The organism is Chryseobacterium kimseyorum, assembly GCF_025971945.1.
In the GTDB taxonomy this organism is placed as follows: Bacteria; Bacteroidota; Bacteroidia; order Flavobacteriales; family Weeksellaceae; genus Chryseobacterium; species Chryseobacterium kimseyorum.
Window position 1 is genome coordinate 1 of sequence record NZ_JAPDHW010000019.1, and the last position, 51,430, is coordinate 51,430.

General features: G+C 36.2%; 48 protein-coding genes and 1 rRNA gene. 21 read left to right on the forward strand and 28 right to left on the reverse strand.

The annotated features are described in order from the left end of the window. The first annotated feature begins 8 nt into the window (after positions 1 to 8). A 5S ribosomal RNA gene (gene rrf, locus OMO38_RS17950) occupies positions 9 to 116 on the forward strand. Positions 117 to 1,444: 1,328 nt separating this feature from the next. Here rrf and OMO38_RS17955 read toward each other — a convergent pair. Both OMO38_RS17955 and OMO38_RS17960 read right to left on the reverse strand, forming a co-directional pair. Then, a complete protein-coding gene (locus OMO38_RS17955; RefSeq protein ID WP_264751563.1) occupies positions 1,445 to 1,918 on the reverse strand; it encodes a VanZ family protein in 474 nt (157 codons plus the stop codon). Between the two features lie 186 nt (positions 1,919 to 2,104). Beyond that, entirely contained in the window at positions 2,105 to 3,733 is a 1,629-nt protein-coding gene (locus OMO38_RS17960; protein WP_264751564.1) for an acyl-CoA carboxylase subunit beta, read from the reverse strand. Between the two features lie 390 nt (positions 3,734 to 4,123). On the opposite strand from OMO38_RS17960, the gene OMO38_RS17965 reads away from it, so the two are divergent. The 3 genes from OMO38_RS17965 to OMO38_RS17975 all read left to right on the forward strand — a co-directional run bounded on the left by OMO38_RS17965 (position 4,124) and on the right by OMO38_RS17975 (position 6,954). Continuing rightward, positions 4,124 to 5,002 (forward strand): DMT family transporter, encoded by an 879-nt coding sequence (locus OMO38_RS17965; RefSeq protein ID WP_264751565.1) that lies wholly within the window; start codon positions 4,124 to 4,126, stop codon positions 5,000 to 5,002. Between the two features lie 11 nt (positions 5,003 to 5,013). After that, on the forward strand, positions 5,014 to 6,096 hold the full coding sequence (locus tag OMO38_RS17970) for a putative type IX sorting system protein PorV2 (protein ID WP_264751566.1): 1,083 nt from the start codon (positions 5,014 to 5,016) through the stop codon (positions 6,094 to 6,096). A gap of 96 nt (positions 6,097 to 6,192) precedes the next feature. Continuing rightward, positions 6,193 to 6,954 carry a hypothetical protein gene (locus OMO38_RS17975; RefSeq protein ID WP_264751567.1) on the forward strand — a complete coding sequence of 254 codons (762 nt, stop codon included), beginning with the start codon at positions 6,193 to 6,195 and terminating at the stop codon, positions 6,952 to 6,954. A 63-nt stretch (positions 6,955 to 7,017) separates the two neighbouring features. Here OMO38_RS17975 and OMO38_RS17980 read toward each other — a convergent pair whose 3' ends face one another. Continuing rightward, positions 7,018 to 7,587, reverse strand: a complete 570-nt coding sequence (locus OMO38_RS17980) for a fasciclin domain-containing protein (protein ID WP_264751568.1) — start codon at positions 7,585 to 7,587, stop codon at positions 7,018 to 7,020. Positions 7,588 to 7,718: 131 nt separating this feature from the next. Next, the gene (msrB, locus tag OMO38_RS17985; RefSeq protein WP_264751607.1) at positions 7,719 to 8,204 is read right to left on the reverse strand and encodes a peptide-methionine (R)-S-oxide reductase MsrB; all 486 of its coding nucleotides are present in this window, start codon (positions 8,202 to 8,204) and stop codon (positions 7,719 to 7,721) included. 137 nt (positions 8,205 to 8,341) lie between these two features. On the opposite strand from msrB, the gene OMO38_RS17990 reads away from it, so the two are divergent. Together OMO38_RS17990 and OMO38_RS17995 are read left to right on the forward strand one after the other, a co-directional pair. Further along, positions 8,342 to 8,908 carry an RNA polymerase sigma factor gene (locus OMO38_RS17990; RefSeq protein ID WP_264751569.1) on the forward strand — a complete coding sequence of 189 codons (567 nt, stop codon included), beginning with the start codon at positions 8,342 to 8,344 and terminating at the stop codon, positions 8,906 to 8,908. Positions 8,909 to 8,910: 2 nt separating this feature from the next. Beyond that, positions 8,911 to 9,741: an anti-sigma factor gene (locus OMO38_RS17995; protein WP_264751570.1), complete on the forward strand. Its 831-nt coding sequence runs from the start codon at positions 8,911 to 8,913 to the stop codon at positions 9,739 to 9,741. Positions 9,742 to 9,801: 60 nt separating this feature from the next. On the opposite strand, the gene uvrC is transcribed toward OMO38_RS17995, so the two are convergent. Further along, positions 9,802 to 11,595, reverse strand: coding sequence for an excinuclease ABC subunit UvrC (gene uvrC, locus OMO38_RS18000; protein ID WP_264751571.1), 1,794 nt, complete (start codon positions 11,593 to 11,595; stop codon positions 9,802 to 9,804). Between the two features lie 95 nt (positions 11,596 to 11,690). Beyond that, positions 11,691 to 12,452, reverse strand: a complete 762-nt coding sequence (locus OMO38_RS18005) for a hypothetical protein (protein WP_264751572.1) — start codon at positions 12,450 to 12,452, stop codon at positions 11,691 to 11,693. Between the two features lie 126 nt (positions 12,453 to 12,578). Between OMO38_RS18005 and hutH the strand changes: the two genes are divergently transcribed. Both hutH and OMO38_RS18015 read left to right on the forward strand, forming a co-directional pair. Continuing rightward, positions 12,579 to 14,069 carry a histidine ammonia-lyase gene (gene hutH, locus OMO38_RS18010; protein ID WP_264751573.1) on the forward strand — a complete coding sequence of 497 codons (1,491 nt, stop codon included), beginning with the start codon at positions 12,579 to 12,581 and terminating at the stop codon, positions 14,067 to 14,069. Between the two features lie 212 nt (positions 14,070 to 14,281). Beyond that, entirely contained in the window at positions 14,282 to 15,784 is a 1,503-nt protein-coding gene (locus tag OMO38_RS18015; protein WP_264751574.1) for a S8/S53 family peptidase, read from the forward strand. A 61-nt stretch (positions 15,785 to 15,845) separates the two neighbouring features. Here OMO38_RS18015 and OMO38_RS18020 read toward each other — a convergent pair whose 3' ends face one another. The 3 genes from OMO38_RS18020 to OMO38_RS18030 all read right to left on the reverse strand — a co-directional run bounded on the left by OMO38_RS18020 (position 15,846) and on the right by OMO38_RS18030 (position 18,642). Beyond that, the gene (locus OMO38_RS18020) at positions 15,846 to 17,015 is read right to left on the reverse strand and encodes a carboxypeptidase-like regulatory domain-containing protein (protein ID WP_264751575.1); all 1,170 of its coding nucleotides are present in this window, start codon (positions 17,013 to 17,015) and stop codon (positions 15,846 to 15,848) included. A 211-nt stretch (positions 17,016 to 17,226) separates the two neighbouring features. Further along, the gene (gene ygiD / locus OMO38_RS18025) at positions 17,227 to 18,054 is read right to left on the reverse strand and encodes a 4,5-DOPA-extradiol-dioxygenase (RefSeq protein WP_264751576.1); all 828 of its coding nucleotides are present in this window, start codon (positions 18,052 to 18,054) and stop codon (positions 17,227 to 17,229) included. Between the two features lie 75 nt (positions 18,055 to 18,129). Then, a complete protein-coding gene (locus tag OMO38_RS18030) occupies positions 18,130 to 18,642 on the reverse strand; it encodes a YceI family protein (protein WP_047447374.1) in 513 nt (170 codons plus the stop codon). A gap of 649 nt (positions 18,643 to 19,291) precedes the next feature. On the opposite strand from OMO38_RS18030, the gene OMO38_RS18035 reads away from it, so the two are divergent. The 3 genes from OMO38_RS18035 to OMO38_RS18045 all read left to right on the forward strand — a co-directional run bounded on the left by OMO38_RS18035 (position 19,292) and on the right by OMO38_RS18045 (position 23,229). Beyond that, complete coding sequence (locus tag OMO38_RS18035) at positions 19,292 to 21,433, forward strand: S9 family peptidase (RefSeq protein ID WP_264751577.1); 2,142 nt, start codon at positions 19,292 to 19,294, stop codon at positions 21,431 to 21,433. A gap of 252 nt (positions 21,434 to 21,685) precedes the next feature. Next, positions 21,686 to 22,705: an LLM class flavin-dependent oxidoreductase gene (locus tag OMO38_RS18040; RefSeq protein WP_264751578.1), complete on the forward strand. Its 1,020-nt coding sequence runs from the start codon at positions 21,686 to 21,688 to the stop codon at positions 22,703 to 22,705. An 89-nt stretch (positions 22,706 to 22,794) separates the two neighbouring features. Continuing rightward, entirely contained in the window at positions 22,795 to 23,229 is a 435-nt protein-coding gene (locus OMO38_RS18045; RefSeq protein WP_264751579.1) for a lipocalin-like domain-containing protein, read from the forward strand. 65 nt (positions 23,230 to 23,294) lie between these two features. Here the strand turns inward: OMO38_RS18045 and OMO38_RS18050 are convergent, their stop codons facing one another. From OMO38_RS18050 to OMO38_RS18060, 3 genes are all read right to left on the reverse strand, one after another. Next, positions 23,295 to 26,333, reverse strand: coding sequence for an SbcC/MukB-like Walker B domain-containing protein (locus tag OMO38_RS18050; RefSeq protein WP_264751580.1), 3,039 nt, complete (start codon positions 26,331 to 26,333; stop codon positions 23,295 to 23,297). Positions 26,334 to 26,512: 179 nt separating this feature from the next. Then, positions 26,513 to 27,721 carry a metallophosphoesterase family protein gene (locus OMO38_RS18055; protein WP_264751581.1) on the reverse strand — a complete coding sequence of 403 codons (1,209 nt, stop codon included), beginning with the start codon at positions 27,719 to 27,721 and terminating at the stop codon, positions 26,513 to 26,515. Next, positions 27,718 to 27,888 carry a hypothetical protein gene (locus tag OMO38_RS18060; RefSeq protein WP_264751582.1) on the reverse strand — a complete coding sequence of 57 codons (171 nt, stop codon included), beginning with the start codon at positions 27,886 to 27,888 and terminating at the stop codon, positions 27,718 to 27,720. The genes OMO38_RS18055 and OMO38_RS18060 overlap by 4 nt, the downstream gene beginning before the upstream one ends. 736 nt (positions 27,889 to 28,624) lie before the next feature. Between OMO38_RS18060 and OMO38_RS18065 the strand changes: the two genes are divergently transcribed. Together OMO38_RS18065 and OMO38_RS18070 are read left to right on the forward strand one after the other, a co-directional pair. Further along, entirely contained in the window at positions 28,625 to 28,876 is a 252-nt protein-coding gene (locus OMO38_RS18065; protein ID WP_264751583.1) for a VF530 family protein, read from the forward strand. Between the two features lie 103 nt (positions 28,877 to 28,979). Beyond that, complete coding sequence (locus OMO38_RS18070) at positions 28,980 to 29,480, forward strand: FKBP-type peptidyl-prolyl cis-trans isomerase (RefSeq protein ID WP_191737889.1); 501 nt, start codon at positions 28,980 to 28,982, stop codon at positions 29,478 to 29,480. A 378-nt stretch (positions 29,481 to 29,858) separates the two neighbouring features. Here the strand turns inward: OMO38_RS18070 and OMO38_RS18075 are convergent, their stop codons facing one another. Together OMO38_RS18075 and OMO38_RS18080 are read right to left on the reverse strand one after the other, a co-directional pair. Beyond that, positions 29,859 to 30,236, reverse strand: a complete 378-nt coding sequence (locus OMO38_RS18075; protein WP_264751584.1) for a YchJ family protein — start codon at positions 30,234 to 30,236, stop codon at positions 29,859 to 29,861. 550 nt (positions 30,237 to 30,786) lie between these two features. Next, positions 30,787 to 32,928: a M3 family metallopeptidase gene (locus OMO38_RS18080; protein WP_264751585.1), complete on the reverse strand. Its 2,142-nt coding sequence runs from the start codon at positions 32,926 to 32,928 to the stop codon at positions 30,787 to 30,789. A 168-nt stretch (positions 32,929 to 33,096) separates the two neighbouring features. Between OMO38_RS18080 and OMO38_RS18085 the strand changes: the two genes are divergently transcribed. Further along, positions 33,097 to 33,897 carry a head GIN domain-containing protein gene (locus OMO38_RS18085; protein WP_264751586.1) on the forward strand — a complete coding sequence of 267 codons (801 nt, stop codon included), beginning with the start codon at positions 33,097 to 33,099 and terminating at the stop codon, positions 33,895 to 33,897. 1 nt (position 33,898) lies between these two features. Here OMO38_RS18085 and OMO38_RS18090 read toward each other — a convergent pair whose 3' ends face one another. The 6 genes from OMO38_RS18090 to OMO38_RS18115 all read right to left on the reverse strand — a co-directional run bounded on the left by OMO38_RS18090 (position 33,899) and on the right by OMO38_RS18115 (position 39,423). Next, on the reverse strand, positions 33,899 to 35,785 hold the full coding sequence (locus tag OMO38_RS18090; RefSeq protein WP_264751587.1) for a monovalent cation:proton antiporter-2 (CPA2) family protein: 1,887 nt from the start codon (positions 35,783 to 35,785) through the stop codon (positions 33,899 to 33,901). Position 35,786: 1 nt separating this feature from the next. Next, entirely contained in the window at positions 35,787 to 36,308 is a 522-nt protein-coding gene (locus OMO38_RS18095) for an NAD(P)H-dependent oxidoreductase (protein ID WP_264751588.1), read from the reverse strand. 763 nt (positions 36,309 to 37,071) lie between these two features. Further along, on the reverse strand, positions 37,072 to 37,569 hold the full coding sequence (locus OMO38_RS18100) for a hypothetical protein (protein ID WP_264751589.1): 498 nt from the start codon (positions 37,567 to 37,569) through the stop codon (positions 37,072 to 37,074). 40 nt (positions 37,570 to 37,609) lie between these two features. After that, entirely contained in the window at positions 37,610 to 38,404 is a 795-nt protein-coding gene (locus OMO38_RS18105; RefSeq protein WP_264751590.1) for a TPM domain-containing protein, read from the reverse strand. Next, positions 38,385 to 38,813, reverse strand: a complete 429-nt coding sequence (locus tag OMO38_RS18110) for a TPM domain-containing protein (protein WP_264751591.1) — start codon at positions 38,811 to 38,813, stop codon at positions 38,385 to 38,387. Before OMO38_RS18110 ends, OMO38_RS18105 begins: the two co-directional genes overlap by 20 nt. Position 38,814: 1 nt before the next feature. After that, positions 38,815 to 39,423 carry a LemA family protein gene (locus OMO38_RS18115; RefSeq protein WP_264751592.1) on the reverse strand — a complete coding sequence of 203 codons (609 nt, stop codon included), beginning with the start codon at positions 39,421 to 39,423 and terminating at the stop codon, positions 38,815 to 38,817. Between the two features lie 147 nt (positions 39,424 to 39,570). On the opposite strand from OMO38_RS18115, the gene OMO38_RS18120 reads away from it, so the two are divergent. Further along, positions 39,571 to 40,068, forward strand: a complete 498-nt coding sequence (locus OMO38_RS18120) for a dihydrofolate reductase (RefSeq protein WP_264751593.1) — start codon at positions 39,571 to 39,573, stop codon at positions 40,066 to 40,068. 79 nt (positions 40,069 to 40,147) lie between these two features. Continuing rightward, entirely contained in the window at positions 40,148 to 40,714 is a 567-nt protein-coding gene (locus OMO38_RS18125) for a DUF2892 domain-containing protein (RefSeq protein ID WP_264751594.1), read from the forward strand. Between the two features lie 74 nt (positions 40,715 to 40,788). On the opposite strand, the gene OMO38_RS18130 is transcribed toward OMO38_RS18125, so the two are convergent. From OMO38_RS18130 to OMO38_RS18140, 3 genes are all read right to left on the reverse strand, one after another. Further along, positions 40,789 to 41,421 carry a trimeric intracellular cation channel family protein gene (locus OMO38_RS18130; RefSeq protein WP_264751595.1) on the reverse strand — a complete coding sequence of 211 codons (633 nt, stop codon included), beginning with the start codon at positions 41,419 to 41,421 and terminating at the stop codon, positions 40,789 to 40,791. Between the two features lie 70 nt (positions 41,422 to 41,491). Continuing rightward, positions 41,492 to 41,956, reverse strand: coding sequence for a pantetheine-phosphate adenylyltransferase (gene coaD, locus OMO38_RS18135; protein ID WP_047447322.1), 465 nt, complete (start codon positions 41,954 to 41,956; stop codon positions 41,492 to 41,494). 91 nt (positions 41,957 to 42,047) lie between these two features. Further along, positions 42,048 to 43,037, reverse strand: coding sequence for a D-alanine--D-alanine ligase (locus OMO38_RS18140; RefSeq protein WP_264751596.1), 990 nt, complete (start codon positions 43,035 to 43,037; stop codon positions 42,048 to 42,050). Positions 43,038 to 43,191: 154 nt separating this feature from the next. Between OMO38_RS18140 and OMO38_RS18145 the strand changes: the two genes are divergently transcribed. The 5 genes from OMO38_RS18145 to murI all read left to right on the forward strand — a co-directional run bounded on the left by OMO38_RS18145 (position 43,192) and on the right by murI (position 48,493). Continuing rightward, complete coding sequence (locus OMO38_RS18145) at positions 43,192 to 44,241, forward strand: PASTA domain-containing protein (protein WP_264751597.1); 1,050 nt, start codon at positions 43,192 to 43,194, stop codon at positions 44,239 to 44,241. 69 nt (positions 44,242 to 44,310) lie between these two features. Continuing rightward, positions 44,311 to 45,375, forward strand: coding sequence for an RluA family pseudouridine synthase (locus OMO38_RS18150; protein ID WP_264751598.1), 1,065 nt, complete (start codon positions 44,311 to 44,313; stop codon positions 45,373 to 45,375). Between the two features lie 51 nt (positions 45,376 to 45,426). After that, positions 45,427 to 46,377 (forward strand): PorP/SprF family type IX secretion system membrane protein, encoded by a 951-nt coding sequence (locus OMO38_RS18155; protein ID WP_264751599.1) that lies wholly within the window; start codon positions 45,427 to 45,429, stop codon positions 46,375 to 46,377. Between the two features lie 52 nt (positions 46,378 to 46,429). Continuing rightward, positions 46,430 to 47,554 carry a radical SAM family heme chaperone HemW gene (gene hemW, locus OMO38_RS18160; RefSeq protein WP_264751600.1) on the forward strand — a complete coding sequence of 375 codons (1,125 nt, stop codon included), beginning with the start codon at positions 46,430 to 46,432 and terminating at the stop codon, positions 47,552 to 47,554. Between the two features lie 108 nt (positions 47,555 to 47,662). Further along, positions 47,663 to 48,493, forward strand: a complete 831-nt coding sequence (murI, locus tag OMO38_RS18165; RefSeq protein WP_264751601.1) for a glutamate racemase — start codon at positions 47,663 to 47,665, stop codon at positions 48,491 to 48,493. Positions 48,494 to 48,585: 92 nt separating this feature from the next. Here murI and OMO38_RS18170 read toward each other — a convergent pair whose 3' ends face one another. The 5 genes from OMO38_RS18170 to OMO38_RS18190 form a co-directional block, all read right to left on the reverse strand. Continuing rightward, positions 48,586 to 49,185: a nitroreductase family protein gene (locus tag OMO38_RS18170; protein WP_264751602.1), complete on the reverse strand. Its 600-nt coding sequence runs from the start codon at positions 49,183 to 49,185 to the stop codon at positions 48,586 to 48,588. Between the two features lie 45 nt (positions 49,186 to 49,230). Then, positions 49,231 to 49,827 (reverse strand): RsmD family RNA methyltransferase, encoded by a 597-nt coding sequence (locus tag OMO38_RS18175; RefSeq protein WP_264751603.1) that lies wholly within the window; start codon positions 49,825 to 49,827, stop codon positions 49,231 to 49,233. A gap of 73 nt (positions 49,828 to 49,900) precedes the next feature. After that, positions 49,901 to 50,617, reverse strand: a complete 717-nt coding sequence (locus OMO38_RS18180) for a DUF3822 family protein (RefSeq protein WP_264751604.1) — start codon at positions 50,615 to 50,617, stop codon at positions 49,901 to 49,903. A gap of 18 nt (positions 50,618 to 50,635) precedes the next feature. Next, entirely contained in the window at positions 50,636 to 51,130 is a 495-nt protein-coding gene (locus tag OMO38_RS18185) for a Smr/MutS family protein (protein WP_264751605.1), read from the reverse strand. Between the two features lie 81 nt (positions 51,131 to 51,211). Then, positions 51,212 to 51,430 (reverse strand): hypothetical protein (locus OMO38_RS18190; RefSeq protein WP_264751606.1); only part of this gene is annotated, 219 nt, incomplete at its 5' end.

Genomic DNA, 51,430 nt, shown 5'->3' on the forward strand with positions numbered 1-51,430 from the left:
ACAGCCTTTAGGGTGGTTTTAGCGGTGGGGCTCACCTGTTCCCATTCCGAACACAGAAGTTAAGCCCACCAGCGCCGATGGTACTGCGAAAGCGGGAGAGTAGGTCGCCGCCAGTTTTTTTTAAATCCTCAATCATTTACTTGATTGAGGATTTTTTTTGTGATATACTTTGAGAAAGTAAAAAAGTAAAAAGGTAAATGTAAAAAGGTAAAAGGAAAGTAAAAGGTAAAAAGTAAAAAGAGCTAAGTATGTGGTATGAAATTAATTGATGTTTCGGGTCTAGAGTTTTGTGTTTAATGTTCGCGTTGCTTGGTACAATACTTGGGTGATCATCAGCTAAGTAGCCGGATTTAATGATTACATTTCTGGGTTAACCATTCCGAAGCTTGGTAATAAAGGTGAATATTAATGCAGCTATGATCGATAAACAAAATCATTTGACTAAATTTTTGATTGAGTGGAGGAAAATTAGTTTGGGATTGAGTTGGTATAGACTTCACGAGATAGACGGTAAATTTAAGTGGTAACGTATAAACCTGTTCACTAATTTTTAATAGGTCTGCGATGCGTGTTATATGAATAATTCTATTACTTTCGATTGTACTTTTACAAACACTCATCTTAGAACAGGCCGCTCCTACGGAGCTCAAGTTAACAATTAGGATAATTGTAGTTCTGTGAACAGTGCACCGCCCTGCGGTTATTATTTTGCTGATCATAATGTAAACAAAGAATTCCTTGATAAACTAATTTTAAATGATACTACAGACGTTGTTTGCACAAGCAATAGTTTGAAATTAGATCAACTGAAATTAGTTAGAATTTCAATCCATATAGATTTTGAGATCTAGTATGTTGAATCTAGTGGTGTTGTATAAACCTGTTCAAAAATTTTGATAGTTCTGCGATGCGTGTTCTATAAATAATTCTATTACTTTAGATTGTACTTTTACAAACACTCATCTTAGAACAGGCCGCTCCTACGGAGCTCCTATTAACAATTAGGATAATTGTCGTTCTACGAACAGTGCATCGCTCTGCGGTTATTAAAATCTCATTTGTTAGGCAATATCACCTTATCTAATACTAAAAGGGTTTTTGAGCATATCAATTTCAAAAATAAAGAAACAAATCCTTGAAAATATTTAATTTATTTCACAAAATTTATTTTTGCATAATCATCAATCATCAATCATCAATCATCAATCATCAATCATCAATCATCAATCATCGAACATCAGAAGTAAAAGAAGTTAGTACTGACAGATTCTCTTTATCCACCACTCCTCCCTAGCCCAGATCGCAACGGCATCCTTTTTTGTTGTTTGGCAAAAAGCAAGGGCACAAAAAAGATATAGTGGAGAGCTGGATAAAGCTCCTGAAAATTTAGGCTGAGTTTTTATTATGATTTAACATAATTGTTCATCTGATCAATCAGTACTTTTTATGACACTGTCGAAACTTGTTTCTTTTTAGTGTCAAGTAGATCGAAATGAAATTTAATATTGGCAATATTTTTCCAGGTTGCATATTTGAATAACACGAAACCGATCAGCATCCCCAGTGTGTTTAAGAACACGTCGTCAACGTCGGCAACGCCTCTTCCGGTCAAATACTGGATTGATTCAATAATACTGATGGCAATCAGGAAGAATAAAGTTATCGGGACAAATCGATTAAATTTTTTAATGCATAATCCCAGCCATCCAAAAGGACTGAAAAGGAAGATGTTTCCAAATATATTGATAATAAATGCTTGATTATCAATGTTATTATCATTTAGGAAATGTTGTATTGTAATGAATGGCTGATGTTGAATATACGATATTTCGGAAGGTTCTCTTCCAGAAGCGTAGAACATCATGTATAATAAAACGATGGTATATAGGGCAATAAATACTGCAAAATATCTTTTCATAGGTTTCCTTTTAGGATTAGTAATTAAAAAGAGGTTGAAGTGCTTATTAGTTTTGTATTATTTAATAACAAAAATCTTACCCTTATCGTATGGCTTTAAGACAGTTTATAATTGTTTAGGATTATTTAACATAATAAAAAAGCCTCATCTTTTAAATGAGGCTGGATATTGAATAATGTAATGAAGTCAGACCTGAATAACTCCTAAATTGAATTTTTCTGTAATTGGAGAATGATCAGCAGCTTCTATTCCCATCGAGATCCATTTTCTGGTATCAATCGGGTTGATGATAGCATCTGTCCATAATCTTGATGCTGCATAAGTCGCTTCTGTCTGCTTCTGGTATTTTTTAGAAATTGAATCTAAAATTTCTTTGTGAGCTTCTTCGGTGATTTCTTTTCCCTGTTTCTTCAAAGTCGACTCCTGAATTTGGGCTAGAACCTTGGCAGCCTGAGAACCGCCCATTACCGCTAAATCTGCCCAAGGCCATGCAACAATGAGTCTTGGATCGTATGCTTTTCCGCACATCGCATAGTTTCCGGCTCCGTATGAATTTCCTGTGATAATTGTAAATTTAGGTACAATAGAATTGGCCACGGCGTTCACCATTTTGGCACCGTCTTTAATGATTCCTCCGTGTTCTGATTTTGAACCAACCATGAAACCTGTAACGTCCTGTAAAAATATCAATGGGATTTTTCTCTGGTTACAATTTGCGATAAACCGAGTGGCTTTATCGGCAGAGTCAGAATAGATAACACCTCCAAACTGCATTTCACCTTTACCGCTTTTTACCAGTTTTCTTTGATTGGCGACAATTCCTACAGACCATCCGTCGACCCTTGCAGTCGCACAGATTATACTTTTCCCATAGTCAGCTTTATATTCTTCAAACTCAGAATTATCGACAAGACATTTGATAATTTCCAACGTATCATATTGATCAGCGCGTGAAACCGGCATAATTCCGAAGATATTGTCTATTTTTTCTTTTGGTGGGAAGCTTTCAATTCTGTCGAAGCCAGCTTTTTCATAGCTTCCGATGGATTTCATAATATTTTTAATTCTGTTCAAAGCATCCTGATCATCCTTTGCTTTGTAGTCGGTCACTCCAGAAATTGAGCAGTGCGTTGTTGCACCGCCTAAAGTTTCATTATCGATGCTTTCGCCAATAGCAGCTTTTACCAGATAACTTCCTGCCAGGAAAATAGAACCTGTTTTATCTACAATCATTGCTTCGTCACTCATAATTGGCAGGTATGCACCTCCTGCAACACAGCTTCCCATGACAGCAGAAATCTGAATAATTCCCATGGCACTCATCTTAGCGTTATTTCTAAAAATTCTGCCGAAATGTTCTTTATCAGGAAAAATCTCGTCCTGCATTGGAAGATAAACTCCAGCTGAATCAACAAGATAAATGATTGGAAGTTTATTTTCCATCGCAATTTCCTGTGCTCTGAGGTTTTTCTTTCCGGTAATCGGAAACCATGCACCAGCTTTTACAGAGGCGTCGTTGGCAACCACTAAACATTGCTTTCCTGAAACATAACCCATCACCACAACAACACCACCACTTGGGCAGCCACCGTGTTCCTCGTACATTTCGTATCCTGCAAAAGCTCCAATTTCAATGGAATCTGAATCTTTATCAAGAAGATATTCTATTCTTTCTCTTGCCGTCATTTTTCCTTCATCGCGAAGCTTTTGTAACCTCTTTTCTCCACCGCCTTTTTTTATTTCAGAAAGTAAACGATTTATTTCAGATAATTTTAATTTGTTTTGATCTTCTCGCTTGTTGAATTCAATATCCATGAAATTTCTATTTTAATGTGCCTAAGATACTACTTTTCCAAGTTATATAAAATGATGATTTTTTATGATTCAACGCATTGAAAATCATAAAATTATGAAATATTTAACACAGATAAGTTTTTTTATGTTTGTTTTTTTTATAATTTTACATAAGAGGAAAGGAGCTGATTACTCCGTTATAAATCCTCTGTTCCTAGTTTATTTTTTTAATAGTTTATTATTTGAAGGCCCTGAAAGTTTAACAGACTTTCAGGGTTTTTTATGCCTCATTAATAGCGTTATTTTTAGTCAGATTAAGTTTTAAATTATTTTATTTAAACGAATAATATTTCGGTGTTTTACTAAAACGTATTCGTAAATTTGCCTGTTAAAAATTTGATAATTATAGACATGCAAAAATTAGCTCTTTTCAGATTGCACTTGATCGTTTTTTTGTGGGGATTTACTGCAATTTTAGGAAAACTAATTACTGCCAACGCACAAATTCTTGTTTTCTACAGAATGCTGTTTGCGGCTATATTCTTATTCATCTTCATCAGGGTTTTTAAAAAAGAAAGCATTAAAGTTTCTAAAAAACTTTTTTTGCAGCTTGCTGCTATAGGATTTTTTATGGCGCTGCACTGGCTCTGTTTCTTTTATTCTATTAAAGTTTCTAATGTTTCGATTGCACTAAGCTGTTTATCTCTGTCAACATTATTTGCCGCGATCCTGGAACCGATTGTTTTTAAACGAAAAGTTGACGTGTCAGAAGTTGTCATGGGAATTGTAATCGTCGCCTGTATTCTTTTGATTTTTAAAACCGAATTTCAATACAAAGAAGGTATTTTCTTCGGAATTCTCTGTGCTGTTTTCGGGACTATTTTTTCTGTTTTTAACGGAAAACTGTTTGGAAAAACCAGTCCGGGAAACATTATTTTTTACGAAATATTCAGTGGTTGGTTGATTTTGGCTGTCTTTTATTTATTATCCGGTCAAATATTTTCAATGAATGAAATAAATTACCGAGATTTGTCGTTAATATGGTTGTTGGCAAGTGTTTTCACGGCATTCCCGATGCTGGAATCGGTAAAGCTGATGAAATACATTTCGCCCTTCACATTAATTTTAACAGTAAATTTAGAACCAGTCTACGGAATTATACTAGCTTTTTTTATCTTTGGAGAATCAGAACACATGAGCCCAGTATTTTATGTGGCTTCACTCGTTATGATTTTAGCAATAGTAGCGAACGCTCTGATTAAAACCAGGAAACAGAAAACAATTAACTAAGCATCAACTGCATGATGAAAAAATATCTTTTATTCCTATTTTCCCTTGTATTTGGGTTTTCACAATCTCAAATTATCAGAAAATATTCCAATGAATTCTTAAATATCGGTGCCGGAGCAAGAGGTTTGGCAATGGGAGGAGCTGTTATTTCTAATCAGGATGACGTGTATTCACCTATGTGGAACCCTGCAGGTTTAAACGGTATTACGAGAGACTGGCAGGGAGCAGCAATGCACGCAGAATACTTTGAATCGATTGCGAAATATGATTATCTGGCATATGCAAAAGTTTTGGAAGAAGGTGTTTTCGGTGTTTCAATCGTAAGATTGGGAGTTGATAATATTTTAAATACCACTCAGCTAATAGATACGGAAGGAAATATTGATTATGATAAAATCACCAAGTTTTCACAGTCAGATTATGCGGGTATTATTACCTATGCTTTTCATCCTGGTGGAAATCCTAAACTGGATGTCGGAGTTAACGCAAAAATTGTTTACAGAAATGTGGGGAAATTTGCAAGCGGCTACGGTTTTGGTTTTGATGTAGGGGCAATCTATAAAGCGGATAACGGCTGGAAGTTTGGGGGAATCCTCCGTGATGCAACGACGACTGTCAATTTCTGGAGCATTAATCAAAACGAGTTATCCGCAGTGGTCAACGGTGAAGAATTTAACCCGGCACCAACAGATAAAATGGAATTGACAATGCCTAAACTGAATGCCGGAGCAAGTAAGCTTTTTGAAATCAACAGCAGTTTATATGTACTACCTGAAGCTGGGATCAATGTAGATTTTGCTAAAACGGCAGCACTACTTTCTACAGATTTTGCAAGTATTACTCCTTATGCCGGTGCTGAATTAGGTTATCAGAAAATGATTTTTGTGAGAGTGGGGATCAACAGATTTCAGTCGATTACGGATATTGAAGATTTAAGCAGAAAAGTTTCATTTCAGCCGAGCGCTGGTTTAGGAATCAGGTACAGAGGTTTGACGTTAGATTATGCAATCAGTAATTCAGGAATTGGCGGATCTAATTTCTTCTCCAACTTTTTCTCTTTGAAGCTTGATATGGGAGAATTTAGAAATGATTAAAATACATAAGATTATATGCTCTAAAAATAATGGGTATTGATTTTGGTGAATTTTTAAAAAGGATAATAAATTCAGAATTATTTTAAATTAATTACAATGAAGAAAGTTTCAACATTAATCGCAGCCGTTTGCTTTACAATTTCGTATGCGCAAAAAGTTTCAGATTATAAATATATAGCATTACCGGAAAAATTCAGCGGATTTAAAAGCGAACAGTATAAATTAGATGTTTTGCTATCTAAAACACTTAAGCAAAAACAATATGTGGTAGTTTCGAGAAGCAGAAGTCAATGGACAGCGGAAGCCAATTCAAATCCTTGTAGTGTTTTGAATGCCGACGTAATCAATGACAGCGGGTTTTTGAGAAATAAGATTGTTTTGGAATTTAAAGACTGTAACGGTAAAGTCGTTGCAAGTCAAAAAGGAAGTACTTCGATTAAAGAGTTTGAAGAAGGTTATCAGGATGCTTTAAAACAGGCTTTGGTAACTGTTCCTGTTTCAAGTCCGAAAGCAATGGCGGTTCGGGCAGAAGCGGTAGTTCAGGAAGTACAGCCTTCCGAACCGGTAAGGGAAGTTGCCCTCGAAACTGTGGCAAACTCTCCGTCGCAATCGGGAAAATATTCGAATGGAAAAGTAAGTTTACAGAAAGTACAGATAGATGACAGTCAGTTTATTTTAGTAGAAAGCAACGGCTCAGTTCCGTTTGCAACATTCAAGTCGACAAGTAAGAAAGATACTTTTAAAGTAAAACTGAAATCAGGAGAATCAACGATAGGATATTATGAAAATGCAAACATCGTGATTGAAATGCCAAAAGGCAACGATGATTATTCGAAAGAAGTTTTCATTTTAAATTAAATAAAAAAAGCCTTATCTGTCACCAGATAAGGCTTCCTTAAAATAAACCATAAAAAACTAAAACTATGGTAATAGAACAGTATCTATTACATGTATTACTCCATTTGACTGATTGACATCAGCAATTGTTACTTTTGCTTTGTTACCTTTTGCGTCGGTTACATATAGGTCATTACCTTTTGTCCAGAATGTTAATTCTTCCCCTGCTACCGTTTTCATCATTGCTTTACCATTTCCGGCTTTCACTGCAGCCCAAACCTGTTTAGAACTGTATTTTCCAGGAAGAACGTGGTAAGTTAAAATCTTGGTAAGCATTTCTTTATTTTCAGGCTTAACTAAATTTTCAACAGTTCCTGCAGGAAGTTTTGCAAATGCTGCATCTGTAGGTGCGAATACTGTGAATGGTCCTGCACTTTGCAAAGTTTCTACCAAACCTGCTGCTTTTACTGCGGCAACTAATGTTTTGTGGTCTTTAGAATTCATTGCGTTTTCAACAATGTTTTTTGATGGGTACATTGCAGCTCCGCCAACCATTACCGTCTTTTCTTTCATTTTCTGTGCAGCCACATTTCCACTTAATGCGAATGATAATGCAACCATTCCTAGTGCTGCGAATTTTGATCTTGTATTCATTTTTTTGATTTTTTAAATTATTATTATTTGAGTTGTAAGTTTCTTTGTCTGTTATTGGTATCTACGACAGTCTCCTGGTTTTAGTTTTAAGATTCTAGAGAATTTATTTTATTTAACTGAAAATCAGTTGATTAATTTTGTTTCTTGGTTTTTTGATTGGGTACGAATTCCAATGAAACCGAATTCATGCAAAATCTTTTCCCGGTAGGTTTGGGTCCGTCATCGAAAATATGTCCCAAATGAGAATCGCATCTTCCGCACAGTACTTCTGTACGTTCCATGTTATGGGAACTGTCTTTTTTATATTTTACCCCGTCTTTTCTCAACGGTTCGTAGAAAGATGGCCATCCACAGGTGGTTGCAAATTTTGAAGTTGAAAGAAACAGTGCATTTCCGCAGACCGCGCAGTAATATGTACCTTTTACATCAAATTCATAATATTTTCCGGTGAATGCCATTTCAGTGGCTCCTTCTCTTGCTACCTGATACAATTCAGGTTTTAAAATTTTTTTCCATTCAGCATTGCTGACTTTCAAAGGTGTCGTTGCCGTTTTAGAGTAGTAGGGGTTCTTTGCTTTAAAGTTTCCGGTCTGTGCTGCAATATTTCCTAACATCATTATCAGTAGAAGTACTGAAAATAGTTTAGTGATCGTATTTTTCATTTTATATAAATTTATAATAACTGTTTATGATGATATATACGAGATAAAATTTTTGAAAGATTTTTGCGGATGTCCGTTTTATTTTGTTAAATTTGGTAAGTAAAATATTCAATATTAAAACTAACTATTCAGAGGACGAACTTATTGCTTTGCTCAGAGAAAAGAGCGAATCAGGTTTTCACCACTTATATGACCATTATTCTGGTGCATTATATGGGGTGATTCTTCGAATTGTGCAGTCAAAAGAATATACTGAAGAAATAATTCAGGATGTTTTTATGAAAATCTGGAATTCTATTCATCAATACGATACTGCAAAGGGAAGGTTTTATACATGGATGATCAATATCGCAAGAAATACAGCAATTGATTATTTAAAATCTAAAAGTTTTCAAAACGAACTAAAAAACCAATCACTACCTGATTTCGTATATAACAATGCGGAACTTTCAACGACTAATAATTCAGATTTTATTGGCTTTAGCAATGTGCTCGAGACTTTGGAGTCTGATAAGCAGGAGCTTATAAATCTTGCCTATTATCAGGGATACACGCAGAGTGAGATATCAGAAAAACTGAACATGCCCTTGGGCACTGTAAAAACGAAGATGCGTAATGCATTAATGAAACTAAAAGATTTATTAAAAGATTATCAATAAAATTGAATAATAAAGAATACATATCATCCGGAATTCTAGAATCATACATTCTAGGCCAAGCTTCTCCCGAGGAAGCAGGTATTTTGGAGTGTGTGATGAAGAACAGCGATGAAGTAAGAGAAGCTTTTGAAGAAGCACAGAAGACTTTTGAGATGCTTGCCAATGCGCAGGCAGTGACCCCACCCAATGATTTAAAATCAAAAATCTGGGCTAAAATACAGCAAGAACAGAAAACTGCAGATGATACACCAGTTATTCCTATTCAAAACAACGAAGAGATCTTTGAAGAGAAGAAGGAGTTAAAGGAAATTGAGACCGAAAAGAGTAGTGGCGGTGGCTGGAAAAACTTTGCTATAGCAGCTTCTGTGTTGTTTTTAGTAAGTATTGGTGCCAATCTATACTGGATGAATAGCCAGGCTAAAATCAACGATCAGATAGTTAAACTGGAAAGCGAAACGAAGTCTAAAAATCTTGCCATGCAGACTATGCAGCAGAAGTTAGATATTGCCGCAAATCCTGATATGAAAAAAGTAGTTTTGGCAGGAGTGGACAAACATCCTGAATCTAAAGCAACTGTTTTGTGGGATACCAATTCTAAAGACGTTTACTTAAATGTAAACAGTCTCCCTAAAGCGCCGGAAGGAATGGAGTACCAATTGTGGGCAATTGCAGACGGTAAACCGGTAAGTGCAGGAATGTATTCTGAAGATAAAGATGGTAGAATTGCTTTGGCGAATATTCCAAATGCACAGGCATTTGCTATTACGCTTGAGAAAAAAGGTGGAAGTGAAGCTCCGACTATGGAAAATATGTATGTAATGGGTGGCGTTTAAAAGTAGTCTCCATATAATTGATATAAAAAATCAGCTCAAATTTTTGAGCTGATTTTGTTTTTATGGAGTGTTGAAAAAATCAAAAACGATCTTCCCTTTACTTTTCCCTAAAATTTCTTCTAAAGTTTCCAGATTTGCTTCTTTAATTCTCTTTACAGATTTTAATTTCGATAAGAGCATTCCAATTGTTTTATCACCAACGCCGGGGATTTCTTCCAGCTCAGATTTTATGGTTGAATTGGTTCTTCGGGTTCTGTGATGTCTTACTCCGAAACGGTGCGCTTCATCCCGCACTCTCTGAAGAACTTTTAATGTTTCAGATTTTTTATCAAGATACAAAGGAATGGGATCTTCGGGAAAGAAAATTTCTTCCAGTCTTTTGGCAATACCGACGATGGTTATTTTGCCATACAGACCCAAAAGTTTTAAACTTTTAATAGCGGATGACAGCTGTCCTTTTCCACCGTCAATCAGAATAAGCTGTGGTAAGCTTTCGCCTTCTTCAAGCATTCTTTTATATCGGCGGAAAATAACCTCTTCCATCGTTTTAAAATCATCAGGACCCACGACAGTTTTAGGATGAAAAATTCGATAATCGGCTTTGCTTGGCTTTCCGTCTTTAAAAACAACACATGCTGATACCGGATTGGTTCCCTGAATATTCGAGTTATCAAATCCTTCAATGTGGCGCGGTTCTACAGGCATTCTCAGGAGTTTCTGCATTTCTGCCATGATTCTGTTGGAATGTCTTTCGGGATCTACAATCTGTACCTGTTTAAGTTTCTCGATTCTGTATTCCTTGGCATTTTTTTCTGAAAGTTCTACGATCCGTTTTTTGTCACCAACTTTAGGAACAATCAGTTTTACGTTCGGAATTTCTAATGTCAAATGAAAGGGGATAAGCACCTCTTTTGAATTTGATTCAAATTTCTGACGGATTTCAATTAAAGCTTCTTCCAAAATATCTTCGTCACTTTCTTCAATGATTTTCTTGATCTCAGTAGTGAAGCTTTGGATAATATTTCCGTTTCTGATTTTGAAATAATTCACATAAGCAGCCGTTTCGTCACTCGTCATTCCGAAAACATCAACATCATCAATATTCGGATTTACGACGGTATGTTTGACCTGATAATTTTCGAGAATGTCTAATCTCTCTTTAATGGTCTGTGCATTTTCAAACTGAAGATTCTCGGCATACTTCATCATTTGACTGATCAGATATTTTTTCGCCGTCTGGAAATCACCTTTAATAATTCCTCTTATCGCATCAATTTTTTCATCATATTCTTCTTTGCTTTCCAAACCTTCACAGGGACCTTCACAGTTTTTAATATGAAATTCGAGACAGACTTTATATTTGCCGTCATCAATTTTACTCGGTGCTAAATTGAGATTACAGGTTCTCAGTTTATAAATATGTTTGATGGTATCCAAAAGAATCTTTGCGGGACGCACTTTCGCATAAGGACCGTAATATTCTGAACCGTCTTTTATTTTTGTTCTCGTTAAAAATATTCTCGGGAAATCTTCATTTTTAATACAAATCCAGGGATAAGTTTTGTCATCCTTCAACATCACATTGTAAACAGGCTGATGTTCTTTTATCAGATTGTTCTCTAATAAAAGTGCGTCGTATTCGCTGTTGACGATAGTAGTTTCCAGGCGGTGAATCTTTCCTACCATGATCTTAATTCGATATCCGGGAAGATTTTTATTAAAATAGGAGAGAACTCTTTTCTTTAAATGCTTTGCCTTTCCTACATACAGCAAATTGTCGTTCTTATCGTAATAACGATACACGCCGGGTTCTGATGGTAAAGTTTTAAGCTGTAATTCTAAAGAAGGATTCATAAAGCAAAATTAAGAATTTTAAAGCACAAAAAAACTCCTGAGCATCTTTTACATGAATTCTGCGCAGGAGTTGATCTGAAATAGTTGGAAATTTATTATCCGTTTGTCATCTCAGTATATTCATTCACCAAAAAGCTAAAGTAATCCCATTCTACAGATTTTTTAGGATATTTTTTCATAAATTCAGCATTGTCACCAAATAAGAAATCGTAGTTATCTTCAAAATCATCTTTGTGAAGCCACATTACTTTGTCACCTTTTTTCACATAATACGATTTAATCACTCCTCCACCTAACTGTGGTCCGCCAAACGAAACTCCATTGGTTTCCTTCGCCCGCGGATCGTGATATACGGCAATCACATCGCTGAACTCAGGATTGATTAACTGCATCAGGAATTCTTTGTCATCCTTCTTGTTTTTTAATGAAACGGTCTGGTTCACAAACTGAATATTTTCGCTGGTCGTATTTTTACTCAGTTTTTTTGTGCTCATGCTTCTTATGTTGCTCATGTACTTTCCAACTTTTAAAACTTTTGCCAGTTTAGATGGATAAATGTACATTTCGCTTACATTGTCTGCGTTGAAAACCATTTGTTTTTTGGTTGCGCTGTCCTTAATGGAGATCTCGTAGATCTGTCCTTTTTTGGTTTCGATATCGTTGCAAAAACCTTTGTTTACCGTTCCGTCTTTGAGAATGATGGTTGATATTTTCTTTGTGGATGGTCCTGGAAATCCTTCGTTGAAAAGATACTGTTCCATTTTTTTAATTTGCTCTTTAGAGAATTTTACTTTTTCCTGAGCGAATGTAAACGCACCCGTCACCGAAAGTGCCAATAATAAAGCTTTGAATTTCATATAGATTAGTTTTAATTAAGTCCATAAAAATAGTAAATTAAATGGCTTCTGACTGAAATATTTTAAGATGAAATATCGCGTTTTCAGTTCTCCTCAAAATGTGTATTTTTAAGCAAATTTTTTGAAATGATATACGGAGTAGACGTTTTGAGTTTCCATGATGTTTTGGAAATCTGTAAAACCCCAAATAAAGCCAAATTAAATACAACTGCTAAGGAGCAGATTCTAAAATCTCAGGATAATGTAAAGAAAATTGTAGAGTCAGATCGTTGTGTGTATGGGATTAACACAGGGTTTGGGCCTCTTTGTGATACTAAAATCTCTGCTGACGAAACAGCGCAGCTGCAGTATAATTTAATTATTTCTCACGCGGTGGGCGTTGGTAAACCCATTGATAAAGAATTTTCGAAAATCATGATGATTGCAAAGGTTCATGCGTTGTCGAAAGGTTATTCGGGAGTTTCTCTGGAAGTGATTGAAAGATTTATTTTAATGCTCGAAAAAGACATTATTCCTGTTGTTCCGGAGCAGGGTTCTGTAGGAGCTTCTGGAGATCTGGCACCGCTTTCACACTTAGTTTTACCGCTTTTAGGATTAGGTCAGGTTTGGGTAGGAAACGAAATTTTCGAAACGGCCGAAATTCTTGAAATAAATAATCTTGAGCCCTTGGTTTTAGGTCCGAAAGAAGGCTTGGGACTGATCAACGGAACACAGTTTATTCTGGCCCATGCCATCAAAGGTTTAGAAAAATTTGAATATCTTTTGGATCTGGCAGATCTGACGGCTGCTATGAGTCTTGAAGCGTACAGAGGTTCGGCAAGTCCGTTTAAAAAAGAACTTCATGACATCAGACCGTTTGAAGGAAGTAAAAAAGTGGCAGCAAGAATGCTGAAGTTTTTAAAGAATTCAGATAATCTGAAATCTCACGAATATTGCGACAGAGTACAGGATCCGTATTCTATGAGATGCGTTCCGCAGGTTCACGGTGCAAGCAGAAATGCTTTCGAACACTTGAAAATGTTGACAGAAACGGAATTGAATTCTGTAACCGATAATCCAATCGTGTTAAGTGCTGAAGAATCTATTTCTGGCGGAAACTTCCACGGACAGTTGTTGGCGATGCCGTTGGATTATGCAACCTTGGCGGCAGCTGAATTGGGAAATATCTCAGACAGAAGAAGTTATCTTTTATTGGAAGGAAAATATGGTCTACCGAGATTGTTAACCGAAAGTTCAGGTTTAAATTCAGGATTTATGATCCCGCAATATACTTCTGCGGCCTTGGTAACGGAGAATAAAACGCTTTGTTTCCCGGCATCGGCAGATTCTATTCCAACAAGTTTAGGTCAGGAAGATCATGTTTCTATGGGAAGTATTTCGGGTAGGAAATTTAATCAGGTTTTAGGAAATTTAGTTAATATTTTAGCGGTAGAACTGATGTTTGCAGCACAGGGATTAGAATTTAGAAGACCTGCCAAATGTTCAAAAATCATCGAGGAAAACCATGCAATTATCCGTTCAAAAGTAGCAAAGCTTGAAGATGACAGACTGATCGGAAAAGATATGCTGGCGATTGCTGAATTGATTAATGAGAGAAAATTTGTAGTTAATTTTTAAAATAAATAATTCAAACAAAAAAGAAGCTTCCACCCTGGAAGCTTCTTTTTTGTTTGTAGTGAAGAGTAAATCTTGTCATTCATAAGAAATGGAAACTCTTTCGTTTAACGGTAAGCATAAAATTTCTATGCACTTAGTATTAAATTTAGTGATCAAGTATCTGTAATTCAGTAGAAAATCTTAATTTGGTTCGACCAAACAAAATTTTTACTATGAAAAAATGTGTATTCTTATTACTCACCGCATTCGCTTTGAGTTCATGCAGCAATGACGATCTGCAGACATCTGCAATTGAAAGCGAAATCGTACAGACAGATCCGCTTACAACGAGACAGATTAATGATCAAATCAACGAAACAACAAAATCTAAAGGCAGATTTTCCTGGAACGAATCTTCTTCCTATTTTTTATGGAGTGGAATTGTTCGTGGGAATAAAATCGCATCCATCGGGTTTGGAGATTCGAAAGACGATTTCGACAGAAGCCAATCTGCTAATTCCGAAGCTTTACAAAGTGAAATTCTTGAAGTAATCTCCAAATACGAAGGTAAAAAAGACAGAGTTCTTATGGCTTCGGATCAATATCTGAACCAAATCGATGTTTACATTGAGAAGCAGGAAACGGTGATTGCGCTACGTAAATTAAAATCTATCCGCTATTTTGAACCTGCAGATTACCATTATTTTGAGAATGAAAACAAAATAGGAGGTATCGCAAAATCAAGCGGAAGCTCATCTGGTTGCGGATTAGAGTCAACTGTTTTAAATTCTGCAGACTACACAACAGTTTCACCCAATGCAAAAGCACCATGGTCATTTGCGAAGCATAATATTACCAGCGCATGGAATTACAGCACCGGAGCCGGAATTACCATCGGATTAATTGATTCAGGAGTTTCTTTCAATCAAACTTTGTTGAGTGGCAGTTTTAATAATGGTTCTTCTTCGGGACGGACAATCAGCAAAAACGGTGTGTATGTAGATTCTGTATGGCCATGGAGTTCAGGCTTCGATGGTGCTGACGACAAATGTGGCCATGGAACGAGCATGGCTTCTGCGATGGCGGCTCCGAGAAACAGTTTGGGACAGCCGGTTGGTGTGGCGTATAATGCAAACCTTGTTTCTTACCGGGCTGCTTCAAATGTAGTTTTAGACGGTTATCACGAGCAGGAAGGTGTAAAATTAGCATTCACGGCATTGGCTAATAATACTTCGGTAAAGATTATCTCAATGTCGATGGGACATATTTTTTCAGTCGGAAAGATTGAAGACGGTGTAAAATATGCGTACTCAAAAGGAAAATTAATTTTCTGCGCAGGGGGAACATCTACAAGTTTTACTACTTTCGTTGGTGTTATTTTCCCTGCATGGATGGCTGAAACACAGGCAATCACAGGAGTGAAAGAAAATACTTCTAACCAAAAATGTGATGTCTGCCACTCGGGAGCGGAGATAGATTTCACTTACCAGATGGAAAGAGCGTCTGGAAATAATATTCCGGTGTTGAGTTATTACAATGCGCAGACCGATTACGTAGGAGGTTCTTCGGTTGCCACAGCATCCACAGCAGGAATTGCAGCGTTGGTCTGGTCAAAAAATCCTTCATGGACGAGAGATCAGGTTTTAGCTAAAATGAGACAGTCTTCCACATATTATCCTACTAAAAATGCAGATTATGGCTATGGAAATATCAACGTTCTGCAGGCGGTACAGTGATCTAAATGTTCTATTCAAATAATGAAAGCTTCCAGTTTGGAAGCTTTTCGCTTTTAGTCTATTAGTCACCGAGATTGTAATCCAGCGGAAGTAATTTTTCAATTTTATCTTTAGCAAATTCTCCCTGATTCGTCAGCATTCCTGGATTTGAAGTGTTACCATCACGATAAATTTCAAAAACATCACCTTCGGGATGAAGAAATGATGTCTGAATAATAGGAATCTCTGCCTTCACAAACTGCCCCTTTTTTAATTCGTAAAAATACCTTTTAAAATTAATCTGCATCATAAATTCATAATCCAAAAATAATTTGCCGTCTTTCTTTTTGGTGTAATCTGACTCGGGAATCTGAGTTTTGGTCACCGCTATTTTGTACGGCGGCTCGTTTCTTTTTCTGGCTCCAATGTCCAGAATGTCATCAGGAACATTGATTGTTCCTTTTAATTTCAGGGTCTTCGCAAAATCTCTAAGCCTCTGCAGCTCTTCTTCCGTGGGATATTTTGAGTTTGGAAACTTGGTAATCTGATTGACAATAAAGCCTTCACCTGCAACCTTGCTCTCATACACACTTCTGAAAAAATGAACCTGACTGCCATCATAAGCATTCATTCTGTTCAGTTTCACTTTATCATTGGCTTTTGTTTCCTTGAAAAAACTGGTTCCCATAAATCGCGTAGTGTTTTCATCAAAATTAGCTGAAAATTCTTCTAAATTATAATCAATCGTATAGCCTAAATTTTTATTTTCAATAATTAAAGTCTGCGGAGCTTTTACTTTTAAAATTTTATTTTCTTTATCATAAGAGAATTTCAGTGAACGTTGATTTTTGATTCTTACATTCTCCTTATCGTAGCCTATAAAAGAATCCAGAAAAAAGTTAATATAATTTTTGTAAGCTGCTTCTGTGTAAGGAACGATTCTTACTTCCTCAATTTCTTTGGCTTTAATTAAAACCACCTTCAAGGTCTTATTCAAAACTTCCGAAGTGCTGATGGTAAATGTTTCGTAATCATCCTTCTGAAAAACCAAGCTGTTGTTATTCATAGAAGGCAGTTGAAGCGTAAAACTTCCGTCTGCCCCCGAAATTGTTCCGGTCTTCGTTCCGTCGAGATAAATGTTGACATTTGAAATCGGTTTCTCAATATCATTCACCACTTTTCCTTTAATGGTCTGAGCTAATGAAAGGTAAAACGGCAGAATCATCAATAAAAGTAGTATTGCTTTTTTCATGGTAAACAATATTACTAAATTTATAGTGATAAAAAAAGAGGGTGAAATAAATTCTACTTGTTGTAAGTGTAAATAGTTAAAAACTTAGTGAGCTTTTATAAGCGAAACGCCTTGGTGTACTTTAAAAGCAGTCAGCTGTCAAAAAATATTTGCGCATTTTGCGTTAAAATTAAGTATTCAGATGAGCAGGGATTATCAAAATACATTTAACCTATCCAATCCTTACACTCGTCATACTCAATGATCCAGCAATTAAATCATCATTAAATAAAACCAGATCCTCAGAACTGTTTTTTAAACCTAAAGAATAAATCAGCGGCAGATAATGATCAGGCGTTGGGATTGCATATTGTAAAGAAAGTCCCTGCTTTTGATAATCAATAAGATTTTGGAAATTTCCGTCTATAAGCCAGTTGTTGGTTTTTTCTCTCGCTTCAATAGCCCAATCCCAGCCGGCGCCGACGGTGTTAATGTTTTTCCAGTCGACCATTCTAAGGTTGTGAACGATGTTTCCGCTTCCGATAATTAAAATTCCTTTTTCTCTCAGTTTTTCCAATCTTTTAGCCAAATCAAAATGATACTGCGGTGGTTTTGTATAATCAATACTCATCTGAATAACAGGAATGTCTGCATTCGGATACATGTGTTTAATCACCGACCAGGCGCCGTGATCTAAACCCCAGTTGTGATCTTCTTCTACGAAAACGGGAGCTAAAAGTTCTGCTGTTTCCTTTGCCAGTTCGGGATTTCCGGGAGCTGGATATTGTACATCAAACAAAGCTTGTGGAAAACCACCAAAATCATGAATCGTTTTGGGCATATCCATCGCGGTGACCTTTGTTCCTTGTGTAAACCAATGTGCAGAAATACACAGAATTGCATTCGGCTTCGGAATTTCCTTCGCCACATTTCTAAATCCCTGAACAAACTGATTTTCCTCAATCGCATTCATGGGCGAGCCGTGACCGAGAAAGAGAACCGGCATTTTCTGAGTAGTTTTAAACTGATCGCTGATATTTTGTAAGTCGTTAAGTTGCATGACCTGTATATTTTTAAATAAAAAGATTCGGTGATTATAGCAAACCACCGAATCTCAAAAACTATATTTAATTTACTATGCTTGCTTTACAAACTGCAGTTCACCTGCAACTTTCACATCTTCACCTACCATTACACCTCCTGCTTCAAGAGCTGCATTCCAGTTCAGTCCGAATTCTTTTCTGTTGATTTTCCCTTCAAAAGAAAAACCTGCTTTTGTATTTCCCCATGGATCTACATTGATTCCTCCGAACTCAACATCCAAAGTAATCGGCTTTGTAATACCATTTACAGTAAGATTTCCTGTAACAGAATTATTCAAAGCATCAGATTCAAAAGTAATTGTAGGATTAGCTTCTACATTGAAGAATTCTGCAGATTTCAGGTGATTATCTCTGTCTGTATTGTGTGTAGAGATAGAATCTGTCTGAATGGTAGCGGTAGTTTTTGCGTTTGCAAAAGTATCGTCTTCAGCATCGATTTCTGCTGTGAAGTTGGTGAAATTCCCTTTGATGTTTGAGATCATCATGTGTTTTACTTTAAAAGTAATTTCACTGTGCGCTGGGTCTAAATTCCATTTTGTAGCCATTGTATGTATTTTTTATTGTTATTTATAATGCAAATCTAGGGCAAGAACCATATCCGATCCATTGATTTAGGATAAGAAAACTTAGTTACCATAAATTTAGCAAGAATTTTTTAAAGGTGCTATATTTCACTCCTCGATTAGCCGTCAACTATAATTTTTAGGAGCTCGATCCCGCTATCCACTCATACTCCTCACGCCGATGCTTTTCCCTAACGCTTGCTGTGGGGTAACCGTTACTATCGTGGCTAGGGTAGTGGTCTGTAGATTTTTATTCTAAGTGATGTAGACTATTTATTTTAAGGATATACATTTTAAAAACCACCCCGTCAAAAATTCTAAAAGAATTTTTGACACCCCTCCAGAGGAGGGGAATTCTACGATTTGTCATTTTTAGGAACAGATAATTTATTTGATGGATTATACAATTCAAGATCATTTGTGAAAATAAGTTTCAGCAAGGAAATAATTTAGTTCAAAAAGCGATTGCGAGAAACGAGCATCTTATGATTTAATGACTATTTCTATTAAGCATAGAAAGAATACACTCAATCATCAAACAGCGTAACCGCTTAAATAAATTCATCTTTCATTTAACATTTTTTAACGGTTGGGTTTTATTTCTTATTTTTGGCTGATTCAATTTTAAACAATGCAATTACATAAATTTTCTCTATTGATGGTTGTTTTAGGTGGAACTGCTTTTGCACAGACCCAAAAATTTACCATGGCAGAAGCAGTCAACGGTATGCGAAGCAATCTGGCGGTAAAAAACATCTCTCAGTTTTCTTGGTCAGCTGATAACAAATCATATATTCAGGCTGTAAAAGGCGGATATCTCTTGACAGATCTGAAAACCAGCAAACAGGATACTCTGATCTCGTTACATCAATTAAATAAAAACTTTGCAGATAAAAAGCTGAAAGGTCTTCCGCCGGTAAAATTCACAACTAATTCCAACGCTTATTTCTCTGCCAATAACCAGATGTACTGGGTCGAGAAATCCGGAAACGATTGGAAAGTAAAGCGTTCTGCAGCATTGGGAGATAATCCGGCTAACGTGAAAACGCTTGCCGATAACCAGACTTTGGTTTACACCAAAGGAAATAATCTCTTTATCAACAAAAACGGAAAAGAAGTTGCCGTAACAAATGATACCAACGAAAATATCCTGAACGGAGCTTCCAATGTTCACCGAAACGAATTTGGAATCGACAGCGGAATTTTCCCTTCGCCAAACTCTGAAAACATTGCATTTTACAGAATGGATCAGACGATGGTTGCTGATTATCCTATCATCGACTGGTCTGTAACTCCGGCGGTAAATACGAACATCAAATATCCAATGGCAGGAAAAACTTCTCACGAAGTAACCCTTGGAGTGTATAATATTAAAAACGAATCAACAACTTTCCTGAAAATTGAAGGCGAAAAAGATCAGTATTTAACGGCAATTACCTGGAGCCCGGATTCTAAATTCATATTTGTCGGCGTTCTCAACAGAGGGCAGAATCATTTAAAAATGAATCAATATGACGCTGTGAATGGAACTTTGGTCAAAACTTTATTCGAAGAATCCGACAGCAAATATGTTGAGCCGCAGCATCCCTTGTTGTTCTTCCCAAATTCAAACACAGATTTCATCTGGCAAAGTCAGAGAACAGGGTACAATCACCTTTTCCATTACAGTTTAGAAAAAGGATTGATCGCGCAGATGACCAAGGGAGACTGGCTTGTTACCGACATTTTAGGATTTAATGAGAAGAAAAAAGAGATTTATTACGTTTCCACTCAGGATAGTCCTACCGAAAGACATTTGTACAGAATCAACTGGGCGACTTTCAAGACGCAAAAATTAGACAATGCCGAAGGAATGCACGCCGCAGTTTTGAGCAGCGACGGAAATTACCTGTATGATTCTTACAGCAATACCAATACGCCGAGAGTTGCCAATATTATTAATACAGCGACTCTGAAATCGACAAATCTTCTGACCTCAGAAAATCCGTTGAAAAACTATCAGCGTCCTGAGATTAAAAGCATTAATCTAAAAGCCGACGACGGAACTTTACTGTACGGAAAAATTATTCTTCCGACCAATTTTGATCCGAATAAAAAATATCCTGTTATCGTATATCTTTACAATGGACCGCATTTGCAGCTCATCACCAACAGTTTTCCGGCTTCGGGGAATCTTTGGTACGAATACATGGCACAAAACGGCTATATTATTTTCACAATGGATGGAAGAGGATCTTCAAACCGTGGGATGAAATTTGAGCAGGCTGTTTTCAGAAATCTGGGAACAACAGAAATGAACGATCAGCTGCAGGGTGTAAAATATCTAAAATCACTTCCGTACGTAGATTCTGAGCGATTAGGAATTCACGGATGGAGCTTTGGTGGCTTTATGACAACAAGTTTTATGCTTCGTCAGCCTGATGTTTTCAAAGTGGGAGTTGCTGGCGGACCGGTAATCGACTGGAGCATGTACGAAATTATGTACGGTGAAAGATATATGGATTCTCCACAGGAAAATCCTCAAGGGTATGCGGCTTCTAATCTTTTGGACAAGGTTCAGAATTTAAAAGGAAAACTTTTGATGATTCACGGTGCGCAGGATGATGTAGTGGTTTGGCAGCATTCGATGAAATTCATAAAGTCTGCCGTGGATAACGGCGTTCAATTGGATTATTTCGTTTATCCGGGTCATCCCCACAATGTAATCGGAAAAGACCGAGTACACCTGATGCAGAAAGTAACTGATTATTTTGATCAGAATTTGAAAAAGTAGATAGCGAATGGCTTTTGGCATTTAGCTTTAAAATTATTTAATGATATCAAATCCAGTCTATTTTTAGATTGGATTTTTTTATTCTAAACTTAAACACAAATAGAAATTAATTTTTTCACGAACGATATCAATATTTAATTGTGAAATTTGTGAAAAGCATTCGTGACATTAGTGTTTGAATCTCCGTTCTTACCAAACATCAACGTTTTTAATCCTTCATTATCCTAATTTTGTCCTATAAATATCAACATAATGGAATTAGGAATTGGAATGTTTGGCGACTTGGCAATTGACCAGACGACAGGAAAATATAGAGATGCCGGAATCAAAATCCGTGAAATTCTGGAGCAGGTAAAGCTGATGGATGAGGTCGGAATTGATGTTTTCGCAATGGGAGAACATCACCGTGCAGATTATGCCGTGTCTTCGCCGGAAATGGTTTTGGCAGCCGCAGCAAGTATTACCAAAAATATAAAATTAGCAAGTGGCGTAACGGTTTTAAGTTCGTCTGAGCCCGTGAAAGTATATGAAGACTTTTCAACTTTAGATCTCATTTCAGACGGAAGAGCCGAAATCTATGTGGGCCGTGGAAGTTTTATTGAATCTTTTCCTCTGTACGGATATTCTCTGAATGATTATGAAGAATTATTTGACGAAAAATTAGAATTATTATTAAAAATAAATTCACAGGAAAACGTATCATGGTCAGGGAAATTGCGTGCGCCCATGCAGAATCAGACAGTTTATCCGAGAGCGAAAAATAACGGTAAACTTCCGATTTGGAGAGCGGTTGGCGGAACTCCACAATCTGTTTTAAGTGCTGCTCAGTTAGGAATGCCATTGGTAGTTGCAATTATCGGGGGAATGCCGATTCAGTTTAAAAATTTAATTGAATTTTACAAACAGGAATACCGTAAGGCAGGTCATGATGAATCTGAAATGCAGATTGCCATTCATTCACATACGTTTGTGAGCGAGGACGAAAATGTGGTTGACGGCTATTTTAATACCTACAAATCTCAGATGGACAGAATAGGGAAGGCGAGAGGTTGGGCACCGTTTACCAAGATGCAGTACGACGGCGGAAAAGCCAGAGAAGGTGCTTTATTCATCGGGAATGCAGATCATGTTGCCGATAAAATCAATTACATGAAAGAAATTTTCGGGATAACCAGATTTATCGGCCACATGGATGTGGGAGATCCGGCTCATGATATCATGATGAAGTCAATCGAACTGTTTGGAACAGATGTTAAGAAGCAGATTAAATAGTATTTTTTAAAGAATATCATATTTGTGTGATAAATCATTTGGTGACTTGGGAAAAATAAATATATTTGAAGCCTAAAAAAAATTCAAATATGAAAAAATTAACAATGCTGTCACTAGGTGTCTTAGCAGTAATGTCGTGCTCTAGCGATGATTCAGCAGAAGAACAGGTTTCTATCGTGGGAACATGGAAGGAAGCTAAAACTGTTATTTACAGTGGAACAAACAACGCAATTTTAGATACTGAAATGCCGGATGACTGCGACAAGAAAAACACTTATGAATTTGCTTCCAGCGGAGTTTTAACAACAAATATTTTTTACACAAAAGCAGATGGTACTTGCGGTGTAGATGGTACATTCACAGAGAACTATTCTTATAATTCCTCAACCAAGAAGATTACAGTTGATGGCGATACTACGGATGTTCTTGCACTCACTCAGAACGAGCTGCAAATTGTAGCAGATGAAAACGATGAAAATGGCGATGGCGTCAATGATAAAATGGTTATGTATTTTTACAGATAATTGTCACCAAATATAGATAATCAAAAAACTGATAATCCGTCTCAAAAATGAGACGGATTTTTTTATCAGACAATCTTAATCAAACTTCCTCTTTCCTCATCCTTTGTAATATGCAGTGAAACCGGAATTTTTTCCTTCAGTTCTTCCACGTGGGAAATGATGCCGACAATCCTGTTTTCTTTCTGTAAATTCATCAGCGTTTCAAAAACAATATTCACCGATTCTACATCCTGTGTTCCGAAACCTTCGTCGATGAAAAAGAAATTCTTCTCCGACTGTGCATTGGTCTGAACACTTTCTGCTAAAGCCAAAGCTAAACTCAATGAAACCTGAAAAGCCTGTCCGCCAGATAAGGTTTTCACACTTCTGCTGCGACCTTCGTTGAGGTAATCGATGATTTCAAAATCATTGTTTTCGTTCAACTGTAAACTTAGTTGATTCCTCGTCATCCGGTGAAAACGGACGTTGGCATGGTCGCACAGCTGTCTCAGATAAATAGACGAGATGTACCGCACAAATCCAGCTCCGTTGAACAGATTCTGCATGATTGCAAGATTTTCACGACGCTTCTGAACTTTAGCCAAGTCCAACAGAAGATTTTCTTTTTTCTTAAATTCTTTCTCAAGCCGGTCAATTTCAGAAACGATTTTTACGACAGAATCGTTGGCAAGTTTTAAAGCATTTTCAGCAGTTTTAAACTGATTTTCCGCTTCAGCAAATTGTTCTTCATCAAAAGAAAAATCTTTGAGTTTGGCTTCCAGATCGGCAATTCCGTTCTTAAGTGTTTCAAACTGTATTCTGAATTGTTGAATGGTATTTCTTACCTGCTGCACATTCATTTCCTGCAATAGAATGTTTTGCACAGCCTTTACATCAATGAAATTATTTTCAACTAAGGATTTCGTTAAAATATTTTCATTCTCTGAAATCTCTTTTTCCAATTCGGAAATTCTGGTTTTCAACTGACTGACAATCGTTTTCTGTTCCGCTACTTTAGGCGAGATTTCCTTCTCATCTTTTACAAGCTGCTGATAGTTCTGCTCAGTTTCAAGGTTGGATTGTGCAAGTTTTTTATAAATATCTACAATCTCAGCAGTTTCTTTCTCTTTATAATCTGACCAATTTAAAATTTTCAAATTGGCTTCGCTCGTTTTGATCTGTTCTTCTTTTTTTGCTTCGTCAAGTGTAAATTCTTCCAGAGCTTTTTTATATTTTTCCAGATGTTCACGCTCTTTTTCCAGAGTTTTTTGCTGCCCGGAAATCTGTTGTGTCAGTTCTTCAATCTGCTTTTCAATTTCAAGGGACTGTTGGCGTTTCTGCTCAAACTCCGCTTCATTGTCAGAATTAAAATCTGTCCAGACAAAGTTTTTTCTGTGCGTCTCAGTTTTAATTGTAATCTGATTTAAATTTTCCTGCTCAGCTTTCTGCTGGTCCTCAAAAATCTTTTTTCGGTCAAGAATCTTTTCAATTTCAGAAACTTGTTTTTGGTAGGTATTCTTTTGAATTTCGGTTTGCTCAATCTGTTTTTTAATTTCAGTTAATTCAGCATTCACATCATCAAATTCCACAATATTCGGATGTTCGAGTGCGCCACACAGCGGACAGGATTCTCCGTCGTGCAGTTCTCCGGCAAAATGAGCCAGTTTCTGCTGAACTTCAAGCTGGTTTCTCCGTTCTGAAAGTTTTTTTGCCTCCGTTTCTAAAGCATCAGATTTCTGTTTAAAATTTTCTTTATAGTTTGCAGGATCGACAGCAAAAGGAATAAGTTCAGCATCCAGTTTCTCAATTTTAATCTGAGCTTCTTCAATCTTTACGATTTGATTTTTAGCTGATTCAACTAAATTTTTCTGCTCCAAAAACCAATTTCCAACATGTATTAAAGTATTTGAATCTATTTTTTTAGGTTTTAAAGCCTCAGTATTTTCGGTGAATTCACTTATTCTTTTTTGAATTAATTTCTGTGTAGCCTCAACCTCTTTTACTTTCTCCGAACCTTTTTCAGTTCTGATTTTTAAAGTTTTAATATCATCAGAATATTCCAGCATTTTCAGGATTAGGCTCAAATCATTTTCCTGAATTTTAGATTGCTCCAATGCTTCAAATTTTGGAAGAATCGCAGCCAGTTTACTTTTAATATCTTCAAATCTCGCTTCAGTTTCCTGTAAAATTTTAAACTGATTTTCTTTATTTTTCAGTTGTTCTGAAATTTCCTTCTCCAGTTTATTTTTTTCCGATATAATGGGTGTGAAGATTCTGAAAACCTTGTCAAAGAGCTCCGTTTTAATTTCCAGTTCGTCAACTTCGGTTTTCTGCAAACTGAGTTTTTCAAAATCAAATTTCTTCTGTTTTAACGATTCGAAATCGGTCTTTAAATTTTTTAACTGTTGGTATTTATCTTCAATAGTTTTAAACTGAATTTTGATCTCTTCAAATTTCTGCTGCTCGAGTTTCAAATGTTCTTTCTGTGCGGAAATCTGTTCTTCGTTCACTTCTTCAAAACCTTTCAGCTGACCTTCCAGCTGATCGAGTTCAGATTTGTTTTTGGTATTCAGATCCGAAACATTTTTCTGTAAATCAAAACGGTGAAGACTGAAAATCTCCTTCATCATATTCGTCCGTTCAGTCGCTCCCAGTTCAAGAAACTCTTTAAACTGCCCCTGAGGAATAATAATTGTCCGCTTAAAATTCGCATAACTCAACCCAATAATTCTTTCCGCACTGGAATGTTCCAGCGGTATCCAATTGTCATTTTTCCATTCATAGAAAGTGACTTCAGGCGTTTTTACATCTTCAAAATTCTTTGAATTTCTTTTAAATTCTCTTTTTGCACGGAATTTTTTGTTTTCATAATTAATAAAATCAAATTCAATCAGAGACTTATTTGATTTCAGATTCATCATGTTGTAAGCACGTTTATCTCTCGAATTCAGACGTTCAGTTTCGCCATACAATGCAAAAGAAATCGCTTCCAAAATAGAAGATTTCCCGGAACCTACCGATCCGAAAATACCGAACAAACCAGCTTCCGTCAGGCTTTCGAAATCGATTTTCTGACGTTCCTGATAGGAGTAAAGACCTTCTAAAGTGAGTTGAATTGGAATCATTTTTAAATGTGTGTTTTGTTTACCGCTAAAGAGAAATATTTTGATGCTTAAAGTTTTTCAAAGTGTGCAAAATAAAAATGTTACATTTTGCAAACTTTTGAATTCCTACATTTTATAATCTTCTTTGGTCTCTTTTGCGGTTTAAAAATATATTGCAGATTAAGAAAAATCCTTGATTGTTATTTACCTGAAGCTATCTCATTAAACAGATTAATTAAATCTTCATTCGGTTCCTGACCGCCGTTTTTAGATTTAAAATAATCTTTGAACAGCGCCTGAATATCCTGATTAAGATTAATTTCGCCTAAATTATTATCATTCAAGACCTGATTTCTAATTTTTGGAATTAAATGCACAATACCGCCATGAGACTGATAGATAATTTTTCTTTCTTCGGCCTTTAAAAAAGTTTCGCTTTCTAGCGTGAGTTCAACCAAGGTATTTGGATTTTCCTGCAACCATTCAATGGTTTTTTCTACAGAATCAAAGGTCTTTCTGACCAGAGGTTTTCCGTTATCCAGAGCAATTTTTTCAAATGAAATGGCTTTTTTAGGTTCAGCTTTAATGATGGAAACATATTTCGTCTGTCCGGCCTCGCTGAAACTGTAGCATAAAGGAGATGAAGAATAAACAACAGGTTTTTCCACGGTTCCGATGTTCTGAAAACCGTGCAGATGCCCCAGAGCCGTATATTGAATCTGATGCGGAATAATATCGGACCAGATCAGGTCTGCATTTCCGATTTTAACAGGTTTTTCACCTTCAGGTTCTTCCAGCATCGGCGCCCCCTTTTTGTTCATGTATAAATGAGCCATCAAAAGATTGACCCCGTCTTCGTCGCAGAATTCATCGGCAGTTTGCTTCCAGTTCTCTCTCAGAACCTGGTTGAGTTCCTCATCCTTATTTTCTCCCAGATATTCTTTCAGACGGACTTCATTCGCATAAGGCGTGTGCAAAATTCTGACAGGAAAATTCTGGTTATTAAATTCCAGTTCGATAAAACCAGACGCAGTTTTTGAAATTTTAAAATGTTCAAGTTCAAAAGGCGTGATCTGAGCTTTCGGATGACCAATCAAAATAATTCCGCATTCTCTAGCCAAAGGATCCGGTGCATCGATCAGACTCGGAGAATCATGATTTCCCGAAATGGCGATCACGGGACGTTTTCCGTTTATAGATAAGCGTTTTAAAGTTTTATAGAAAAGTTCTGTCGCCTCAACACTCGGATTAAAATTATCAAATAAATCTCCGGCAATTAAAACCAGGTCAACGTTTTCGCGGTCTGCAGTCTCAACGATTTCGTTCATCACCAAAACCTGTTCTTCCAATCTTGAAAAACGGTCAAGACGTTTGCCTAAATGCCAGTCGGCGGTGTGGAGGATTTTCATTTTATTTCGTCTTCTTGTTCCTTTTCTGCGGCTAATTTAGCTTTCGTAATTTCACGCATTTCCTTCAGGCGGTTCTTTCTTTTCAGCTCAGCTTCCTGAATTTTTCGCTTCTTGTTGGCGATTATTTTATTGTATGTTTTTTTGTTGGCGTCTGTATTTCTGCTCATCTCAAATTTATTGTATGTTCATTCAATTTTGAAATCGGTTTAGCTAAATTAATCTATTCTTTAGAGAAAACATTAAATCGAAAGTAATTTAGATGTTCCCTTCTGTGTTTGAACTTATTAGATTTTTAATTCTAATTTATGCCAAACACAATCATTTTATCTACGGTTTTTCTCAAATTAAATTCTGTTTTTTTAATTGTCGGTTTAAAAAAAATAGAAATTTCTCTTTTCTGTAAACAACTTGTTTGGAATTGTGGGAGATGTATATTTGTTTAAAACAACTTGTTTACAACTAAAGGAGTCTGCATTTTGTTTAAAACAACCTGTTTGTAATAAAATGCAGTTGCAGTTTGTTTGTTTCACCGCTGTTTGTAACCAAATGCAGTTTACATTTAACTAAAACTGGTTGTTTGTGACTTCCCGCAGTTGCAGTTTGTTTGTTTCACCGCTGTTTGTAACCAAATGCAGTTTACATTTAACTAAAACTGGTTGTTTGTGACTTCCCGCAGTTGCATTTTGTTTGTTTCACTATTGTTTGTGATAAAATGCGAAATAATTTGCTCGAAACAACCTTATTTGCAACATTAAACCTAACGGGTTTCTAAAAACCCGTTAGGTTTAGAACTGCGTATCTAGCATTGTTATAAGTAAGTTTGAAGCATGAAACCTCATAGGTTTTCAAAATCTATGAGGTTTAGATGAGGTTTAGAAATGAAATAATTAACTTTGCCAAATTATGGAGCAACAGTCAAAAGACCCTTTACACGGAAAACGTCTCGATGCCATTCTTGAGGAACTGGTAGAATATTATCAGGGCTTTGAGGAATTGGGAAAACAAATCAACATCAAATGCTTTACCGATAATCCAAGCATCAATTCGTCACTGAAGTTTTTAAGAAAAACAGATTGGGCAAGAGCGAAGGTTGAAAGTCTGTATCTTTATGTTTTGAGACAGAAAAAAAAGCAGGAAGCAAAAAATAAAAATTAGTATGTTGCAGATGATTCTTTAGTGATAATTAATGAATCAATTCCTTCAAAAACAGTATATTTGTGCCGTTTAATCGTGAAAAAAATCACGCAAAAAAAGAAATATGACAATTGATAACAATCATGTGGTAGCTGTAAAGTATGTTCTTCACACTATCGAAGAGGATGGAAGCAAAATCCTTGTAGAAGAAACTACAGCAGAAAATCCGCTTACATTTTTATATGGTGTAGGAATGATGATTCCTAAATTTGAACAGAATATCCACGGTTTAACGGCTGGTGATACTGCTGCTTTCGTGATTCAGCCGGAAGAAGCTTACGGTGAGAAACAGGAAGATGCGATTGCTCAATTGCCAATTGAGATGTTCGGTGATGGTGGACTTCCACCAGTGGGAGCTATTTTGCCTCTAACAGATAACGAAGGAAATAATTTTCAGGCTTTTGTAGTAGACGTTACTCCTGAAGCTGTAATTGCAGACCTTAACCATCCAATGGCGGGGAAAGTTTTAGATTTCCAGGTTGAGATTTTAAATACGCGTCCTGCAACGGAGGAGGAATTGTCTCACGGTCATGCTCACGGTATCGACGGAAACGAGGCTCACTAAGAGTTTTCTACATAAAATAAGAATGTCCGGCAGAAATGCTGGACATTTTTTTATGCGTACTTTAACCACAAAAGTCACAAAAGATTTTTTAATTATTAAAGTTTCATAATTTTAAAAATAAAGTTCAAAAAAGTATTATCTGCGGGAAATTTTGACACATCAGTCACATTAGTTTTAGCTTGAAAACTTTGAAAATATTTTAGAACACATAAGAGTTGAAAATCAAAGATTTTCATTGTATGCTTATTATTAAGAATGTAGGACAGTGCAAACACTCACTTTAAAAATCTTTGATTTTTCTCTAATGTGTTCTAAAAATGTTTTCAAACCAAGAAAATCTCTGTGACTTATGTGTTAAAAGTTCTTGTGGTTAAATTATCAGTCCAAAAATTCTCCAGAAACATAATACCAACGGTTTTGAATCATCTTAAATGTTGATAATTCGTGATGAATATTTTTTTCTCCGTCTTCATCGGTATAATGTGCTTTGAATTCCACTTTATTCATCGATGGCTTACTGACGATTTCCAGTTTTGTCCATTCGTTTATTTCTCCCCATTCCTGTAGATCTTTTGTATTGTGAAATTGCCTTTTGCTTGGTGAGGTAGTTTCCATTAAATATTTCCCGTTTGGAATAGCAAATGCCGAAAATCGTGAACGCATCAAAGCTTCCGCGGTCGGAGCAAATTTTTCTCCGGTATGAAAAGGTTTACAGCATTCTTCATATGTTTTTCCGGAGCAGCATGGACAGTTCATTTTTTTTTTTGATTTTAATTTTAAAACACAAATGTACACGAATATTTTTTCACGAATTACACAAAGATTAATTCAATAGGGACGGGCTTTAGCCCGTCTGTAATTTATATAAAATCCATTCGGCTTTAGCCAAAATCTATTTCACGCAAATTTTGCAATGAAGTAGATTTAAATTTGTGTCATTAGTGAGATCATTTGTGCAATTTGTGTTTAAAATATCCCACAGATTGCACAGATTTTCACAGATTTTAGACCAAAAATCAAAATTTGTGTTTAAATTAATATGAATGTCGGTTTTAATTATAACACTTGTTACAAGTAATCGTTTTGTTCAAATCTTCACTTTCCAAAGGAATTCCTACATCCTGAAAATAAAGTAGTTGAGATTCCTACGGAATGACAAACAAACCGTGAAATACTAAATTGTATTCAGAAGAAAATCTACTCAATCAGCAAATCTGCGAGAGACCAATTCGGGATAATTCGCATTAAATTCGAGCCATTCGTATAACTAAAAAAAGCATCCAAATAAATGAATGCTTCCTGAAATTTATTTAATAAAACCTCTGTCTCTCAACAACGGCTTGATATCCGGATCATGTCCTGTGAAATCTCTGAACGCCTGATTCAAATCAACAGAATTTCCGACAGACAGAATATACTTTCTAAAGCGGTCACCATTTTCTCTTGTCAGTCCACCATTCTTTTCGATCCATTCCCATGCGTCGCTGTCTAAAGTTTCAGACCATAAATATGCGTAATATCCTGCCGAATAACCGCCACCCCAAATGTGGGCAAAGTAAGGTGTATGATATCTTGGCGGAACCGTTGATAAATTAAATCCGTGGTTATTTAACGATTGCTTTTCGAAGTCTAAAACCGGAAGCAACTGACTTTCGTTGGTTACAGAATGCCAATCCATATCCAGAGCAGCTGCAGAAACCAATTCAGTCGTCATATAACCTTGGTTGAAAGTTGCAGCTTTTTTAATTTTATCAACCAAAGCCTGTGGAATCGGCTGTTTTGTTTCGTAATGAAGTGCGTAATTTTTTAAAACGACAGGATCTAATGCCCAGTGTTCATTGATCTGAGAAGGGAATTCCACAAAATCTCTCGGTACATTGGTTCCTGAAAGAGAAGGGTATTTCTGACTCGCAAACATTCCGTGGATGGAGTGACCAAATTCGTGGAAAATGGTTGTTACATCATCATAACTGATTAAAGAAGGCTTTCCGGCTGCTGGTTTCTGATAGTTGTAGCAGTTGACGATCACTGGTTTTGTTCCCAGCAGATAAGATTGCTCAACGAAATTACTCATCCACGCACCACCGTTTTTAGAATCTCTGGTGTAGAAATCTAAATAATAAATAGCCAGAGATTTTCCGTCGCGATCGAAAACTTCATAGGTAACCACATCAGGGTGATACACCGGAAGATCGGTTCTCTTTTTAAATGTCAGTCCATAGAATTTTTCGGCGGCGAAGAAAACTCCTTTTTCCAGAACAGTTGTGATTTCAAAGTACGGCTTGATTTGGTTTTCATCTAAATCAAATTTTGCTTTTCTCACCTGTTCAGCATAAAAATTCCAGTCCCAAGGTTCCAGTTTGAAACCACCTTTCTGCTGGTCAATCAAATCCTGAATATCTTTTGCTTCACGTCTTGCGGTTTCCACAGCGGGAGTTGCCAATTGGTTCATCAATTTAACGGCAGCATCAGGATTTTTCGCCATTTGATCCTGCAGTTTCCATTCTGCGAAACTTTTTTTGCCTAAAATCTGCGCTTTTTTAAGTCTTAATTGTGCCAGTTTCTCGATGGTTGCTCTCGTGTCGCTGTTTCCACCTTTTTCAGCTCTCATCCATGAAGCTTTGAAAACTTTTTCACGGGTTGCGCGGTTGGTCAGGTTTTGTAAAACGGGTTGCTGTGTTGTATTTTGAAGCGCTAAAAGATATTTTCCTTCTTTTCCTGCGGTTTTTGCGTCCGCTGCAGCAGCTGCAATTTCATCAGCTGAAAGTCCGTCTAATTCTTTTACGTTATCGATGATGATTCCGCCTTCCTTTCTTGCTTCCAGTAATTTATTTGAATATTGAGTGGAAAGTGAAGCCATCTCCTGATTGACCTGCTTTAATTTTTCTTTATCAGCAGCGGAAAGATTGGCTCCTGCGATTTCAAAATTCTGCTTGTAGAATTGTAAAAGTCTTTTGCTTTCAGAATCTAAACCGCTATCTGAAATAGATTTAATCCTATTATATAAATTCTCATTCAGATACATTTTATCAGAATGTGCTGCGAAAATTGGTGCAAATTCTTCGTCTAAAGCCTGTAGCGTAGGGTTTGTATTTGCGCTCGTCAGATTTGAAAAGATGGTTACGGCTCTTTTCAGAACTTCTCCGCTTTTTTCTAAGGCAACAATGGTGTTTTCAAAAGTTGCTCTTTCAGAATTGTTGGCAATTGTAAGGATTTCAGCATCGTGCTGTTTTAAACCAAATTCAAAAGCAGGTTTGAAATGTTCGTTTTTAATTTTATCAAATTCGGGAGCTTCATATTGAAGTTTGCTTTTCTTCATGAACGGATTTGAAGAAAGTGAAGCATCAGGAACAGGGATTTCCTGTTTTACGTCGGTTGTTTTCATTGTGGTACAAGAGTAATTGAATGCCAAAGCAGAAATTAATAATGCTGATGAAATGTTTTTCATAAATGAATTATTATTAAAGTCTAAAGGTATTAAAAGTAATTGATAAATGAATTGCAACTGCTTTTTAAGCATCAGTCATACACTCATTGATAAATATTTTTAATGATGTAATATTTTTTATATTTTAGTTGTTATTATTAATACAAACAAAATTCATTAAAACCAACCATGAAATATCCTACAATTTTACTCTTATCCGGATTGATCACTCTTTCCGCATGTAACGAAAAGTCTGAGAAATCAAAATGGCTTCCCGATGTTACCAATAAAGACCACGGACCTTTAAAACAGAAAGAATTCAGTGGAGATTTTGACGAAATCGAAGTTTCGCAGGCCATTGAAGCTGAAATTATAAAATCTGATGTTGAAAAAGTAGTAATTTCTGCTCCTGCTAATATTATTGATGAAGTTTTGGTGGAAAGAAGAGGCGGAAAAGTGCATATTCACTACAAAACAGGATTTAGAGTAATGAATACCAATAATGTGACGGCGAAAATTTATGCTAAAGATTTTGTGAAACTGATTGCCAACTCAGCAGCAAGCATCACGGTGAAAGATAAATTTACCCAGGAAAAAACAGATGTTGAGGCATCAAGCGCTGCAAGTATTACTGGTCAACTTGAAGCGAATGACTTAGAAATTTCTGTGGACAGCAGCAGTAGTTTTGACGGTAAAATTTGGGCAGTAGATTTAGATATTGATGCGTCTTCGGCAGCAAGTATCTCTATTTCTGGTAAATCTAAGAATGCAGAAATGAGTTCTTCGTCAGGAAGCAGTATCAACGGAAAAGATGTCATTGTTGAAAATCTGAAAGCAGATTCTTCAAGTGGTGCAAGTTTAGAGGTGAGCGCAAGTTCAACGGTTGATGCAGAAGCTTCGTCCGGAGGCAGCGTTACGGTTTATAAAAAAGGAAATGTTACAACTGTGAAAAAAGAAGAAAGCAGTGGTGGAAGCGTTTCGATTCAATAAATTAATCTTTGTTTTCCTCATCATCTTCTTCTGCAGATGATGAAGAGCCTTCCCAATTTTTTCCATCAAAATTGAGATTGTCATAAGCCAGTAAATCCTCCTCTCTCTGGAGGATTTCTTTTGTGGTAAAGAGACGGATTTCGTCATCGTCATCAGACTTTGCGAGTTTTCTGATAGAAGCTTTATCAATCGCCATAAATCTTTGTCCTAGGCGTCTTGCTGCATATTTTCGCATCCCTGTTTCGTGAAGAACGTCAACCGCCATGTCGACAGCAGTTCCTAAGGTTTCACGGTAAATATTATCTATACCGTTATTTAAATAAGAATAGGCATCAATTCTGTTTTTCGCCCGCACGAATATTTTCACATCAGGATAATGTTCGCTTACCAGTTCTGCTATAAATTTATTGTCGCCGGAATTATCTAGACATAAAACCAAAATTTCTGCGTCCTCAATTCCTGCAGCTCTCAAAACAGGAATTCTTGTGGCGTCACCGTAATAGACTTTAAATCCGTAGCCACGCAAAAGTTTTACCCGGTCTGAATCTCTGTCTAGAATGGTCGCTTTAATTTTATTGGCTTTCAGAAGACGGCCTACCGTACTTCCGAAATGGCCAAAACCTACAATGATAATTTTCTTTTGAGGAATATTGTTTTCAAGAATATCAAAGTCACTTTTTTCATCCGGAATTCCGCTTAAGAATCTTGGACTGATCAGTTTATCATTGATGATTAAGAGAAACGGAGTGATACACATGGTTATCGCCGTGACAGCCATCATTTGAGCATTTAATTCTGCACCAAAAAGGTGAAGATCTGATCCGTAATTAATCAGTACAAAAGCAAATTCTCCCACCTGCGAAAGTGCAAATGCATAAAATAAGCTTTGTGGATTATCCATTTTAAAGAACTTACCAATAGAAAAAAGAACAGTAAATTTTACAGCTAAAACCGCAAAGACGGTTGAGAAAATAAATAAAGGATCTGCAGCAATGACATTAAAATTCATTGTTGATCCCACACTTACAAAAAACACGGCAAGAAGCAGACCTTTAAACGGATCTATCTGTGCTTCCAATTCGTGACGAAATTCACTGTTGGCCAGCATGACACCCGCAAGGAAAGCTCCCAGTGCTGGAGAAAGACCTATAGAAACCATTAATTCTGAAACCCCAATCACGAGAAATAGGGAAGAGGCAGTCAGCAGTTCGGTCATTCCGGCTTTTGAAACATACCTTAAAAAAGGTACAAAAACATATCTGCCCAACAGAATTAAAATCACAACGCCCATAATTACAGTTCCGGCCTGAAGCCATTCTGGGAGTTTCTGAATTAAGACCTGAACTTCATTTTCATTTTGTTTCGCCTTTGAATGGGCAAGCAGAGGCAAGATCGCCAAGATAGGAATCACAGCAATATCCTGAAACAGTAGGGTGGAAAATGATGCTTCTCCAGATACTGTTTTAAAACTGTTTTTCTCCTGCAAAGTTTGAAGAACGATAGCCGTAGAAGAAAGCGCAAAACACATGGCGACGGCAAAAGCTTTATCGGTTTTCCATCCTACAGCGATAAATATTAGAAATAACAATGCGATCGTTAAAACCATCTGAGTCATCCCCAAGCCCAGAATTTTCTTACGCATTTCCCAGAATTTTCTGGGTTCCAGTTCCAATCCAACCAAAAAAAGAAGCATAATAACTCCAAATTCGCTGGCATGCATAATATCGTTAACGTCTTTTCCTGTGAGTTTAAGAACGTATGGGCCAATAATAATTCCACCTAAAATATAGCCGATAACAGAACTGAGACCCAATTTTCTTGCCAGCGGCACCATAATAATGGCAACGCCTAAAAAGAGTAGGGTGTTCATGGCTAAAGTAGTTTCCATACTATTGATTTAAAAGTTTTGCAAATTTCTGTTTATGTAAAATGATTTCTTTTTTTGAAAGTTTGTTGGCTTCGTAAACGATGATGATGTCTTTAATGTTGGCTTTAAAAACCTTTAGTGAAACGATCAGACCGCTGATGAGTTCTTCGACAGTATATTGATAAGTACCTTCTTTGCTGAAAGATCTTTCTTTTCCACCAGTGGTTACAACGATATAGACTTCTTTACCTTCCAAAGGATTGTATTCTCCCTCATTAAGCCAGTTTCTGTCAAAAACTTCGTCAATCCACAGCCTCAGCAAGGGAGGCATACCAAACCAGATAATTGGGAATTGAAAGATAAATCGGTCGTAATTTTTTAGACGTTTTCGCTCACGAAAAGCGGCGATATGAAAATCGGGATATTCTTCGTAAAGGTCGCGTAAGGTAAAATGCTGATGACGAACGTAGAAGTTGATCAACTCTACGTTTGAGTTTGAGTGTTCCAAATAAGGATGCGCAAAAACTGCCAGCGTTTTCTTCATAGAACCTGTTTTTAGTAAATATAATGAATTATTGCTAAAATATGAACAGATTTATACAGGTGATTTGAATTTTTAATATTCTAATAATATTTTTTTAATGGTATCTGCATTTTCCGGATTCAACTTTCTAATCACGTATTGAAGAATTCCATCTTTATCAAGAATAAAAATCATTGGATACAGTGTGATTTTAATTTTTTTCAAACAATTTGTATTCCACATCGGTAATGAAATCAAATGTAAATTTATGCTTTGTTAGAAATTTATCCACTTGTTCCTTGGTGCTGAATGTGATTCCAATAAATTAACTTTGCCTTTCAGATCTTTTTCTAATTGATTAAATATCGGCATTTCTTCAATACAGTATTCACAGATTGTTGACCAAAACTTTATAAGCTTCGGTTTGTCTTTCAGGTCATTAATGTTAAATTTGAATCCTTTATAATTATTAAACTGTTCGACAGAAAACTGTTTTCCCAGCATATATTGATAATCTGGAAAACTTGTTAAAGTTTTATTTGTTAGGAGAAAATCGTGATGAAACTTAGGATTGAAATGATTGAAAATAGTTTCTTTATCTTGGCTATATTAAAATGAAATTAGAGTGAAAACTAAATACCACTAGGTTTTAATTAAATTTAATAGATAAAATAATCATAGTATGTAGCATACGTAAAATACGCTAGAACATTTTATTATTAATTTATTTTTCCACTTATTTCTGACTAATTAATTTAGTAATACAATTATTTTCAAAGTTTTATCATTTTGTTTTCCAAATATTATCAAAAATAATTTTAAAATCCTTTGTAATAGTTGAATTAGTGCTTTTTGCACATTCGCTTGCAGCAATGTAATTTTGACCAATCATTTCCTCATTATCTATTGAATATACATAGCCTAAAAAAGCACCATCTAAAACGTCTGTGCAGTTGTAATCTGTATTCAATTTTTCAATTTCGTTTCGTAGAATTTTATTTGTAGCATTTATAGATAAAGTGTTAGAATTTATTTCAGATATAAACTCTCCACTTTCTTTTATTTTATTTCCATCTAAAAATTTCCAAATAACCTTTCCATTTTCATATTTCCACAGAAGTAAAGAATCTTTATATTCGGGAAAGTAAAAATAGAAAACGTTGTTACGCTGATAGTTTTTTTGAATTTGTTTATTAATGTTCTTAGGGATTTTAGAAAATTTAGTTTCCTGCGCAATAGTTTTTGAGCAGATAATTATTAAAAATATTTTTAATATTTTCATCAATTTTAACCTAGAAAGTTTAAAAATTTTATAAATTCATTTACCATCCTCCCGAAGCTCCACCGCCTCCAAAACTTCCGCCACCGCCGAATCCTCCAAATCCGCCGCCACCGCCGCCGCCAGAACTTCCTCCGCCAAAACCACCCGGAAAAGGGAAAGGAAAGAATCCGCCTGGATAATTTCTGCGTCCTCTTCGGCTAATCATAACATCGCCGTCATCGTCGCCACCGCCTCTGTTTCTGAAAAGAAAAATCAGGATGATGAAGATCATAGATCCGATTAGAAGAAGTTTTGAAACATTTATTTCGCCTGATTTCTTGTGATTGGTTAAGGGTTTAAACTTCCCCTGAACCGCTTCCATAATTGCAGATGTGCCCCCGTTGATTCCTTCATACCATTTACCCTGTTTGAATTTTGGGGTCACAATATAATCGAGAATCTGTCCTGCAACTGAGGCTGTTAAATATTGCTCAACTGCACGTCCCTGCTGAATTGACATCGTTCTGTCCTGAGTTGCAATAAGAAAAACAACTCCGTTGTCAACATCTTTTTGTCCGATCCCCCATTTTTCACCAAACATCGTTGCAAGATAATTGATGTCTTCACCTTTGGTTGATGGAATAATGATAACCTCAATTTCCGTTGAAGTAGAATCCGCAAATTTGATGAGTTTGTTGTTAAGCTCGGTTTTTTCCTGATTGGTCAGCAAATTTCCTTCATCGTAAACAGGATATAAAACCGAAGGTTTTTCAGGAATAGAATATTGTGCAGATACGATTGAGTAAATGCAGATTAAAAAAAATAAAAACAGTAATTTAAGAGAATGTAATCTCATTGGGAAGTTCATTGTGGTTTTCTCCCGTCACCGGAAAATGTTTTTTGAGTTCGAGACCGGTTTCGAGAATAGCACTTTTCAGAGCTTTAAAATAATTGCCCTTTGCAAATTCTGAAGTGATAAAATCATGCAGATGATCCCAGTACGACTGCTGTACTTTAGCATGAATTCCTGTGTCGCCAATAATGGTCAGGTATTTTTTTTCAAAGTTAATATGAAAGAGAACCGCATTTTTTTCTTTGGTTTTGTCTTTACACAATTCATTGAAAACTTCATAAGCGGTCTCTGCATTACTGTTTTCGGTAGTAGAATCAATATGCACCCGAATTTCTCCGGTAGAATGTTCTTCTGCCGACTGAATAGCTTCCACGAGGGAAGCTATCTGTTGATCTGTAAGAAATCGGCTCATCTTATTCTGTGAAAACCTCCGGTGCTTTTTCTGCTCCTGCAGCTGCTTTGAAGTATGGTTTTTCTTTAAAGTTGGTGAAGTTCGCCAGAATATTATTCGGGAAAGTCTTGATAGAAGTGTTATAATCCTGAGCGGCTCCGTTGTAATATACAGTCTCTGTTCTGATGCTGTTTTCAATCGCGGTATATTCTCTCTGGAAATTAATGTACTGCTGATCTGCCTTCAGATTAGGATAAGATTCTACCACTGCCATCAATCTGCTCAATGCTCCTGATAATTCTCCCTGGGCTGCCTGGAATTTTGCCAAATCAGCTTCGGTCATATTGGTAGGATCGATGTTAATTGATGTAGCTTTAGAACGTGCTTCCACAACTTTGGTTAAAGTTTCCTGCTCAAATTTAGAGTAAGATTTTACAGTTCTCTCAAGGTTCGGAATTAGGTTGGCTCGCTTTTGATAAACGGTTTCAACATTAGACCATTTTGTATTCACATTCTGTTCTTTGGTGACGAATTTATTGTATCCGCTTTTTCCCCAGAAAAATAATACAGCAACGATAATTAAAAGAGCAATACCGATCGTTCCGGCGCTCAGGCAACCTTTGTTTTTCATGTTTAAGTGTTTATTTGTTTCTAATATTTATTTGAAAAAAATAATCTTCAAGTGAAAAGATTCAGTGATGAAGATTTAATGATTTTAAATTTTGTTGTGCTACCCAAATATACAAATTATGTGCTAATTTTGCAGAAAATTAATTGAATGACAACAATAGTGGTCGCAATGGGCGAGAAAAACGAAATTGGTGCTGATAACCAATTGCTTTGGCATCTCCCTAAAGATTTAAAACATTTTAAAGACCTTACATCGGGTCACCCGATCATTATGGGAAGAAAGACTTACGAAAGCATCGGCAAGGCACTCCCAAATCGTACCAATATTGTAATTTCCAGAAAGAAAAACTGGTTTGAAGAAGGAATTTTAATTGTCGGAAGCATTAAAGAAGCCGTTAAATTTGCAAAAAAGATTGACGAAAATATATTTATTATCGGAGGCGGAAATATTTATGAACAGACCATGGAAATTGCTGATAAACTTGAAGTTACTTTGGTGAAGGCTCAATTGGAAGCTGATACTTTTTTTCCTAAAATAGATCCGAAAATCTGGAAGCTGACGGATGAGGTTTTTCATGAGAAAGATGATAAGAACCAATACGATTTTTCTTTTCAAACTTATGTGAAAATTGAAACTAAGAGTTGATATCAGGCAGTTTTTACATTAATACTGAATAATTAATTCTCAACCAAATTTATTACCTTTGCACTTCTAAATTTTAATAATGAATAAATACATAAAAATCGCAGTAGCAGCACTTCTGATTTTGGGAGGTCTTTACATGATGATTTTCACAAGAAACTTAGGTTGGGGAATCGTAATCTTCCTTTTGTCTGCTTTGCCTATTTTCTTATTCTTTAAAAACGAAAACATTCTTTTGGCATTTTGGCAACTGAGAAAACAGGATATGGTAAAAGCCTCGAAATTTTTAACCAATATTACTGATTACAAATCTCAGCTTCACAAAACCCAATATGGCTATTACCATTATCTTCAAGGTTTGGTTTTGGCTCAGGATCATCCTACGAAAGTTGAACCTTTAATGAAAAAAGCTTTGGAATATGGTCTCAATATGAAACATGACAGAGCGATGGCAACTTTAAATTTGGCAGCCGGAGCAATTTCTAGAGGAAGAAGACAGGAAGGACAGAGACTTCTTGATGAAGCGAAAGCTTTGGATACTGCAGGAATGATGACTGATCAGATTAAAATGATGAAAGATCAGTTGAAAATGCCGACAATGCAGAAGCATATTCACAATCCTCATATGAGAAACAGAGGGAAGTTTTAGCAAATTCCTTTTTCAGATAAAATATAAATGCACCAATTTGTTTTTGGTGCATTTTTTATGTTTTGTAAATTGATTTACATTTCAGAATTACTTTCGTAACCATAAAATTTCGGGATTTGCCAATGATATTTCACCGCCAGCGTTCTGACACTTACAATCATTAAGATTGTGAAGATTTGGATGAAAGTATAGGAAAGATTAGTAAAATGCGTTAGCAGTAAAAAAGTTGAACCGCCAATAATGCATGCGCTTGCATAAATTTCTTTCCTGAAAATTAAAGGAATTCTATTCAGTAAAATATCCCTTATGATTCCGCCAAAACATCCGGTGATCGTTCCTAATCCAATACAAATTAAAGGGTGAATTTCTAAATTTAATCCTTTCTGGACACCGATAATGGTAAAAAGACCTAATCCAAAGCTGTCGAAAATAAATAGGGTTACTTTAAAATTTTTCTCTATCGATTTAAAGATCATCGAGAAAATACTTGTTACCAAAATTAAACCGCACATTAAAAGATCATGCATCCAGAAAACAGGAATATCAAGAAGTAAATCTCTCACCGTTCCGCCGCCAACAGAAGTAACGAAAGCGATAATTAAAACTCCAAACGGATCCAGTCGCTTCTGCATCGCAGCAAAACTCCCCGACATCGAAAATGAGATCGTCCCGAGAATTTCTATGGCAAAATTAAACTGTTCGTGCATTGGGTATGGGTGATGACTGATGAACTATAAATGATGAATTCGCAATTTAGATCACTTATCATCCTATTGATTATTTTTCAACTCTCACCGCGTCCGGAACCAAAAGTTCATATTCTCCACCGTGGTTGATGATTTCTCTCACGATACTGCTGCTGATAAACGATTTTCCTGATGAGGTAAGAAGGAATACGGTTTCCAGTTTTTTGTGGGCTAAAGTGCGGTTGGTATGAGCAATTGCCTTTTCAAATTCAAAATCTGCAGGGTTTCTAAGGCCTCTTAAAATGAACTGCGCATTTTTTTCAAAGCAGTAGTCGACTGTTAAACCTTCAAAATGATCTACTTCAACATTGGGGAACTCAGCGACAGAATTTTGAATGAATTCCATCCTTTTTTCTAGTGGAAACATGTATTTCTTCTGAGAATTTTGTCCGATGGCAATAATCACCTTGTCGAAAAGTGCCGCAGCTCTCTCAATAATATCGTAATGTCCTAAGGTAATAGGATCAAAAGACCCTGGAAAAACGGCAATTTTCATGCGTAATTAATTATAAGTTATGGGCTTAAATCATGCGTTGAGAAAAAATTAAAGCATCTGACTTAATCTTCCAACATTCATCTTTCAGCCTTTATTTCTTTTTATTCAAAGCTTTTTCAACTTCATTTCCGCAAAGATCTTTGATAGAGATTCCATAGATTTTTGCCTGCTGCGGAAGAATACTTGCGGGTGAAAAACCTGGGTTGGTATTCATTTCCAGCATATACGGAGTTCCATCCATTAAAATAAATTCACTTCTGGAAAATCCACTCATTCCTAAAGAATCGTAAGCTCTTTTTGCGATTTCTTCCACTCTTTTTGTGGTTTCAGCGTCAATCCTTGCCGGAGTAATTTCTTCAGAAGCTCCTTCGTATTTAGCTTCGTAGTCGAAGAATTCATTTTGAGGAACAATTTCTGTAATTCCCAAAACGATCGTCTCTCCTTTAAAATCTATGACACCTACAGAAACTTCCATTCCGTCGAGAAAACTTTCAATTAAAATTTCATCGTCTTCCTTAAAAGCGACTTCAGTGGCAGCAATAAGTTCAGACTGTTCTTTTACTTTAGAAATCCCAAGTGAAGATCCAGATTGATTAGGTTTTACGAAAACGGGAAGTCCAAGATTTTCAATAATTTCTTCAACGTTAATGTCTTCTCCTTTTCTGAGGTAAACACTTTTGGCTGAGGGAATTCCATATTTTGATAAGACGGCTAAGGTGTCTTTTTTATTAAACGTCAGGGCACTTTGATAAAAGTCACATCCGGTATAAGTTTGACCGATTGCGTCCCAGTAAGCCTGCAGAATTCCGTTTTCACCGGGAGTTCCGTGGATGATATTGAAGCAAACGTCAAATTTTAAAGTTTCGGTATCGTTTATATTGACAGAAAAATCACCTTTATTAATAGGAAGTTTATTTTCATTTTCACCTAAAAAATACCATTCATCTTTAAGAATGACAACTTTATATACATTATACTGATCTCTGTCTAAAGAATCATAGATCAACTGCCCACTTTTCAGGGAAACTTTATATTCGTCAGAATAGCCTCCCATCACTACAGCAACGTGTTTTTTGCTCATATCCGTTTATATCATTTAAGGCAAATTTAATGAAATTATATCACGCACGAATTGAATTTGTCAAAATTTGAAACAAATGCTAAATCTGTTAAATAAAAAGTGCAATCAAAAATTATTAGTTATATTTGCCGTTATAATTCAAGTATTTTCAAGTATGCTTAAATCACTTTTCAATTGGAAAGTTTTAGTTAATTTATTAGTGGCAATCGCTGTTTTCGTGGGATTGGTATGGCTTACATTTCGTTGGCTTGAGTACCATACAAACCATGGGCAGGAGATTCCTGTTCCTAATATTGTTAATAAATCTGTACATGATGCTGTCAAAATTTTAGAAGACACAGGTCTTGACTATGAAGTAGACAGTGCTACCTATAATCCGAAATACAGACCTTTTCAGGTACTTCAGGTATATCCTGCGCCAGGATCACGTGTTAAAGACGGAAGAGCAATTACTTTAAAAGTTAATCCACGAAGCTGGGCGCCTGTGGCTGTGCCGGATGTAATCAATAAATATTCTGGTCTTGCATTCCAGAGATTGGATCAGGTAGGCTTGAAAGTTGGAGATACTATTTTTGAGCCGAGTATCCAGAAAGATGCAGTTCTCAGAGTTTTATTTAAAGGAAATTCATTGAAGCCGGGTACAAAGATCCCAAGATTCTCTGTAGTTGATGTTGTAGTAGGCTCTGGACCATTGAGAAATATATCAATACCGAATGTGGTAGGTTTAACGGTGAAAGAAGCAAGAGCTTATATCGCCAGAAATCTTTTTGAAGTTGGAATTGTAGAGCATGAAGATGGTGGCAAAGATGATTCTGATATTGTCTATTACCAAGATCCAGCTGCAGGTGATGCACGAGATCAGGGAATGCAGATTGACCTTTGGGCGAGTAAGAAAACTCCTGCAGAACTGCGTGACAGAATAGAACAGCTAAACTCTACTTACAGAATGAAAATCGATACCACACTTCCGCCGATAAGATACGAAGAGGTTCCTAATTTTCAGGACGAGCCAGTAACTGTGCCTCCACCACCTGTAACGCCAAAGCCAGCCAGCCCGAAACCTTCAGCTACTTCTACATCTAAGCCTGTAAGTTCGGTGAGAGCAACGGATACGAAGCCAAGGACAGCTACAGACAATGCGGCGAAGCAGACAGCAACACAAGTTACAGATAAGCCTAAAACAAAAAAGGTTACTATTCAGTAAAAATTATATTGATAAAAAATTCAGGCTTCAACTTTAACATGTTGGAGCCTTTTATGTAAAAAGACCGTAATGACAGAAGATAACGAAGATTTTTTAGACGAAGAATTATTAGATCCAGGCAATGTAGATATTGATGAGGAAAACAAGGGTTTGTATGAGCATGTGAACATTACTGTTGATGGCAAGCAGGAACCCCTGAGAATAGATAAATTTCTTTTAAACTTCCGTCAGAATTCTTCAAGAAATAAAATTTCGCAAACCTGCAGAGCCGGGAACGTTGTGGTTAACGGAAATCCTGTAAAGCAGAACTATCGCGTAAAGCCGGGAGATCAGATTTCATTACTGCTTGCGCATCCGCCGAGATTAAATGTAATTATTCCGCAGGATATCCCGATCAATATTGTTTATGAAGATGATGATCTGGTCGTGGTAGACAAAGATCCCGGAATGGTAGTGCATCCCGGATTTGGAAACTGGGACGGAACCTTAGTCAATGCATTGGCTTTTCATTTTGATAAGAAAGGTGAGAAATCTGATTTGGATAGAGTAGGATTGGTGCACAGGATTGACAAAGACACGTCCGGACTTTTGGTGATTGCCAAAAACGAATATGCACTGAGCTTTCTTGCCAAACAGTTTTTTGAAAGAAAAACCAAAAGATTATACTGGGCATTTGTCTGGGGTAATGTGAAAGAAGATGAAGGCACCATTACGGGTCATATAGGAAGGCATCCTAAGAATAGAATGCAGATGTACACTTATGTAGACGGAAGTGCTGGGAAGCACGCCGTGACTCATTATAAAGTTTTGGAAAGATTTAAATACATGACCTGGGTAGAATGTAAGCTGGAAACAGGAAGAACTCACCAAATCCGTGCTCATTTCAAACATATCGGTCATACACTGTTTAATGATGAGAGATACGAAGGAAATGTCGCCCTTCGTGGAGTTAATCTTCCTAAGTATAAGCATTTTGTGAAAAATGTTTTCGAAATTTTACCGAGACATGCACTTCATGCCCACACTTTAGGATTTATACATCCCACGACTAAAAAGGAATTGTATTTTGAGAGCCCAATGCCTCAAGATATGACGGATGCCGTAAAAAAATGGAGAAATTATTTAGAAAACTAAAAATATATTGAGAATTTTTTTATATTTGTTGAATTGAAATCAAGATTTGTTATGAGAAAACTATATGCTATCGTATGTTTAGCTCTTTTGTCTAATGCGTACAAAGCACAAGAATCATTACCATACTATCAGCAATATCTATTAGATGGTGAGTTCCTGTTCAACCCTGCACAATATGGTAAAACGGACTATGTACAGCTTAATCTAAACTATCAACAACAATTTTCAAAATTTAGCGAGTCTCCGAACGTTCAGTCTGTCGGGATTAATGCTAATATTTTTGATAGAGTGGGAGCGGGTATTTCCGTTTTTAGAGATAGCAACGGTCCTATATCTGCAGGTGGTATTACAGCGGGAGCTTCTTACTTCATCCCTCTAAGCAGTGATGGTGAAAGAAAAGATCAGTTTTCTTTTGGTACAAGTGTTAATTTTTATAATATGAATTTTGACTATTCTAAAATTAATACTGAAGACGGTTACGATCCTTTATTACAAGGAAACGAGAGTAACATCTTTATGGCATATGCAAACTTCGGTTTAGCTGCTACCTACAAAGGTTTATTTGGAGGTGTTTCTGTAAACGATATTGCATTAAGCAACGACGAATCTATCGTTAACAACTACGAGCCATCGCCAATCAAATTCTTCTTAAACTTAGGATACGACTGGAAAATTGCAGACAATATTGCGATTACTCCTTCAGCATTAATCAATTTAAATACCAACTCTACAAGAATGATGGATTTAAACTTGATGGCTACATTCTCTAATGACATCAATGCATTCTCTTTCGGGGTAAGCTACAGAGGTGTTCAAAACAGATTTGACAACCAACAGTTGAGTATTTCACCAATTGTAAAAGTAAGATTCAACAAATTTATGGTGGGTGCTACTTACAACCTGGGAATGTCTGACATTCAGGAATATGGTGGAAACAGCTTCATGATTGGTTTGGGTTATAACTTTGATAACTTTATTAATCATAGAGGATTTAGATATTAATCTGATTTAAATTAAATAAATTTGAGCTCTGAAATTTTTCAGAGCTTTTTTTATGATCTACATTCACATTCCTTTCTGCAAACAGAAGTGCAGTTATTGCAATTTTCACTTTTCAACGTCTTTAAATTTTAAAGATGAAATGCTTTCTGCAATGAAAAAGGAAATTTTTCTACGAAAAGATGAGCTTCAGAATAAAAATTTGAAGTCACTGTATTTCGGTGGCGGTACCCCTTCTATACTTTCTGGCGATGAAATCAAGTCTTTGATTGATGAAGTTCTCAAATATTACGACTTTAACTCAGATATTGAAATCACTTTAGAGGCAAACCCAGATGATTTAGATAAAAACTTCTTAAAACAGCTGTCCACTTCATCGGTAAATCGACTGTCAATTGGAACGCAGAGTTTCTTCGATGAAGATTTAAGGTTGATGAATCGTGCACATAATGCTTCGGACGCTGAAGGTTCCATAAAAAGAGCTCAGGATTTTGGCTTTGAAAATTTAAGTATTGACTTAATTTACGGTTCGCCAACTTCAAGTTTAGAAATTTGGAAACAAAATTTAAACAAAACCATTGCGCTTGAAGTTCCCCATATTTCCTCATACGCCCTGACCGTGGAACCCAAGACTGCTTTAGAAAAATGGATTGCGAATGGAAAAGTTTCCAATCCTAAAGAAGAAGAGCAGAACAGAGAATTTTATTATATGATTGACTTTTTAAAAGATCATGAATTTGAGCACTATGAAATCTCTAACTTTGCTAAAAAAGGTTTTCATTCAAGACATAATTCTGCCTATTGGAAGTATACTGAATATTTGGGAATTGGTCCTTCTGCACATTCCTACAACGGATTTGACGCAAGAAGCTGGAATATTGCCAACAACCAACAGTATATTAGAAAATTAGACTCCAATCTTTTAGCTAAAGAGACTGAAATCCTGTCACCGAAAGATCAGTTTAACGAAATGATTATGATTGGCCTCAGAACAACCTGGGGCGTTGACCTCGAAAGTTTACAAAATAAATTTAAAGAAGATATTTTAGACCAGTTTCAGAAAGAAATCCAACAGAAGCTTGCAGATGGAATTTTAATTGAAGAAAATAATCATCTCAAAATTCCTGAAAAACACTGGTTTATGGCAGATGGAATTGCTTCAGATTTGTTTCAGGTTTAGCTGGAGAGTCAAAATTCAGAGGTCGATCCATAGGTTTGTAAAAAACTTCCCGACTCCGACATTCTGCATCCAACAATTTCACTATTTTTGCACTAAATTTCACTTCGTTTGAAAACTAAAAAACAGGATTATTCGCATCTTTCGCCTCAACAGCCTATCGGAATTTTTGATAGTGGTGTGGGTGGATTAACGGTTGCCAAAGAAATCAAAAGACTTCTTCCGAATGAAGATCTGATCTATTTCGGAGATACCAAACATCTTCCTTACGGTGAAAAATCTAAAGAAGCGATCATCGGGTACGCAACAAAGATCACGAATTTCTTACTGGAGCAAAACTGTAAAGCTATTGTAATAGCCTGCAATACCGCAACGGCAAATGCTTTGAATGAAGTAATGGAAGCTGTTGCCGGAAAAGTTCCCGTGATTGACGTAATCAACCCAGTTGCTGAAAAAGTAGCGTATGAAATTCACAATAATGTAGGGGTCATTGCAACTAAGGCTACGGTGAATTCTGGTCTTTACAAAAAAAGCATCAGGAAGCACAATAAGTTTATCAAAGTAGATGAACTGGCGACACCGCTGTTGGTTCCCGCGATTGAAGAAGGTTTCAAAAATCACCCGATTACCCACTCAATTATTTACAATTATCTGAGCAATGCCAAGCTTAAAAATATCGAGACGCTGATCCTAGGCTGTACACATTATCCTTTACTGATTGATGAGATTAAACAGTATTACGGAAACCGTGTACGGGTAATAGATTCTCCCAATATTGTAGCCAATCACCTGAATATTATTTTAGATAAATATCATTTGCTCAATACAGGCAATCCAAAGGCGACTTACCAGTTTTACCTATCGGATATTACCAAAAACTTTGAGAAAATTTCAAAAAAGTTCTTCGGGAAAAGTATAGATTTAGAAATGAAGGTTTTATAGAAAATTAATGATTATTATATCAATAAAAACGGGCTAAAGCCCTTTTTTTTATGCAGTGTCGATGGCTTTAGCCAAAATCTAAAATCCAGATTTTAAATTTCACTAATAATTTTTTCTGAATTTAATCTCTTTTTCGGAGTAATGGTCAGTTGGTTATGATCTTCTTCAGACTTTTCGCCAATGGCTACGGCAAAAACAGATTCGTAATTTGGATTATTGATGATCGAATCATACTGATCAGCCTGAATACCTTCCATTGGGGTAGAATCGATTTCCATATCTGCGCAGGCTGAAAGAAATACACCCAGCGAAAGATAAACCTGGTGGGTCATCCAGGATTTGATATATTCTTCGCCTTTTGGTTTTACAAGAGTGTTATAAAAATTTACTCCCACTTCGTTAAGATATTCGTGCATTTGGTTTTCGAAGTGTTCTGAGCTTTTCAGCACCTGAAAAACGATCACATGACTGCAGTCGATTACTTTTTGTTTGTTGTGGTAAGAAAATTCAGATAATTGCTCTTTAATCTCCTGTGTTTTAATAAATACAAAATTCCAGGGCTGACTGTTGATTGAGGACGGACTCAAATTCAATATCCCTTTCAATTCATCAATTTTCTCCTGGCTAATTTTAACTTGAGGATTGTATTTTTTTACCGCATACCGGTTTTTTATTTTATCTAAAAAGCTCATCGTTATTCATTTATACCTACTAAATTAAACAAAAAAAATCAGGAATTAATTTTCCTGATGATCTGTTTCTTCTAAATCTGTTTCCTCTTCCTCAATAGGTTCAAAAAAGCTGAAGGTTATATTTCCATACTTTCGGCTGTCAACCAAATTCGGATGATCAAGTTTCATTCTGCTTTGATGTTCTACGATGAAAACTCCGTTCGGTTTCAGATATTTATTTTTTAGAACCAAAGAAATCAGTTCCATATATTTTTTCTCTTCAGTTTCAAATGGTGCATCAGAGAAAACAATCTCGTAAGACTTTTTATTTCTGAATTTTTTCAGCCAGTCAAAAACATCGCCACGCTGCACACTTACATTTAAGCTAAATCCAAGTTCTGCAGCAGTAGAATTTAAAAATGAAGTATGTTTAGGGTTTAATTCAACTGAAGTGACATCTTTGCAGCCTCTGGACGCAAATTCGAAAGTGATAGAGCCAATTCCTGCGAAAAGATCCAGCACAGAGCTCGCCTGCATATCGTATTTATTTTCGATGATGCTGAACAAAGCTTCTTTCGCAAAATCGGTGGTCGGTCTTACGTCAAAGTTTTTAGGAGCGGCTATTTTTTTGGCTTTCCACTTGCCGGCAATTATTCTGTACATTTTTTTTAGGTTTTAGGTAGTAGATTATAGGTAAGCAGAAAAGGACTAAGTTCTGAAATCTGCGTCCTGCAACCTAATTTAGAATGAAATTCTTATTCGGAATATTATCAAAAACAATTTTTATATTCTTCACAAACTTCTGAAGTTCTGAAATAAATGTTTCGTTTTCTGTCGTTTCTCCGTACACATAGAAATTGGTGTCGTTGATGCCGAAACCGATTTTGCTTAAAGTAAACATCACGAAGTAAAGAAAATCCACTTCAGAGTTCACGTCAAGATTGTTGTACAAAATCACCTTTTTGTTGGCAATCGCAAAAAACTCACACTGGTTATGATAAAGATTAATATGAATTTCTTTGTTGTTTTTATTTTGTATTGAATTTAAAAACTTCTCTCCCGAAAAATTGAACTTCACAGGGATTGAGAGATCTTTAATTTTGGAGTACAAATCCTTAGGAAAAGTATAATAAAACTGAACCTGAAATTTCTTATTCACCGACAGCATCAATTCCTCTTTTTCCTTATCAACAGGAGCGTTGAAAGCGATCAGGTCATATCCTGCATCGTGCTCAGAAAAACCTTCCGGCATCAAAGTAAAATGATTGAGTGCCGAAATTACAGATACTTCATCATATCTTTGTTTCAGCAAAGCTTCCTCCAGTTTATCAGCGATAAAATTTGCGGGAGATTCTTCATTCACGAGATAAGACTTCTCCTCCAAAACATTTTTGTTCTTGGAAATCTGATAAATCAGCCCGTCTTTTGTAAAAAGTAAAGTAAGTACGTTCATATAACAATTGCTACAAATTTAGTGAAATTCTACCATTACCGCACCCGATTGGTGATGAAGTATTTCTTTGTTGTAAAAATCCAAACCGGTTTGACTTTCAAGCACGTCCCAGACTAATTTCTGAAGTACACCGTCACCAATGCCATGAACAATTTCAAGTCTTTTCAGATGATTTTTTCTGCAGAAACTAATTGTCTGCACCAGTTTTTCCTTTTGCATAAATAACCTTTCAAAACCGTCGTAGTCATTCGGATTTTTAACCAAATTATGAAAATGTAAGTCAAGAACCAAGGGATTTTTATCGTGTTTTTTAGAGGTCACTTTTCTGGGTTCTGCTTTTTGCACAACTTTTATATTATCATAGATAGAAGCATTTTTCGGAACGAGTTTCTCTTTCGGATGCTGATACGTAAAACCATATTCATCCTTGAAAACCACGATATTTCCATTCACCGAAGTGATTACTCCGCTCAAATCTTCGTCTACTACAGATACTTTATCGCCAATTTTCATATATTTTTTTCATTTTGTCATTGAAAGTAATTAAGAATCAATTGTTTTCTTTAATAAAACTACTAATCGTTAACTACCAGATTACTCATTTTTAGGAGCTATTCCCGCTATCCACTCATACTCCTCGCAAGCCAGCCTGTCCTGAGCCTGTCGATTGGCTTGCTGTGGGGTAACCGTTACTATGGTAAGTTTGCATGAAGCAAAATAGATTAATAACTTGGTTAAAAAAATTAACCAAAAGAGCAAAAGCAGCAGGATAAAGACAGACGTTTCTTTGATACTTAGATATCGCCCCTGATA

Coding starts and splice junctions, on each gene's coding strand:
- ygiD (WP_264751576.1), bottom strand. CDS start 18,054: ATGCAACTTAACGACTTACAAAATATCAGCGATCAGTTTAAAACTACT.
- OMO38_RS18005 (WP_264751572.1), bottom strand. CDS start 12,452: ATGAAATTCAAAGCTTTATTATTGGCACTTTCGGTGACGGGTGCGTTT.
- OMO38_RS18140 (WP_264751596.1), bottom strand. CDS start 43,037: ATGAGCAAAAAACACGTTGCTGTAGTGATGGGAGGCTATTCTGACGAA.
- OMO38_RS18020 (WP_264751575.1), bottom strand. CDS start 17,015: ATGAAAAAAGCAATACTACTTTTATTGATGATTCTGCCGTTTTACCTT.
- OMO38_RS18070 (WP_191737889.1), top strand. CDS start 28,980: ATGACAATTGATAACAATCATGTGGTAGCTGTAAAGTATGTTCTTCAC.
- OMO38_RS18185 (WP_264751605.1), bottom strand. CDS start 51,130: ATGAAAATTGGCGATAAAGTATCTGTAGTAGACGAAGATTTGAGCGGA.
- OMO38_RS17955 (WP_264751563.1), bottom strand. CDS start 1,918: ATGAAAAGATATTTTGCAGTATTTATTGCCCTATATACCATCGTTTTA.
- OMO38_RS18150 (WP_264751598.1), top strand. CDS start 44,311: ATGACAGAAGATAACGAAGATTTTTTAGACGAAGAATTATTAGATCCA.
- OMO38_RS17970 (WP_264751566.1), top strand. CDS start 5,014: ATGATGAAAAAATATCTTTTATTCCTATTTTCCCTTGTATTTGGGTTT.
- OMO38_RS18130 (WP_264751595.1), bottom strand. CDS start 41,421: ATGCACGAACAGTTTAATTTTGCCATAGAAATTCTCGGGACGATCTCA.
- OMO38_RS17975 (WP_264751567.1), top strand. CDS start 6,193: ATGAAGAAAGTTTCAACATTAATCGCAGCCGTTTGCTTTACAATTTCG.
- OMO38_RS18175 (WP_264751603.1), bottom strand. CDS start 49,827: ATGTACAGAATAATTGCCGGCAAGTGGAAAGCCAAAAAAATAGCCGCT.
- OMO38_RS18080 (WP_264751585.1), bottom strand. CDS start 32,928: ATGAAAAACATTTCATCAGCATTATTAATTTCTGCTTTGGCATTCAAT.
- OMO38_RS18155 (WP_264751599.1), top strand. CDS start 45,427: ATGAGAAAACTATATGCTATCGTATGTTTAGCTCTTTTGTCTAATGCG.
- OMO38_RS18055 (WP_264751581.1), bottom strand. CDS start 27,721: ATGAAAATCCTCCACACCGCCGACTGGCATTTAGGCAAACGTCTTGAC.
- OMO38_RS18040 (WP_264751578.1), top strand. CDS start 21,686: ATGGAATTAGGAATTGGAATGTTTGGCGACTTGGCAATTGACCAGACG.
- OMO38_RS17965 (WP_264751565.1), top strand. CDS start 4,124: ATGCAAAAATTAGCTCTTTTCAGATTGCACTTGATCGTTTTTTTGTGG.
- OMO38_RS18085 (WP_264751586.1), top strand. CDS start 33,097: ATGAAATATCCTACAATTTTACTCTTATCCGGATTGATCACTCTTTCC.
- OMO38_RS17960 (WP_264751564.1), bottom strand. CDS start 3,733: ATGGATATTGAATTCAACAAGCGAGAAGATCAAAACAAATTAAAATTA.
- msrB (WP_264751607.1), bottom strand. CDS start 8,204: ATGATGTTAGGAAATATTGCAGCACAGACCGGAAACTTTAAAGCAAAG.
- OMO38_RS18060 (WP_264751582.1), bottom strand. CDS start 27,888: ATGAGCAGAAATACAGACGCCAACAAAAAAACATACAATAAAATAATC.
- OMO38_RS18045 (WP_264751579.1), top strand. CDS start 22,795: ATGAAAAAATTAACAATGCTGTCACTAGGTGTCTTAGCAGTAATGTCG.
- OMO38_RS17980 (WP_264751568.1), bottom strand. CDS start 7,587: ATGAATACAAGATCAAAATTCGCAGCACTAGGAATGGTTGCATTATCA.
- OMO38_RS18105 (WP_264751590.1), bottom strand. CDS start 38,404: ATGAGATTACATTCTCTTAAATTACTGTTTTTATTTTTTTTAATCTGC.
- coaD (WP_047447322.1), bottom strand. CDS start 41,956: ATGAAAATTGCCGTTTTTCCAGGGTCTTTTGATCCTATTACCTTAGGA.
- OMO38_RS18115 (WP_264751592.1), bottom strand. CDS start 39,423: ATGAAAAACAAAGGTTGCCTGAGCGCCGGAACGATCGGTATTGCTCTT.
- OMO38_RS18090 (WP_264751587.1), bottom strand. CDS start 35,785: ATGGAAACTACTTTAGCCATGAACACCCTACTCTTTTTAGGCGTTGCC.
- OMO38_RS18065 (WP_264751583.1), top strand. CDS start 28,625: ATGGAGCAACAGTCAAAAGACCCTTTACACGGAAAACGTCTCGATGCC.
- OMO38_RS18120 (WP_264751593.1), top strand. CDS start 39,571: ATGACAACAATAGTGGTCGCAATGGGCGAGAAAAACGAAATTGGTGCT.
- hutH (WP_264751573.1), top strand. CDS start 12,579: ATGATATACGGAGTAGACGTTTTGAGTTTCCATGATGTTTTGGAAATC.
- OMO38_RS18050 (WP_264751580.1), bottom strand. CDS start 26,333: ATGATTCCAATTCAACTCACTTTAGAAGGTCTTTACTCCTATCAGGAA.
- OMO38_RS18095 (WP_264751588.1), bottom strand. CDS start 36,308: ATGAAGAAAACGCTGGCAGTTTTTGCGCATCCTTATTTGGAACACTCA.
- OMO38_RS18015 (WP_264751574.1), top strand. CDS start 14,282: ATGAAAAAATGTGTATTCTTATTACTCACCGCATTCGCTTTGAGTTCA.
- OMO38_RS18035 (WP_264751577.1), top strand. CDS start 19,292: ATGCAATTACATAAATTTTCTCTATTGATGGTTGTTTTAGGTGGAACT.
- OMO38_RS18110 (WP_264751591.1), bottom strand. CDS start 38,813: ATGAGCCGATTTCTTACAGATCAACAGATAGCTTCCCTCGTGGAAGCT.
- hemW (WP_264751600.1), top strand. CDS start 46,430: ATGATCTACATTCACATTCCTTTCTGCAAACAGAAGTGCAGTTATTGC.
- OMO38_RS18100 (WP_264751589.1), bottom strand. CDS start 37,569: ATGAAAATATTAAAAATATTTTTAATAATTATCTGCTCAAAAACTATT.
- OMO38_RS18125 (WP_264751594.1), top strand. CDS start 40,148: ATGAATAAATACATAAAAATCGCAGTAGCAGCACTTCTGATTTTGGGA.
- OMO38_RS18075 (WP_264751584.1), bottom strand. CDS start 30,236: ATGAACTGTCCATGCTGCTCCGGAAAAACATATGAAGAATGCTGTAAA.
- OMO38_RS18180 (WP_264751604.1), bottom strand. CDS start 50,617: ATGAACGTACTTACTTTACTTTTTACAAAAGACGGGCTGATTTATCAG.
- OMO38_RS18145 (WP_264751597.1), top strand. CDS start 43,192: ATGCTTAAATCACTTTTCAATTGGAAAGTTTTAGTTAATTTATTAGTG.
- OMO38_RS18170 (WP_264751602.1), bottom strand. CDS start 49,185: ATGAGCTTTTTAGATAAAATAAAAAACCGGTATGCGGTAAAAAAATAC.
- uvrC (WP_264751571.1), bottom strand. CDS start 11,595: ATGAATCCTTCTTTAGAATTACAGCTTAAAACTTTACCATCAGAACCC.
- OMO38_RS18030 (WP_047447374.1), bottom strand. CDS start 18,642: ATGGCTACAAAATGGAATTTAGACCCAGCGCACAGTGAAATTACTTTT.